Origin of the sequence: Pedobacter vanadiisoli (assembly GCF_042684385.1) — a bacterium.
Classification (GTDB): Bacteria; Bacteroidota; Bacteroidia; order Sphingobacteriales; family Sphingobacteriaceae; genus Pedobacter; species Pedobacter vanadiisoli.
Genome location: NZ_JBHULL010000014.1, coordinates 1 through 57,671, shown reverse-complemented (window position 1 = coordinate 57,671; position 57,671 = coordinate 1). Strand labels below are relative to the sequence as shown.

Annotated in this window: 53 protein-coding genes (1 of these 53 running past the window's edge); 26 read left to right on the top strand and 27 right to left on the bottom strand. The window is 39.5% G+C overall.

Features of this window, described 5'->3' with window-relative positions; translation table 11 throughout:
* Positions 1-706, top strand: partial view of a glycosyltransferase family protein gene (locus ACFSR6_RS16590; RefSeq protein ID WP_379080968.1) — the 3' portion only. It extends 212 nt beyond the left edge of the window; only the last 706 of its 918 coding nucleotides appear in the window; its start codon lies off the left edge, out of view; it ends in the stop codon at positions 704-706.
* 100 nt (positions 707-806) lie between these two features.
* Positions 807-1,262, top strand: coding sequence for a PA2169 family four-helix-bundle protein (locus tag ACFSR6_RS16585; RefSeq protein ID WP_379080822.1), 456 nt, complete (start codon positions 807-809; stop codon positions 1,260-1,262).
* A gap of 179 nt (positions 1,263-1,441) precedes the next feature.
* Here ACFSR6_RS16585 and cphA read toward each other — a convergent pair whose 3' ends face one another.
* A complete protein-coding gene (gene cphA / locus ACFSR6_RS16580) occupies positions 1,442-4,057 on the bottom strand; it encodes a cyanophycin synthetase (RefSeq protein WP_379080820.1) in 2,616 nt (871 codons plus the stop codon).
* A gap of 269 nt (positions 4,058-4,326) precedes the next feature.
* On the opposite strand from cphA, the gene ACFSR6_RS16575 reads away from it, so the two are divergent.
* The 4 genes from ACFSR6_RS16575 to ACFSR6_RS16560 all read left to right on the top strand — a co-directional run bounded on the left by ACFSR6_RS16575 (position 4,327) and on the right by ACFSR6_RS16560 (position 9,360).
* Entirely contained in the window at positions 4,327-5,226 is a 900-nt protein-coding gene (locus tag ACFSR6_RS16575; RefSeq protein ID WP_379080818.1) for a cyanophycinase, read from the top strand.
* 132 nt (positions 5,227-5,358) lie between these two features.
* Entirely contained in the window at positions 5,359-6,201 is an 843-nt protein-coding gene (locus ACFSR6_RS16570; protein WP_379080816.1) for an isoaspartyl peptidase/L-asparaginase, read from the top strand.
* A gap of 29 nt (positions 6,202-6,230) precedes the next feature.
* Positions 6,231-6,923 (top strand): tetratricopeptide repeat protein, encoded by a 693-nt coding sequence (locus tag ACFSR6_RS16565; RefSeq protein WP_379080814.1) that lies wholly within the window; start codon positions 6,231-6,233, stop codon positions 6,921-6,923.
* A 271-nt stretch (positions 6,924-7,194) separates the two neighbouring features.
* On the top strand, positions 7,195-9,360 hold the full coding sequence (locus ACFSR6_RS16560) for a carboxy terminal-processing peptidase (protein ID WP_379080812.1): 2,166 nt from the start codon (positions 7,195-7,197) through the stop codon (positions 9,358-9,360).
* 125 nt (positions 9,361-9,485) lie between these two features.
* Here the strand turns inward: ACFSR6_RS16560 and ACFSR6_RS16555 are convergent, their stop codons facing one another.
* Positions 9,486-10,424, bottom strand: coding sequence for an SPFH domain-containing protein (locus ACFSR6_RS16555; RefSeq protein WP_343522518.1), 939 nt, complete (start codon positions 10,422-10,424; stop codon positions 9,486-9,488).
* 79 nt (positions 10,425-10,503) lie between these two features.
* The gene (locus ACFSR6_RS16550; RefSeq protein WP_379080810.1) at positions 10,504-11,736 is read right to left on the bottom strand and encodes a carboxypeptidase-like regulatory domain-containing protein; all 1,233 of its coding nucleotides are present in this window, start codon (positions 11,734-11,736) and stop codon (positions 10,504-10,506) included.
* A 105-nt stretch (positions 11,737-11,841) separates the two neighbouring features.
* Between ACFSR6_RS16550 and ACFSR6_RS16545 the strand changes: the two genes are divergently transcribed.
* Positions 11,842-12,027, top strand: a complete 186-nt coding sequence (locus tag ACFSR6_RS16545; protein WP_183767038.1) for a hypothetical protein — start codon at positions 11,842-11,844, stop codon at positions 12,025-12,027.
* 54 nt (positions 12,028-12,081) lie between these two features.
* Here ACFSR6_RS16545 and ACFSR6_RS16540 read toward each other — a convergent pair whose 3' ends face one another.
* From ACFSR6_RS16540 to ACFSR6_RS16530, 3 genes are all read right to left on the bottom strand, one after another.
* The gene (locus ACFSR6_RS16540; protein WP_183767037.1) at positions 12,082-12,267 is read right to left on the bottom strand and encodes a hypothetical protein; all 186 of its coding nucleotides are present in this window, start codon (positions 12,265-12,267) and stop codon (positions 12,082-12,084) included.
* Positions 12,268-12,311: 44 nt separating this feature from the next.
* Entirely contained in the window at positions 12,312-13,409 is a 1,098-nt protein-coding gene (locus ACFSR6_RS16535) for a CapA family protein (RefSeq protein ID WP_379080807.1), read from the bottom strand.
* A 102-nt stretch (positions 13,410-13,511) separates the two neighbouring features.
* A complete protein-coding gene (locus tag ACFSR6_RS16530; protein ID WP_379080805.1) occupies positions 13,512-14,069 on the bottom strand; it encodes a C40 family peptidase in 558 nt (185 codons plus the stop codon).
* 508 nt (positions 14,070-14,577) lie between these two features.
* On the opposite strand from ACFSR6_RS16530, the gene pdhA reads away from it, so the two are divergent.
* The 7 genes from pdhA to ACFSR6_RS16495 all read left to right on the top strand — a co-directional run bounded on the left by pdhA (position 14,578) and on the right by ACFSR6_RS16495 (position 22,723).
* Positions 14,578-15,573 (top strand): pyruvate dehydrogenase (acetyl-transferring) E1 component subunit alpha, encoded by a 996-nt coding sequence (gene pdhA / locus ACFSR6_RS16525; protein ID WP_183767031.1) that lies wholly within the window; start codon positions 14,578-14,580, stop codon positions 15,571-15,573.
* A 30-nt stretch (positions 15,574-15,603) separates the two neighbouring features.
* A complete protein-coding gene (locus ACFSR6_RS16520; RefSeq protein WP_379080803.1) occupies positions 15,604-17,259 on the top strand; it encodes a 2-oxo acid dehydrogenase subunit E2 in 1,656 nt (551 codons plus the stop codon).
* A gap of 136 nt (positions 17,260-17,395) precedes the next feature.
* A complete protein-coding gene (locus tag ACFSR6_RS16515; RefSeq protein ID WP_379080801.1) occupies positions 17,396-19,174 on the top strand; it encodes a DUF885 domain-containing protein in 1,779 nt (592 codons plus the stop codon).
* 365 nt (positions 19,175-19,539) lie between these two features.
* Entirely contained in the window at positions 19,540-20,091 is a 552-nt protein-coding gene (locus tag ACFSR6_RS16510; RefSeq protein WP_379080799.1) for a cupin domain-containing protein, read from the top strand.
* 68 nt (positions 20,092-20,159) lie between these two features.
* On the top strand, positions 20,160-21,389 hold the full coding sequence (locus ACFSR6_RS16505) for a serine hydrolase domain-containing protein (RefSeq protein ID WP_379080797.1): 1,230 nt from the start codon (positions 20,160-20,162) through the stop codon (positions 21,387-21,389).
* Between the two features lie 254 nt (positions 21,390-21,643).
* Positions 21,644-21,949, top strand: a complete 306-nt coding sequence (locus tag ACFSR6_RS16500; RefSeq protein ID WP_379080795.1) for a YbaB/EbfC family nucleoid-associated protein — start codon at positions 21,644-21,646, stop codon at positions 21,947-21,949.
* 96 nt (positions 21,950-22,045) lie between these two features.
* Complete coding sequence (locus tag ACFSR6_RS16495; RefSeq protein ID WP_379080793.1) at positions 22,046-22,723, top strand: metal-dependent hydrolase; 678 nt, start codon at positions 22,046-22,048, stop codon at positions 22,721-22,723.
* 224 nt (positions 22,724-22,947) lie between these two features.
* Here ACFSR6_RS16495 and ACFSR6_RS16490 read toward each other — a convergent pair whose 3' ends face one another.
* On the bottom strand, positions 22,948-23,289 hold the full coding sequence (locus tag ACFSR6_RS16490) for a hypothetical protein (RefSeq protein ID WP_379080791.1): 342 nt from the start codon (positions 23,287-23,289) through the stop codon (positions 22,948-22,950).
* A 145-nt stretch (positions 23,290-23,434) separates the two neighbouring features.
* The gene (polA, locus tag ACFSR6_RS16485; RefSeq protein WP_379080789.1) at positions 23,435-26,239 is read right to left on the bottom strand and encodes a DNA polymerase I; all 2,805 of its coding nucleotides are present in this window, start codon (positions 26,237-26,239) and stop codon (positions 23,435-23,437) included.
* A 153-nt stretch (positions 26,240-26,392) separates the two neighbouring features.
* Between polA and ACFSR6_RS16480 the strand changes: the two genes are divergently transcribed.
* The gene (locus tag ACFSR6_RS16480; protein ID WP_379080787.1) at positions 26,393-27,076 is read left to right on the top strand and encodes a hypothetical protein; all 684 of its coding nucleotides are present in this window, start codon (positions 26,393-26,395) and stop codon (positions 27,074-27,076) included.
* A gap of 47 nt (positions 27,077-27,123) precedes the next feature.
* Here ACFSR6_RS16480 and ACFSR6_RS16475 read toward each other — a convergent pair whose 3' ends face one another.
* From ACFSR6_RS16475 to ACFSR6_RS16465, 3 genes are all read right to left on the bottom strand, one after another.
* Complete coding sequence (locus ACFSR6_RS16475; protein ID WP_379080785.1) at positions 27,124-27,711, bottom strand: DNA-3-methyladenine glycosylase I; 588 nt, start codon at positions 27,709-27,711, stop codon at positions 27,124-27,126.
* Between the two features lies 1 nt (position 27,712).
* On the bottom strand, positions 27,713-28,075 hold the full coding sequence (locus tag ACFSR6_RS16470) for a four helix bundle protein (RefSeq protein ID WP_379080783.1): 363 nt from the start codon (positions 28,073-28,075) through the stop codon (positions 27,713-27,715).
* A gap of 65 nt (positions 28,076-28,140) precedes the next feature.
* Positions 28,141-28,482, bottom strand: coding sequence for a carboxymuconolactone decarboxylase family protein (locus tag ACFSR6_RS16465; RefSeq protein WP_379080781.1), 342 nt, complete (start codon positions 28,480-28,482; stop codon positions 28,141-28,143).
* 51 nt (positions 28,483-28,533) lie between these two features.
* Between ACFSR6_RS16465 and ACFSR6_RS16460 the strand changes: the two genes are divergently transcribed.
* Positions 28,534-28,893, top strand: coding sequence for a hypothetical protein (locus ACFSR6_RS16460; RefSeq protein WP_379080779.1), 360 nt, complete (start codon positions 28,534-28,536; stop codon positions 28,891-28,893).
* On the opposite strand, the gene ACFSR6_RS16455 is transcribed toward ACFSR6_RS16460, so the two are convergent.
* Positions 28,883-29,215, bottom strand: coding sequence for an MGMT family protein (locus ACFSR6_RS16455; protein ID WP_379080777.1), 333 nt, complete (start codon positions 29,213-29,215; stop codon positions 28,883-28,885). The two genes, ACFSR6_RS16460 and ACFSR6_RS16455, sit on opposite strands and share 11 nt — an antisense overlap.
* The gene (gene trmB / locus ACFSR6_RS16450; protein ID WP_379080775.1) at positions 29,215-29,865 is read right to left on the bottom strand and encodes a tRNA (guanosine(46)-N7)-methyltransferase TrmB; all 651 of its coding nucleotides are present in this window, start codon (positions 29,863-29,865) and stop codon (positions 29,215-29,217) included. Before trmB ends, ACFSR6_RS16455 begins: the two co-directional genes overlap by 1 nt.
* Before the next feature lie 112 nt (positions 29,866-29,977).
* On the opposite strand from trmB, the gene fcl reads away from it, so the two are divergent.
* A complete protein-coding gene (gene fcl, locus ACFSR6_RS16445; protein ID WP_379080773.1) occupies positions 29,978-30,904 on the top strand; it encodes a GDP-L-fucose synthase in 927 nt (308 codons plus the stop codon).
* 111 nt (positions 30,905-31,015) lie between these two features.
* Positions 31,016-31,948, top strand: a complete 933-nt coding sequence (locus ACFSR6_RS16440) for a hydrogen peroxide-inducible genes activator (protein WP_379080771.1) — start codon at positions 31,016-31,018, stop codon at positions 31,946-31,948.
* 111 nt (positions 31,949-32,059) lie between these two features.
* Here the strand turns inward: ACFSR6_RS16440 and ACFSR6_RS16435 are convergent, their stop codons facing one another.
* From ACFSR6_RS16435 to ACFSR6_RS16415, 5 genes are all read right to left on the bottom strand, one after another.
* Entirely contained in the window at positions 32,060-32,305 is a 246-nt protein-coding gene (locus ACFSR6_RS16435; protein WP_379080769.1) for a hypothetical protein, read from the bottom strand.
* 29 nt (positions 32,306-32,334) lie between these two features.
* A complete protein-coding gene (locus ACFSR6_RS16430; protein WP_379080767.1) occupies positions 32,335-32,790 on the bottom strand; it encodes a hypothetical protein in 456 nt (151 codons plus the stop codon).
* Between the two features lie 98 nt (positions 32,791-32,888).
* On the bottom strand, positions 32,889-33,497 hold the full coding sequence (locus ACFSR6_RS16425; protein WP_379080765.1) for a superoxide dismutase: 609 nt from the start codon (positions 33,495-33,497) through the stop codon (positions 32,889-32,891).
* Positions 33,498-33,900: 403 nt separating this feature from the next.
* Positions 33,901-34,368 (bottom strand): nucleoside deaminase, encoded by a 468-nt coding sequence (locus ACFSR6_RS16420; RefSeq protein ID WP_379080763.1) that lies wholly within the window; start codon positions 34,366-34,368, stop codon positions 33,901-33,903.
* 268 nt (positions 34,369-34,636) lie between these two features.
* A complete protein-coding gene (locus ACFSR6_RS16415; RefSeq protein ID WP_379080761.1) occupies positions 34,637-34,972 on the bottom strand; it encodes a tRNA-binding protein in 336 nt (111 codons plus the stop codon).
* 182 nt (positions 34,973-35,154) lie between these two features.
* Here ACFSR6_RS16415 and ACFSR6_RS16410 point away from each other — a divergent pair, with 182 nt between their 5' ends.
* From ACFSR6_RS16410 to ACFSR6_RS16400, 3 genes are all read left to right on the top strand, one after another.
* Entirely contained in the window at positions 35,155-36,639 is a 1,485-nt protein-coding gene (locus ACFSR6_RS16410; protein WP_379080759.1) for a xylulokinase, read from the top strand.
* Positions 36,640-36,711: 72 nt separating this feature from the next.
* Positions 36,712-38,043 carry a xylose isomerase gene (gene xylA, locus ACFSR6_RS16405; protein ID WP_379080757.1) on the top strand — a complete coding sequence of 444 codons (1,332 nt, stop codon included), beginning with the start codon at positions 36,712-36,714 and terminating at the stop codon, positions 38,041-38,043.
* Positions 38,044-38,168: 125 nt separating this feature from the next.
* Positions 38,169-39,836 (top strand): sodium/sugar symporter, encoded by a 1,668-nt coding sequence (locus tag ACFSR6_RS16400; protein WP_379080756.1) that lies wholly within the window; start codon positions 38,169-38,171, stop codon positions 39,834-39,836.
* 774 nt (positions 39,837-40,610) lie between these two features.
* Here the strand turns inward: ACFSR6_RS16400 and ACFSR6_RS16395 are convergent.
* The 7 genes from ACFSR6_RS16395 to ACFSR6_RS16365 all read right to left on the bottom strand — a co-directional run bounded on the left by ACFSR6_RS16395 (position 40,611) and on the right by ACFSR6_RS16365 (position 46,786).
* Positions 40,611-40,991 (bottom strand): hypothetical protein, encoded by a 381-nt coding sequence (locus tag ACFSR6_RS16395; RefSeq protein WP_379080754.1) that lies wholly within the window; start codon positions 40,989-40,991, stop codon positions 40,611-40,613.
* A 1-nt stretch (position 40,992) separates the two neighbouring features.
* Positions 40,993-42,228, bottom strand: a complete 1,236-nt coding sequence (locus tag ACFSR6_RS16390; RefSeq protein ID WP_379080752.1) for an ABC transporter permease — start codon at positions 42,226-42,228, stop codon at positions 40,993-40,995.
* 109 nt (positions 42,229-42,337) lie between these two features.
* Positions 42,338-42,976 (bottom strand): MBL fold metallo-hydrolase, encoded by a 639-nt coding sequence (locus ACFSR6_RS16385; protein ID WP_379080750.1) that lies wholly within the window; start codon positions 42,974-42,976, stop codon positions 42,338-42,340.
* Between the two features lie 38 nt (positions 42,977-43,014).
* Positions 43,015-43,602, bottom strand: a complete 588-nt coding sequence (gene gldD / locus ACFSR6_RS16380) for a gliding motility lipoprotein GldD (protein WP_379080748.1) — start codon at positions 43,600-43,602, stop codon at positions 43,015-43,017.
* Positions 43,603-43,656: 54 nt separating this feature from the next.
* Entirely contained in the window at positions 43,657-44,400 is a 744-nt protein-coding gene (locus ACFSR6_RS16375; RefSeq protein WP_379080746.1) for a shikimate dehydrogenase family protein, read from the bottom strand.
* Between the two features lie 154 nt (positions 44,401-44,554).
* On the bottom strand, positions 44,555-45,322 hold the full coding sequence (locus ACFSR6_RS16370) for a phosphosulfolactate synthase (protein ID WP_379080744.1): 768 nt from the start codon (positions 45,320-45,322) through the stop codon (positions 44,555-44,557).
* A gap of 60 nt (positions 45,323-45,382) precedes the next feature.
* Positions 45,383-46,786 carry a tetratricopeptide repeat protein gene (locus ACFSR6_RS16365; RefSeq protein ID WP_379080742.1) on the bottom strand — a complete coding sequence of 468 codons (1,404 nt, stop codon included), beginning with the start codon at positions 46,784-46,786 and terminating at the stop codon, positions 45,383-45,385.
* A 250-nt stretch (positions 46,787-47,036) separates the two neighbouring features.
* Here ACFSR6_RS16365 and ACFSR6_RS16360 point away from each other — a divergent pair, with 250 nt between their 5' ends.
* On the top strand, positions 47,037-47,492 hold the full coding sequence (locus ACFSR6_RS16360) for a nuclear transport factor 2 family protein (RefSeq protein ID WP_379080740.1): 456 nt from the start codon (positions 47,037-47,039) through the stop codon (positions 47,490-47,492).
* Between the two features lie 168 nt (positions 47,493-47,660).
* Here ACFSR6_RS16360 and ACFSR6_RS16355 read toward each other — a convergent pair whose 3' ends face one another.
* Positions 47,661-50,171, bottom strand: a complete 2,511-nt coding sequence (locus tag ACFSR6_RS16355; RefSeq protein WP_379080738.1) for a M1 family aminopeptidase — start codon at positions 50,169-50,171, stop codon at positions 47,661-47,663.
* Between the two features lie 124 nt (positions 50,172-50,295).
* On the opposite strand from ACFSR6_RS16355, the gene amaB reads away from it, so the two are divergent.
* Positions 50,296-51,837, top strand: coding sequence for an L-piperidine-6-carboxylate dehydrogenase (amaB, locus tag ACFSR6_RS16350; protein ID WP_379080736.1), 1,542 nt, complete (start codon positions 50,296-50,298; stop codon positions 51,835-51,837).
* Between the two features lie 98 nt (positions 51,838-51,935).
* Here amaB and ACFSR6_RS16345 read toward each other — a convergent pair whose 3' ends face one another.
* A complete protein-coding gene (locus ACFSR6_RS16345; protein WP_379080734.1) occupies positions 51,936-52,574 on the bottom strand; it encodes a GIN domain-containing protein in 639 nt (212 codons plus the stop codon).
* Between the two features lie 710 nt (positions 52,575-53,284).
* On the opposite strand from ACFSR6_RS16345, the gene ACFSR6_RS16340 reads away from it, so the two are divergent.
* The 3 genes from ACFSR6_RS16340 to ACFSR6_RS16330 are packed head-to-tail and all read left to right on the top strand — an operon-like array spanning position 53,285 to position 57,502.
* A complete protein-coding gene (locus ACFSR6_RS16340) occupies positions 53,285-56,089 on the top strand; it encodes an outer membrane beta-barrel family protein (RefSeq protein WP_379080732.1) in 2,805 nt (934 codons plus the stop codon).
* Between the two features lie 5 nt (positions 56,090-56,094).
* Positions 56,095-56,877, top strand: a complete 783-nt coding sequence (locus tag ACFSR6_RS16335) for a GLPGLI family protein (protein WP_379080730.1) — start codon at positions 56,095-56,097, stop codon at positions 56,875-56,877.
* Between the two features lie 55 nt (positions 56,878-56,932).
* Entirely contained in the window at positions 56,933-57,502 is a 570-nt protein-coding gene (locus ACFSR6_RS16330; protein ID WP_379080728.1) for a Crp/Fnr family transcriptional regulator, read from the top strand.
* Positions 57,503-57,671 lie beyond the last annotated feature (169 nt).

The following is a 57,671-nucleotide window of genomic DNA, read 5'->3' as shown; positions in this document are numbered from 1 at the left end:
TGAGAGAAAGGATAATGCAGGCTTGGCTAATTCGGTAATTGCAGGTGTTACCCGGTTAATAGAGGAATACGACCAGGTGATTGTTTTTGAAGATGATCTGGTTACCTCTCCGCATACTTTGCATTATTTCAACGAAGCACTAAACCGCTACAGAGAAGAAGAAAAAGTAATGCACATTGGTGCCTATATGTATCCTTTAAAGGCAGAAGAACTATCGCAGTCGTTTTTTTACAGAGCGGCCACCAGCTGGGGATGGGCCACATGGGCAAGGGCCTGGAAAAACTTCGAACCCGATATCGATATACTTTTAAAACAGTTTGATAAAAAGAAAAAAGCCGCTTTCTCAATTGATAATAAAATGAATTTCTGGAAGCAGATGCTGGAATTCAAGAAAGGAAAAAATAATAGCTGGGCCATCAGGTGGTATGCTTCTATTTTCTTAAAGGGCGGCCTAACACTTAATCCGTCACAGTCACTGGTAAACAATATAGGGCATGACGGTACAGGGGTGCACTCGGGAATAAACGATATCTATAACGTAATCATCAACCCTAAACCAATTGTCGAATTTCCTACTATAATTAAAGAAGATGCAGTGGCTTACAAAGCCATCAAATCATTTTTAGCCAAACGTAAAGGTAATATGGTAACCCGTGTGCGCCGTTTCGTTAAAGAAAAACTGGCTCAGTATTTTTCAAAAAAATAAACGCGATATTCCTGCCTGTTGTGAGCTATTAAAAAAATGACAAACCTTTTTTTGATAGGCCTTGTTGCTTTTATACATCGAAACTATAAAAAATAACAACATGAAAACAGCAACAGCAACAGCAGAAGTATTAAATGACCTGATCCAGATTAATAACGACCGTATTGAAGGTTATGAAAAAGCCCGTCAAGAATTAAAAGATGAAGATGCAGATCTGAAATCGCTATTCTTAAATATGATTGACCAGAGTCATAAATATAAAATGGCTTTAGCTACAGAAGTAACTGCCCTGGGAGAAGAAATAGAAACAGGAACCACCAATTCTGGTAAAATTTACAGGGCCTGGATGGATGTAAAGGCTATTTTCACCGGTCACGACCGTAAAACAGTATTAAATAACTGTGAGTTTGGAGAAGATGCTGCACAAAATGCGTATAAAATGGCCTTAGAGGAAGAAGATCTTCCTTCAAACATCAGGGAATTAATTTCTGATCAGAAAGCATCGTTAAGAGTATCACACGATGAAATTAAAAGATTACGTGACAGCCAGGCATAATTAAACAAGAATAATAACAGAAAACCCTCCTTCGATTTATAAATCAGGGGAGGGTTTTTTATTGTAGCCGTCATCTCGACTGTAGCAAAGCGGAATGGAGAGATCTATCTAGACAGATTTAGCTTCGCTGAGCCTACGGGTTCTCGGCTTCATTTCATTTCGCTCGAAATGACGAAAAGCTATGCTTCCAATTCCTTATCCAGATGTTCGGTAACACGTTGTATTGTATTATCAATTGTATTGCTTAAAATGGTTAAATAAGATCCTTTTTGTGCCGATTCAATTGCTATCCTTAAACATTCGGTGCTTTTATTGTTTACAATGATCTCTTTACCCGGATCAACTTCCCTGATGCCTTTGATCAACAAATCGATAAGTTCCTGTTGTTGTCTGCCGCGTAAATATTTTTCCTGGCAAATATAAATCTTATCAAACATCTGTGCAGAAATGCGGGCTGTTTCAATAATGTCTTCATCCCTTCTATCGCCGGTTGCCGAAATAATACCCACATGTTCAGTAGCTTCTACCCCCTGTAAGAAACCTTTTATCCCGTTAAACCCATCAGGATTGTGAGCAAAATCTACCAGGACTTTAAAATCCTTAAACCTAAAAATATTCATCCTTCCTGGGGTATGTGCTGTTGAAGGGATAAAAGTTTCTAACGATAAACGGATATCTTCAGGCTTATAGCCCCATAAATAAGCTGCCAAGGTAGCAGCAAGCACATTTTGAATCATGAAGTTTACCGAACCACCAAAAGTTAGCGGAACGTGTGTGGCTTTATCAACCCTTAATTTCCAGTCGCCGGTTTTAATGGTAATAAATCCGTTTTCATAAATCGCTGCAATTCCACCTTTCCTGCAATGTTCTTTAATTACCGGATTGTTCTCATCCATACTAAAGTAAGCCACATTACAACGGGCATCTTTGGCGATACGGACGCAATAACCATTATCTGCATTTAATACCGCCCAGCCTTTACGGCGTACTGCGCCAATCACAACCGCTTTAACCCGGGTTAAATCGTCGAGATTGTGGATGTCAGACAGGCCCAGGTGATCTTCCTGAATATTGGTTACCACACCGATATCGCAGGCATTAAAGCCCAGTCCAGCCCTTAAAATCCCCCCACGCGCGGTTTCTAAAACAGCAAACTCCACTGTTGGGTCTTTTAACATAAATTCTGCACTTACCGGCCCAGTGGTATCGCCTTTCATCAGCATGGTGTTGTGTACATAAACCCCATCGCTCGTGGTAAAACCTACACGTTTACCATTGCTACGGATAATATGTGCAATTAAACGGGTGGTAGTGGTTTTTCCGTTGGTTCCGGTTACAGCAATAATCGGGATCTGTGATAATTTACCCTGTGGATAAAGCATATCGATCACCGGTGCCGCAACGTTGCGTGGTAAACCTTCGCTAGGTGCCAGGTGCATTCTGAAGCCGGGGGCGGCATTAACTTCTAAAACCACTCCACCATTTTCGGTTAAAGGCTGGGTGAGGTTCTGTGCCATAATATCAATACCGCAAATATCCAGTCCGATCACCCTCGAAATCCGTTCGCAGATAAAAATATTCTGTGGGTGCACAATATCGGTAACATCTATAGAAGTACCCCCAGTACTTAAATTGGCAGTCGATTTTAGGTAAACGATCTCTCCTTTTTCAGGAATCGTTTCTAGCGTATATTCTTTTTTGGCGAGTAAATCCAGCGTGTCACGATCAACAGCAATTTCCGTTAACACATTTTCGTGACCATAGCCACGGCGCGGATCTTCATTTTCCTTATCAATTAATTCCTGGATGGTATGGATACCATTTCCTCTTACATGAGCCGGATCGCGCTGTGCTGCAGCAACCACTTTATGATCGATCACCAGTACGCGAAAATCGTATCCGGTGATAAATTTTTCAATAATTACCCTTCTCGAGTAGGTTTTGGCATATTCAAAAGCTGCTACCGCACCTTCCATTGTTTTTACGTTAATGGTGGCCCCTTTACCATGGTTGCCGTCTAAAGGCTTAAATACCAACGGAAAGCCTACTTTATTAACCGCAGCCTCAAGGTCGTCAGGACTGGAAATCGTTACACCCGAAGCTACCGGGATAGCGGCCTCTGTGAGTAAACGTTTGGTTTCTTCCTTATTACTGGCAATATCAACCGCAATGCTGCTGGTTTTTTCAGTCATGGTGGCCCTAAAACGCACCTGGTTTTTGCCATAGCCCAGTTGTACCAACGAACTTTTATTTAACCTGATCCACGGAATACTTCTTTTTACCGCCTCTTCTACAATTGAAGCGGTACTCGGACCCAAAGCTTCCAGTTCGCGGATTTCCTTCATCCTGCGGATATCATGCTCTAAATCGTATTCCACGTTGTTAATCAAGGCCTCGGCAATCCTTACCGCTGCTTCTGCCGAATAAACACCCACTTTCTCTTCAAGGTAACTGAAAACCACATTATAAATGCCTTCGGTTTTGGTCATTCGTGTCCTTCCGAAACCAGTGTCCATTCCTGCAAGCGTCTGTATTTCAAGGGCTATATGTTCAATTACATGGCCCATCCAGGTACCCTCTTTTACACGGGTAAAAAAACCGCCTTCAACACCTTTTGAGCAACGGTGCGTAAACATGCTCGGTAACAGTTTTTCTATCCTTTCGCTAAACCCCTCTATAACATTGGTTGGTTTTTGCTCTAAATCTTCTAAATCCAATCGCATCTGGATCAATTTCTTCCGGTTGATCGACCAAATATTAGGCCCTCTCAGTACTTGTATGTTTAATATCTTCATGTAATGTTTTGTTAATTTTAATGGTAATAAGGATTTGGGACAGCCTTTTTTAACTCAGTTTTGAGCACGAAATTGATGACTGTAAAATATACATTTATTTTGAAATTAGGCTTCCTATTTACGTAAATCAATTTTAAGACCTATTTGTTTTATTTTCAAGCACTATTATGTTAATTTTAGGTTAGATTACTTTAACGTTTGTTAATAAATCGAATATTATTGACAAAAAAAGTCGTATTTTTTATCTTAAGCCTATATATTTGGGTTTTTTGATACAATTATATACACAAAGAATGGTTCCGAAAGGTAAACTCATCATCATTGGTGGCGCAATAAACACCGGTAGCTTTGCAGAAACGCAATTCGGGCTACCTGAAAACATGAACTTTTTTGAGCGTGGAATTTTAAAACGGATTACTACGGAATCAGTTAGGGATACCCAATCACGTTTCGAAATTATCACTACAGCGTCATTAATGCCCGAAAAAGTTGGCGAAGAATACATCAAGGCTTATGCACAGCTGGATGTACATAACCTGGGTGTATTGAATATTACCAATCGTGAGGAAGCCAATTCTGATGAAAATTATGAACGGATCAAAGCGGCCGAGGTAATTATTTTTACCGGGGGCGATCAGCTCCGTCTTTCTTCTATTTTTGGGGGTACAAAAACCCACCAGATTTTGCTGGAAAAATACAGAAATGAACCGGTGGTAATTGCAGGTACGTCTGCAGGAGCAGCAGCAAGTTCCAAAAATATGATTTACCAGGGCAGCAGTAAAGATGCTTTACTTAAAGGTGAGGTTAAAATTACCGGCGGATTAGGTTTTATTGACGATGTTATTGTTGATACGCACTTTGTTCAACGCGGTAGAATAGGACGTTTATTATATGCTGCAGCCAGCAACCCGGGTATTTTGGGTATTGGCCTTGGCGAGGATACGGGCTTATTCATATCTAATGGACATACCATGGAAGCCATTGGCTCGGGCATGGTTATTTTGGTTGATGGCCGCAACATGGCCGATACGAATTTAACCGATGTAGAAATGGGGCAGCCGGTTTCCATCAAAAACATGGTGGTACACGTAATGTGCGATGGCGATGTTTATGATTTAAATGACCACAGTTTGGTGATTCACCACCCTAAGGTTGTTCCTATAGTTTAAGGTTTAGGGCGTAGGGTTTAGGGTGTAAGGCCTGGGCCTGGTGTTTCAAATCTCATAAATCAAGGTTTAGGGCATAAAAGGTCTGGCATCTAGTGCCTTATCTCTCAAATCTCCATACTCAACCCAAAAAAAATGAAACTTATCATACATGGTGGCTTTTTTAGCGAATCGTCTACCAATCAGGAAACAAAAAAAGCAAAGCAAGATGCTTTAGCATCGATTGTTAGCCTTGGTCATGAATACCTGAAAACACACACGGCCTTAGAAACCGTGGTTTATACCGTTGCTTTACTGGAAGATAACGAGTTGTTCAATGCAGGTAGTGGCTCGCAGATCCAAAGCGATGGGAAAGTGAGGTTAAGTGCAGCCTTAATGGATGGCAAAACCGAAAAATTCAGTGGTGTGATCAATGTAGAGGATGTTAAAAACCCAATCCAGATTGCACAGCAACTTTTAACTTACGATGACCGCGTTTTAAGCGGCGAGGGTGCACAGCAATTTGCCCGGAATAATGGTTTTGAATATTTTAACCCCATCTCGCCACAACGTCAGGCTGAATACGAAGCAAAGTTGAACCAAAGAAATAATAAAGGAACCGTAGGTTGCGTGGCCCTTGATGCAAACGGAAATTTAGCTGCGGCCACCTCAACAGGAGGTAAGGGATTTGAAATACCCTGTCGCGTAAGTGATTCGGCAACTGTTGCAGGGAATTATGCCAATCAATATGCGGGTATTTCATGTACAGGGGTAGGCGAAGATATTGTGAGCGGCGCTTTGGCGGCTAAAATCGTTACGCGTGTTACCGATGGCTTTTCTTTAAAAGATGCATCGGATAAATCTTTTGCCGAATTAAAGGCTTTTGATGGTTTTGCAGGCATTATAGGTATCACTGCTAATGGCGAAATATACCATTGCGATTCGCATCCTTATATGGTTTGGGCATCTTTTGATGTTAATTTACAGATATTTAGCTAAAATTAGAATTAAAGTATTATTTTTGTTGCATGACCAAAATTGTACTGGCTTTAATCGGCCTTTTTGCATCATTACAACTTCAGGCTCAAAACATAGACAGATCGGAAATCCAGGAACCTAATGGAGGTAGCGCAATCAATATAGCGGTATCCAAATTTGACCTGGAAGACGGGAATTCTTTTTTTGAAGAAGCAGAAGATTTAGAGCGAAAAGGCGATTATAACGAGGCCCTAACATTATTTGGAAAAGCGGCTTTCGAGTATAACTCGGTAAAGAATTTCAATAGGTACGGGCAGGCCATCATTAAAATGAGCAACATGCACTACCAATTGGGCCGTTACAACGATGCAGAACAGATACTCCTAAATGTTGCTCTAAAAAATTATTCAAAGACGGGCAATCGTACCGGTATAATGAATACCTATAACCTTTTGGGCAAAGTTTACCTCGCCAATACCAAATATACCCAATCGATGTGGTTTTTCACCCAGCAGGGCATATTGGCAAAACAATTAAAAAGTAACAATGCCTATATCGAATCCATCCTGGGTATTGTTCAGGTTAAAATCAAAAAGAAAGATTTTACACTTGCCCTAAGGGATTTAAAATCTGCCGAGTGGCTGGCCAATTCGATCAAAACCACCCAGTATAAAACGCAGATCAAAGATGCCAGGGAAATAATTGCCAGCAAAACCGCTACCAAAAAAGTAAATCCAAGCTAAAATACGATAGCTTAATCTCCTCAAAATTTCATTTTACCTTCCTTAACAGGCATAAATACGTCTGTATTTGGTCAAATTTCGGGCAGTGCGTAAAACAAAAAATAACACCCAACGTTTTCACTAAGAAATTGTTAAATAAAAAGCTTTTAGCTAGATTTGAGAAAGTTTTAACAAGAGACAGTAATAATGCTGTCTCTTTTTTGTTTTTTTGCTAAAATGGTATCATATTGGCTATATAGAATTGAAAATGGATTTTAAATCATTTAAAGAGATGTTAAAGAGAATATTTTTTGTAATTTTTACCGGAGCTGTACTTGCCTGCCATGCCGCACCTAAACCTCAGCCGGTAGTTGAGGGGATTACCAATATAAAGCCTGATCAGCAGCAGCAGCTCGTGATCAAGGAAGTTGTGAACCTGATCGAAAGTTATAATTACAAGAAAATTCAGATCAACGATTCTATATCATCCATCATTTTGGACAGGTACATCAAATCATTGGATCAGGGCAAAAATTATTTCCTTGCATCTGATATCAAAGAATTTGAAAAATACAGGTACACTTTGGACGATGACTTTAAAAATGGTGATCTAAGTGGCCCATTTTATATTTATAATGTATATGCCAAAAGGCTGAATGATTATTTCAGCTATTCCCTGGCGCAGATTAAAACCAAATTCGATTTTAACCAAAACGATACCTATGTATACGACAGGGAAAAATTGCCCTGGGCAGTTTCTTCTGCCGCTTTAAACGATACCTGGAAAAAAAGGGTTAAGTATGAACTGATCAATCTTAACCTGGCCGGAACCCCTGAGGCAAAAAACGTAGAGACTTTAACCAAGCGTTACCAGAATTTACAGTCGCAAACCTCTAAAATGAATAATCAGGATGTTTTCCAGATTTTAATGGATGCATTTACCGAATCTATCGATCCGCACACCAATTATTTCAATCCAACCAACGCCGCAGCTTTTAATGAAGATATGTCGCGCTCTTTCGAAGGTATCGGCGCCCGTTTACAGTTAGAGAATGAAGTGGTTAAAATTTCGGAGATCATTGCAGGCGGCCCCGCTTTTAAGGGTAAGCAATTAAGTGCTGGCGACAGGATTATTGCCGTAGCACAGGGCGACGGGGAATTTGTTGATGTAGTGGGATGGAGACTGGATAACACCGTAGCTAAAATTAAAGGTCCGAAAGGAACCAAAGTACGTTTAAAAGTAATCCCGGTGGGGAAAGAAATGTCGTCTAAACCGGTAATCGTAGAGTTGGTACGCGATAAAATTGTACTTGAAGAAACTTCTGCCAAGAAAAAGGTAAAAACCATCAACAGTAATGGTAAGGATATTAAAATAGGTATCATCACCCTGCCTGCCTTCTATGCTGATTTTAAAGCTGCAAACGCTGGTGATAAAAATTATAAAAGTACCACACGCGATGTAAGAAAGCTGATCGATTCGTTAAAGAATTACGATAAAGTAAATGCCATTGTGATGGATTTACGCGGAAATGGCGGTGGTTCTTTAGTTGAAGCTATATCACTAACAGGGCTGTTTATCGACAAAGGTCCTGTAGTACAGGTAAAGGATCTGCGTGGCAAAATTGAAGTAGATGAAGATGAAAACAGCGGTGTTGCCTGGGATGGTCCTTTTGGCGTAATGGTAGATCGTTTAAGTGCATCTGCTTCTGAAATTTTTGCCGGAGCAATTCAGGATTATGGTCGCGGTATTATTATGGGTAGCCAAACCTATGGTAAAGGTACAGTTCAATCTTCTATTGATTTAAACAAATTGGTAAACCCGAGTATGTTACAAAGGGTAGCTGGCTTAATATCCAAAGATAAAACTGTAGGAACATCGCCGAGCAGTACCAGTGCAGCAGATATTAATTTAGGTCAGATCAATTTAACCATGGCCAAATTTTACCGCGTAGCAGGTAGCAGTACACAGCACAAAGGGGTAACTCCCGATGTTGTTTTCCCTTCAATATACCCAATGGATAAAATTGGTGAAGATACAGAGCCATCTGCTTTGCCTTGGGATGTAATTCCAAGCTCTAACTTTAAGGCGGTGGCCAATTTAGCCGCTGTTAAAGCACAGCTGATGAAAAACAGTGAACAGCGCATCGCAAACTCTTTGGATTTCAAATACCTTAAACAGGATATGGCTGACCTTAAAAAACGCGATACAGAAGTTTCTGTAACCTTAAACGAAGCCAAACTTAAAGCAGAACGCGATGCCCAGGAAGCCAAAACCCTGACCAGACAAAATGAGTTACGTGCTTTAAGAGGATTACCTGCAATTAAAAAAGGGGATAAGGTGACCAAACAGGATGCTTTCGATTTCATTGAAGATGAATCGTTAAAAGTAATGGGCGATTTTATGCAGCAATCTGGCAACTATGTGATGAACTTAGGTGTGTTGCCAAAGAATAATTAATTCAGAAATAATATCATTCAAAACAAAAGGCCGCTTTAGTTTTAGCTAAAGCGGCCTTTTGTTTTATAAAAAAACCACCGGTTTGATAGGCAAGGTACCTCTCAAACCGGTGGGGTCTAAAATACTTAATTCTTTCCGGTAGGATCGTTCTGCTTACTTAATTGCATGGCCATCATCTCTTTCATGGTTTTGTTCATTCCCTCAGTACTACCATCTAAAAAGATTACATTGCCTTCGCTATATTCTGCAAACTGCTTAATGGCCTCTGTCCACATGGTAAATAAAATTACAGAGGTATCCAGGTTAGCCTGCTGCATTTCATGGGCAGCATTGGTCATACCTTTTGCAACTTCCTCCCTAAACAGTGCAATTCCCTGTCCTCGTAACTGGGCAGCCTCACGTTCGGCGGTAGCAGCAATTTTAATCGCATTACCATCTGCTTCGGCAGCTTTGGTTTTAGTGATCAATAATGCCTGACCTTCGTTTTCGGCTGCTGCCTTTAAATTGTTTGATGCTACCACGCGGCTCATCGAGCGCATAATTTCTTCATCAAAAGTAATATCGTTCAGCTGAAGATCCTGCAGGTGGTAACCCCAGCCATCTAACACCTGATCTATCTGTTCTTTAACATGAAGCACAATTTCATTACGTTGCGCCAGTACATTGGCTTGCTTTTGTGTAGCGACGTAGGCACGGATAGAACCTTCAATAGTCCTGATTAATGCCTGCATTAAGTTGGTCGCATCTACGAACTTAAAAGCTACATTTTTAATGGTTTCTTCATCCTGGTTAATTACGGAATAAAGCAGCATAGCCTTGAAGTAAACATTCGCCTGATCTTGTGTTACCGCCTGAAACGATAGCTCTACAGAGCGGTTTTGGATGGATATCCGCGAATAAATCTGCTCTATTAAAGGGATTTTAAAATTTAAACCTGGTCTTAACAGCCTTTGGTACTTACCAAAAACGGTAACAACCGCAATGGTGCCCTGTTTAACGGTAACGAACGAACTTAGCAGTATAATAACCCCTATCACTACTAAAATGTAAACGGTGTATTGCATAATTAGATTTTTTTTATGAAGTTATAAAAAATAAACGCAATTAATACAGCCTGCTAAAAGAGGTTAAAATATATTCAAATCACGGACTGTATACGAAATCATAGGGCAATTGTTCTGCAAGCCGTCGATTGCCCATATTACCTGTCATCACTAAATCATTAGAAGTTACAAAACCTGCAGGATCAACAACAACACCTTCTTTATTGTTTAAAAACAAAAGAGTTTTCAGCGTAAATACTGATGGCTGTCCAAATTTATAGACCAGGCTTGATTGAGCTAATTTTTCAAGCATTTTTTCGTCACGTTTATATACTACCATCAGCGTATCGCTGAATTTAAAACGCATTTTATCCTCTACCGGATCAAAAGTCAGGAACTGTTTATAATCAACCCTCGTAGTATCCCATTTTAAAATGTCTCTTTGTTTTAAAATGCGTTCATAATAACGTGCAGAATCGGGATTATCAGCTAGCTTAGACAAGGTTTCGCCAGCTGCCATTTTACTTGCTTTATATTGCTGAACAGTTTTTAAAACTTTTTCCCTTTCGAGATTTTTTACAGAGGTATAGCGATATACCTGAAAGTTTTCTGCTTCAAGTGTCCTGGTATATAAGCTTCTGTAAAAATGCATTTGCGAACCCAAATAGTTAATGGCCTGAGCCATCTTTCTCTTTTTGTTTGGTTTATTATCAAACTCATCATAATATGCAAGAGTGCTGTAGAGAATATTATCGTTATTAAAACTATAAACAAATTGGTACAAATCGATATGCAGCTGGCAATTCATAATGCTATTCCAAATTAAAATAGGCTTGCTTGCGGTTGCTTCTAGGTAATGTTCATTTTCATTGTAAAAGAATCTAACGTCTTCGGGATTCAGTATTTTACAATAAAGCTTATAGCGAGGGTCGCTACCAAATAAAAGTCCGGAAAAGAAGCTTCCCCATCTTTTCCAGTCATTTTTTCCTGCGCTCACCGTTACTTCTAAGAGGCTATTTTCCTTTTCACTTAAAAGTATCGTATAATTTTTGATGTTACTCTCGATGTTGATAACCTTGGTCTGATAACCAACTGCTGAAACTACGAGATCATGATAAAGTCTTTTAGCTGATATTTTAAAAACGCCATTGTTGTTGGTGGCTTCACCGATTTGAGTATTGTTAAAATAGACACTGGCTCCGGGTATAGGATGTTTAGTGGCGGCATCTAAAACCTTACCCTCAACTATACTTTGGGCAAAAGCGAGTTGAATAATAGTAAGAAAGCAGCAAATAGTGTATAAAGCAATTTTTTTGATAAGCGTATAATTCATGAGAAAATAAGTTCGTTAGTGTTTGTATCATTTGTGTACAGAAAATTACGGTTTTAAATGGCAAACAAAAAGGTTTTTTTTTTGTCTTATGTTAAAAAACAGATCATGAACGTAAAACGCACTTTCGGAACGATATTAACCATATTGGGCATTATCGGTTTAATTTATGCCGGGTACGGTTTTGTAAACCATAGTCAAAACACGAGGGGATTGCTGGTTTATGGAATAATCGGATTAATTTTCTTTGTATCCGGAATCGGGCTGGTAAAGAATACCAAGGATGAGAGTTAGGAAACCTTCTCCATAAAAGAAAAAGTGTAACCGCCGCTTCTAGAAGAGTGGCGGTTATTTTTGTTTCTTTTTCTGTTTGATGATCTGGTATTGACTAAAAGCAACCAGGCAGCCTGCTAAAATGATAATCCCCGCAGACAACAAGTTATCTGGGTTTTGATTGATGTAATATGCAGCGGCCAAAACTAAAAGCGCAGCTGCAATTCCGATTATATAATGAATGATTAATCCTGTTTTCATAAGGCAAATATTCTGAAATTAAATGATATTGATGTCGCAGAAAACTAATCTTTTAAACTGATTTTATTGTGTTCAAATTTTAGCTGATGACCGGTAAAATCAATATCCGTTAATTCTTTTATTCGCCTAAAAGCCCTGTGGTTATCATCAATGGTTAAACGGTTAATTTTATCCTGCTGAATGGATACCACATCTGCATATAGAAAATTGCCCTGGGCATTAATTTTTAGCTGGAGCAAAGGGGCTATACCATTGTTCCCCTTTAAGCTGAACATGCCATAGGTACAGAAATTACCCAAACTGTAAGCGATAAATTTATTTTTATACACTTCAACGGCCCTGGGTACATGTGGCCCATGCCCTAAAACTACGTCGGCACCCGCATCAATCACGGCGTGTGCAAAGGCATAAACGTTACCCCTGTTTTCTTTGTAAAAGATCTCGTTTTTGCGGGGAACATGTTCAAACCTGGCTCCTTCACCTCCACCATGAAAAGAAACAATTACAATATCGGCCATTGTTTTTAAACGCGAAACCAAAGCTTTTGCACTGTCGATCTTGTTAATGGAAACTGTATTTTCGTTAGGTGCAAATGCGCAAAAGGCATATTTAACACTGTCTTTTTCAAAAACCTCGTAAGGTTTATTTACCTGCCCGGCATAATGAATCTGCAAGGAGTCCAATATCCGTGTGGTGTTTTTTCTTCCCCTTGCATCAAAATCGCCCACATGGTTATTGGCAATACTTAACACATTAAATCCGGCTTGTTTATATATGCCGGCATAACGCTCAGGCATTCTGAAAGCGTAGCAACTGTTTGGATTAATACCGTTACATTTATTCGAACTGCCTGCATTCAGAAAACAACCTTCCAGGTTCCCAAATACAATATCGCCTTTTAATAAGCTGTTTACAGCCTGAAAGCTGTTTAAGGCATCATCCGGCGGAAGATTGGTTTTGGATGGGAAAGCAGAGCCAAGCATAATATCACCAACTGCGGTTATTGATATTGTATCCTTTATTTTCCTGCTTGCTGTATCTTGTTTTACAACCGGTGTATTAACCTGTGCATTATTACTGGTGCAACTGATTAAGATTACTACGGTAAAGGCTGCTAACATTAAGGTATTGAAAAACTTCATTTTAGATTTTTGCGGGATAAAAAAAATCCTCCAAAATTTCTTTGGGAGGATTCTATATTTTTTTATTAACTGTTAACTGAAACCGTCAACTGCCAATTTGAATTATTCTACTGTAAATTCTTTCTTGAACGATTCAAGCACGCGCCCACCCTTATAAAAATACCGGCTGTAATATGGTTCGTTCAGGTTGCTGATTACTACTCCTCGTGAGCTGGATGCATGTGCAAATCTATTATCGCCCAGGTAAATACCCACGTGTGAAATACTCCTGCTTTTAATCTTAAAGAAAACCAGGTCGCCTTCTTTTAAATCTTCTTTTGATAAGGGATCTACCATGCTAAAAATATCGCGCGAATTTCTTCTGATGGTAGTGTTGAAAACTTTATCGTAAATTGCTTTAGTAAAAGCTGAGCAATCGATTCCTCTTTTGGTATTTCCGCCATAACTATATGGTGTTCCGATCCACTCGTATATAAATTTGTAGAGTTTTAAATTCGAAGTCGCGTCTACCGCAACACCCATCACCTGCGAGAAATATTGCGATGCAAGATTATCAGGGTCGTTTAACTCTTTACCAGATTCTTTTGTTTTAGTTTGCGCAAATGCGGTTGAGAGCGTGCAAATAGCGATTAGAGTAGAAAACAAAAATTTTTTAATCATGTTATACAGTTATGTTTGGGTATTCACTTACACATTAACGTACACCACATGGGCTTATTGTTGGTTGCCAAAAGTATTAATTATACAAATGTTATCCAAATGTTAGGTGTTAAAAAACAAAAGTTATTAACATTTTAATTTTATTACGCCACTTTTTTAGCCAATAATACCCACAAAATCAGTTTTGTCACAAAATTTTTTCCTTTTTCCAGGCTTGTTAAAGAACAAAGCTGGGCAGTATTTTAAATTAGGTAGATAAGGTTATACACAAAATTAAATTTCAGGATAATTTAATTCCGGATTACGATAAAGGGTGTTGTTTTAATTATAAAAAATCGGCTTTGAATCTTGTTAAAAACAGAAAGACCGATTCCGCATCCTATTCAATTGTAAAACAAGTGTTAAATGTAATTTTATGCCCGGGAATATGATGTTTTTCCACCCGAAAGTGCCAAAAATTACAATAAAAAAATTAGATTTGCTGTCGCAAAAAAACAAATACCCTAAAATGAGTGCAGTAGAAATAAATAAAGATACCTGGTTAAAGTGGTTTGAGTCGATGTTGCTGATGCGTAAATTCGAAGAAAAAACTGGCCAGTTATACGGACAACAAAAAATACGTGGCTTTTGTCATTTATACATTGGACAAGAAGCTGTAGTTGCAGGTGCTATATCTGCAATGAAAAAAGGCGATTCGATGATTACTACCTACCGTGATCATGCTCATGCTTTGGCTTTAGGTGTTAGTGCAGATAGCATTATGGCCGAAATGTATGGTAAAGCTACCGGCTGTTCTAAAGGTAAAGGTGGTTCAATGCACATGTTCAGTAAAGAGCATAACTTTTATGGTGGCCATGCCATTGTTGGTGGTCAGATTCCACTAGGTGCTGGTGTTGCTTTTGCAGAAAAATATAAAGGAACAGACAATGTAAACATTTGTTATATGGGCGATGGCGCTGTACGCCAGGGTGCACTAAACGAAACATTTAACATGGCCATGTTGTGGAAATTACCCGTAGTTTTTGTTTGCGAAAACAATGGTTATGCGATGGGTACTTCAGTACAACGTACTACCAACATGACCGATATCTATAAAATTGGTTTAGGTTTCGATATGCCTTGCGCTCCTGTTGACGGAATGGATCCGGTGGCCGTTCACAATGCCATGGATGAAGCAATCCAACGTGCGCGTAAAGGAGAAGGACCAACTTTCTTAGAAATGAGAACTTACCGTTACCGTGGTCACTCGATGTCAGATCCGGCAAAATACCGTACTAAAGAAGAGTTAGAAGATTACAAAGCAAAAGATCCTGTTGAATTAGCCAGAGAAACTATTTTGAGAGAAAAATATGCAGATCAGGCCTGGATTGAAGAAGTAGAAGCCAAAGTTAAAGCTACAGTAGATCAGGCAGTAAAATTTGCCGAAGAATCTCCTTGGCCAGATGCATCTGAATTATATAAAGATGTATATGTAACTGAGAACTACCCTTACGTAATAGACTAATATTAATAAGATTTCAATTAATTAGATATAATGGCTGATGTAATTAAAATGCCCAAAATGAGCGACACCATGACCGAAGGGGTTTTGGCGAAGTGGCATAAAAAAGTGGGCGATAAAGTGAAAAGCGGCGATGTTTTGGCAGAAGTAGAAACTGACAAAGCAACAATGGATATGGAATCTTATTGGGATGGTACCCTTTTATACGTTGGTGTAGAAGAAGGTCAGGCTGTTCCGGTTGATGCCATCATGGCCGTTATCGGTAAAGAAGGTGAAGATTATAAAGCAGCTTTAGCTGCTGAGCAAGGTGCAGAAGCCCCTAAAGCAGAAAGCGCAGCTCCAAAAGCTGAAGAGAAAAAAGAAGAAGCTGCACCAGCTCAGGGTGGTGGCTTAAGCGAAGAAGAATTAGCAGCAAAAGGCGTAACGGTAATCCGCATGCCTTTATTAAGCGATACCATGACTGAAGGCGTAATTGCCGAATGGCATAAAAAAGTGGGCGATAAAGTAAAGGATGACGATGTTTTAGCTGACGTAGAAACCGATAAGGCTACTATGGAAGTGATGGGTTATGCAACCGGTACTTTATTACACATTGGTGTAGAAAAAGGTCAGGCGGCTAAAGTTAACGGCATTATTGCCATTGTTGGCCCTGAAGGTACCGATATTAGCGGTATTTTAGCCGGAGGAGCGCAAAGCACAAAGCCGAAAGCCGAAAGCGAAGCACCAAAAAGCGAAGAAGCACCAAAAACAACTGCTGATGCAGGCTCATCTGCACCAGTTGCACAAAGCTCATCTTCTGATAGCCGTGTAAAAGCATCTCCTTTGGCGAAGAAAATTGCTAAAGAAAAAGGAATCGATTTATCGCAGGTTGCAGGTAGTGCCGAAGGTGGCCGTATCATTAAAAAAGATATCGAGAACTTTAAACCAGCTGCTGCACCACAGACAGAAGCGCCGAAAGCAGGAAGTGCACCAGCTGCAGCTCCGGTAATTCCGACTTTTGTTGGTGAAGTTAAATTTACTGAACAACCGGTTTCGCAAATGCGTAAAGTAATTGCAAAACGTTTGTCAGAAAGTTTATTTACAGCGCCACATTTTTATTTAACCATTAGCATTGATATGGATAATGCAATGGCTGCCCGTACCGCAATCAATGCGGTTGCCCCTGTTAAAGTTTCTTTCAACGATATCGTAATTAAAGCGGTAGCCGTTGCCTTGAAAAAACACCCTGCTGTTAACTCATCGTGGGGTGGTGATAAAATCCGTTTCAACGAACATACCAATATCGGTGTAGCCATAGCTGTTGAAGATGGCTTATTGGTGCCTGTAGTACGTTTTGCAGATGGTAAATCTTTATCGCACATCTCTGCTGAGGTAAAAGATTTTGGTGCTAAAGCAAAAGCTAAAAAATTACAGCCATCAGATTGGGAAGGATCTACCTTTACCGTATCAAACCTTGGAATGTTCGGTATTGATGAATTTACATCAATCATCAACTCTCCTGACGGGGCAATTTTATCAGTAGGTGCAATTCAACAGGTGCCTGTAGTTAAAAACGGTGCCATTGTTCCTGGTAATGTGATGAAATTAACTTTAGGTTGCGATCACCGCGTGGTTGATGGTGCAACCGGAGCACAATTCTTACAAACCTTAAAAGGTTTATTAGAAGAGCCGATCAGGTTATTGGCCTAATCACAGTCAGCAATTTTCAGTTTAATACTGATTATATATTAAAGCCATCCTTTTAGGATGGCTTTTTTGCATTTAAGGCTTTTAGTAAATGGCGGCTTAATTTATTATTTTTGATTAAGGATCTTAAATAGAACAAATGAAAAAAATACTTCTTTTTACTGCTTGCATTGCTTCCTTATCTGCCTGCAAGCAGGGCGCCAAATCTGATTCAGGCTCAGAAAACAAAGCTTTTGCCAACATGTGCGAGCAATACTACCAGGACGGGTTAAAACTCACCCCAATTAATGCCACTTATATTGGTGATGAACGTTATGACGACCTCTTGCCAAATGATGGTTCACAAGCTTATCTGAAGGAATATAAAGCATTTAACCAACGTTATCTAGACAGTTTAGGTAAATACGATAGGGAAGGCCTGAATGATAACGACAAACTCTCTTTTGATTATCTTAAAGACCAACTAAACATCAATTTAGAAGGATTAAAATATCATTCAGAATACCTTCCATTTAACCAGATGTTTGCTCTACCCTTAACCATTGGTCAGTTAGGCTCGGGTACAGGAGCACAGCCATTTAAAACGGTTAAAAATTATGAAAACTGGTTAAAACGTGTTACCGCCTTTTCCGTTTGGGCCGATACAGCCATTGCCAATTTTAAAAAAGGTGAGGCCGCAGGTATTGTTTTGCCTAAAGCTTTGGTTGTTAAAATGATTCCGCAAATGCAGAGTATGGTCGTAACCAATCCTGAAAAAAGTTTGTTTTACGGTCCTATCAATTCATTACCTGCTAGTTTTTCTGCAGCAGATAAACAAAGATTAACAGAAGCATACCGAAATGCCATCACTACTGTTATTGTACCAACTTATAAAAAACTGGGCGATTTTCTTCAAAACGAATACCTGCCAAAAGCGAGAACTACGTCTGGCTGGTCTGCCATGCCAGGCGGCCTGGAGTGGTATACTTACTTGGTAAAACAACAAACTACCACCAATAGAACACCCGAAGAGATTTATCAGACAGGCTTAAAAGAAGTTGCCCGGATAAAAGGGCAGATGGATAGCATTAAAAACCTGGTTGGCTTTAAAGGAGATTTAAAAGCCTTTTTCGAATACATGAAAACCGATAAAAAATTCATGCCCTATAAAACTCCAAAAGAAGTTTTAGCTGCTTTCGAAGATATCCACCAGCGGATGAAACCCAATTTGAAAAAAATGTTTGATGTGGAGCCTAAAACCCCTTTCGAAATTCGTCAAACAGAAGCTTTCAGGGCTGCATCTGCCAGTGCAGAATACAACCAGGGTTCGGCCGATGGCAAACGCCCGGGAATCTTTTATGTACCCATTCTGGATGCCAAAAAATTCAATACCACATCAGGAATGGAATCTCTCTTCCTCCATGAGGCTATTCCTGGTCACCATTACCAGATTTCGTTAACACAGGAAAACAAATCGTTACCTAATTTCCGCCGTTTCGGTGGTCACAACGCCTATGTAGAAGGTTGGGCGCTCTATTGTGAGTCATTAGGTAAAGAGCTGGGGTTATATCAGGATCCATATCAGCATATGGGAGCTCTGGGCGATGAAATGCACCGGGCCATTCGCCTGGTGGTTGATGTAGCCATCCACACCAAAAACATGACCCGCGAGCAAGCCATCAAATACATGACCGATAACGAAGCCATAAGCACTGAAGGTGCAACAGCCGAGATAGAACGTTATATGGGGATACCTGCCCAAGCATTGGGTTACAAAACAGGGGCGATGAAAATAAGGGAGCTCAGAAGCAAATACGAAAAGGAACTAGGACCAAAATTCAAATTATCGGCCTTTCACACCGCCGTTTTAAAAGACGGATCGTTCCCATTATCTGTTTTTGAAGCGAAGATGGATGCTTGGGCAGCAAGCCAGAAATAGTTAAACGTTCCCGCTGACAATAAAGAATTTTGTTTTTGGCGGGAACGTTACCTCATTATTTGGCCCGCAGATAACACAGAGGTCGCAGATAAATATTTTATCATTTTTCTACCCTCAACTTTACCTAATATCACAGACCATTTACTTTCCTCCAGATGGAGTGTGAAATATTTGAAGAATTAAAATTGACCAGCAACTTGCATCGTCCTCGTTTGTAACGGGGATGAACGAGAATAGCGATTGTATCGCTAATAAAAGACTCTCAGCATTACAAATACAGTTAAAGTAATCCTTCTTACGGGACTATAAAACAAAATTTAAACCCTTTCGCTCTTGTATTGTTAATTACATAAAACTCCCCAGCCATGGACAAAGAAAAACTAATACAGGAAGCTTATTTAGTGGCACACAAAATCGAAGAAAACGGAAACTTTCCAAATAACCCGGTTTTACCTCTAATGGTTTACAAAGGTGCGCTCAGACTCCATCCCGATGATGGCGCAGAAGTAATTAAAAAGGTTTTTGCGCAAAATGGTTATACCAACTCATGGGTGGATGGTATTTTTGATTATCACCATTACCATAGCAATACGCATGAAGTAATGGGTGTATTTTGCGGTAAAGCCGATGTTCAGTTTGGTGGCGACCATGGTGTTTGCGTCGAGTTGGACAAAGGGGATGTAATTATCATTCCGGCAGGTGTAGCACATAAAAAATTAAACTCCAGTGATGATTTCACGGTGGTTGGTGCCTATCCAAACGGTGCCGAATACAATATAAAATATGGCAAGGCAGAAGAACGTCCGGAAGCAGATGAAGACATTGCAAAAGTAAAAAATCCAGATAGCGACCCCGTTTACGGTAGCAAAGGGCATTTATTTGAATGCTGGTACAATCAAAATTGCGAAAATGTGTAAAACTCTTTCGTTACAACCGTCTAAAATTCTTTAATTTTCGGGTTTTAAACACACTATCCCTGATATAAATGAATTTTAGATATATCTGTTCAGCATTAGCCCTCTCCGCAACATTACTTACAGCCTGCTCGGGTAAAAAATCTGAAGAGAAAAAGGCTGCAGAAAAAAAAATACGTACTAAAGAAGACGATAAAGCAGATAGCCTCCTGCTTGTGTACAACCCGCAAAAAGGTGATAAATGGATTGCCGATTTTGTAGACAACCTGCATAGAAAGTTTGGTTTTAATGGTAACATGCTGGTGGCTAAAGACGGTAAAATTCTTTACGAAAAAGCCATTGGCTGGGCCGATTATCTGCACCGCGACAGCCTAACCATTAATTCAGAGTTTGAACTGGCTTCCATTACCAAAACATTTACCGGTACCGCGATTATGCAACTTGTAGAGGCAGGAAAACTTTCCTTAAACGATAATGTTAAGAAATTCTATCCTAATTTCCCTTATGATGGCATTACGGTAAAGCTCTTGCTTTCGCACCGCAGCGGCATGATGAACTATGTATATTTCATTGATGATATCTGGCGCAAAGAGAAACGCAACATGAAAAAGGGCGTAACCAACCAGGAAGTAATGAATGTAATTGCTGAAAGAAAACCTAACCCATACACCAAGCCTGATAATCGCTTCCACTATAACAACTCTAATTTCATGGTACTGGGTGCCATTATTGAAAAAGTTACCGGACAGCGTTATTCACAATACATGATGGAACATGTTTTTAAACCTGCAGGTTTAAAGCATACCCATGTATACAGCACTACCGAATACGAAAAAATACCGGTTGATGTAGTTGGCCACGACCGCACCTGGCGTTACTCCGTTGCACAGAATTTCTTAGATGGGCCGGTTGGTGATAAAGGTATTTACAGCACCGTTCACGATTTGGTACTCTTTGATAAATACCTTAAAAATGGACGGTTGTTAACCCAAAAGAGCCTCGATTCTGCATATGTGGGGCGTAATAAACCTGTAAACGGACATTTTAACTATGGTTATGGCTGGAGAATGTTTGATGGCGAAAACATGGATAAAGTAGTTTACCATACTGGGTGGTGGCACGGTTTTCGACATATCTATGTGAGAGATTTAAGTAAAAATATCGTAGTTATATTTTTGGGCAACTTAACAAACGGCAGTTTAATGCATTTAGATGATCTTTATAAGCATTTGAACATGCCAATTATACGTAAAGGTGCATACCACGGCAACGGCAGTTTACCGGGTTCAGATGAAGATTAAATGATGGCAAAAACAAGATAGATTGGTAAAAGAATACCCATTTGAAGACCTGATCCGTTTTCAGTGGTCTGTAAAAAACCAGCAATCTGATTTATCGGGGTACCGAAGTTGAGGCAGAAATTTTATTGCCTGCCAAAAACAAAACAACTACTTTAATACTTAAAAACTTTACAGGCACTAAAAGAATTCAATGCTTTCCTTGATGAAATCAATATAATTTTAGGCCGTATTTTTTATCAAAAAACAAAAAGATTATGTTCGACAAGTTATTTGCGGCTCAACAAAAAGCCGAAGAAATTAAAAAACGCCTCGATACCATATCGGTATATGGCGAAGTTGAAAATGGAGCAATAAAAATTACTGCAACGGCAAATAAGGCCATTACCGGAGTTGCCATTGATGAAGAATTTTTAAAAAGGGCTGATAAAGAAGAATTGGAAGAGCTGTTATTAACCGCAATTAACAAAGCGATGGCAAGTGCCGAGCAAGTTAGTGCCGCCGAAATGCAGGCCTCTGCACAGGATATGCTGGGTGGCTTAGGTGGTATGTTCGGCCAATAAAAACCATTAGAAGACTTAACTGTTTGTACTACAACAATCAATTACCCGATATACACAAATCTTGCTACCTGTTATTCAAATCCTGATACTATTATTATGAAATACACCTATTATGGCCAGTCTTGTTTCCTGATTGAAGCTGCCGGCAAAAAATTATTATTCGACCCGTTTATATCATACAATCCATTGGCTAAAAATGTAGATATTAAGGCGATAGAAGCTGATTATATTTTAGTTAGCCACGGGCATGGCGACCATGTAGCCGATCTGGTGGCTTTGGCTAAACAAACCCAGGCAACTGTTATTGCAATGCCGGAAATTACCGACTGGGTTTCGAAACAAGGTGTAGAAAAAGTACACGGAATGAATTTCGGCAAATTTACTTTCGATTGGGGAACAGTACGCATGGTACCCGCAACACATTCGTCGGGTTTACCCGATGGAAGTTATGGTGGTAATCCTGCCGGCTTTGTGCTAGAAGTTGATGGCAAGCAGATTTACTTTGCAGGCGATACCGGTTTAACCATTGAGATGAAAGTTTTAGCCGATATATACAACCTGGATTATGCCATTTTACCTATCGGCGGAAATTACACCATGGACGTGGATGATGCTTTGATTGCAACAAAATATTTCGATTGCGACAAGGTAATCGGCGTGCACTACAATACTTTCCCAGTAATTGAAATTGATACACAGGCTGCGTTAGATAAGTTTAAACGCGAAAAGAAAACCTTGTTATTGCCAGAAATCGGTGAGACAATAAGTTTATAGTCTCGACGAACCGTCATTTCAAGCGAAGTGCAACGTAGTCGAGAACCACGAAGTGCTCAGCGAAGCTAAATCTGTCTAGATAGATCTCTCCGTTCCGCTGCACTTCAGTCGAGATGACGATATCTCATCGGATCCGCCTAATGTGTCGTTCAGACAGGTACCATTAAAAACAAAAAAGGGCCTCTAATTTTTCATTAGAGACCCTTTCAAATTATAACCTGAACCTAATTCTTTTTAGCAGCTTCTTTGTTTGCTTTATAACGCATATCAGCTGTACCATCTTTTTTGGTTGGGCCTGCAACTTTAGTTACTGCTTTAGCTTTGTTTTCTTTAAAACGCATATCCGGAGTACCGTCTGCTTTTAATTTAGCAGCTGTAGTAGTGGTTTTAGTTTCTACTTTTTTGGCCTCTTGTTTTACACCTGCTTTTACAGGGGCAGTTGTAGTTTTTACTTCTTTTTTGACAACTGTTTTAGCTTTAGCTGGTGCTGTAGTTGCCGGTGTCTGAGCAAATGCTGTTGTTAAACCAAATGCTGCGATTGCGATTAAACTCAATAACTTTTTCATGTTTTTTCGATTTTTGTTTTACTCGTTTATTTGTTGATATAAAATTGATCAATTGGAATGAAGTTTTAATGAAGATAACCAATATTTTTATTTTATTAAAAATATTACGTTGTGGTAAAGTTAATAACACAACAGTAATGCTTTCTTAATGCGCCGCCAGCCAGTTATCTCCCTCTCCAATTTCCACTACAATAGGTACAGTTAATTTAATGGCATTGGCCATTTTATCCTGGATAATGGCTTTCATCACTTCTTTTTCAGTTCGTATTACATCAAACACCAACTCATCATGCACCTGCATGGTCATGGCTGATTGCAAATTCTGTGCTTTCATCTCTTTGTGAATATTGATCATGGCAATCTTGATCATATCCGCTGCAGAGCCTTGTATAGGTGCGTTAATGGCATTTCGTTCAGCAAATCCCCTTACGGTCTGATTGGCTGAATTAATGTCTCTTAAATAGCGTCTTCTGCCCATTATGGTTTCCACAAAACCATTTTCGCGGGCAAAGTTCATGGTATCGCTCATGTAACGCTTAATGCCTGGGTACTGGATGAAATATTGTTCAATAATTTCGGCGGCTTCTTTACGTGGAATGCCTAAGTTCTGCGACAAACCAAAAGCCGATTGACCGTAAATAATGCCAAAGTTAACCGCTTTTGCATTTCTACGCTGCGTTCCATCTACTTCTTCAATACTTACTCCGTATACTTTAGCTGCTGTAGCCGTGTGGATATCGATCCCTTTGCTAAAAGCATCAAGCATGTTTTCTTCCTTGCTGATTTCGGCAATGATGCGTAATTCAATCTGCGAGTAATCGGCTGATAACAGGACATGGTTTTCATCTCTTGCAATAAACGCTTTACGTACCTCCCTACCGCGTTCGGTCCGGATCGGGATATTCTGTAAATTGGGGTTATTAGAGCTCAACCTACCGGTAGCTGCCACGGCCTGGTTATAAGAGGTATGCACCCTTCCCGTTTTCGGGTTAACCATCAATGGTAAAGCATCAACATAAGTTGATTTAAGTTTCTGTAACTGGCGGAAATCTAAAATATCCTGTACGATATCACTTTTGCTTGCCAATGCTGTTAAAACATCTTCTCCAGTCTGATACTGGCCTGTTTTGGTTTTTTTAGCCTTTGGATCAAGCTGAAGCCTGTCAAAAAGCACCTCACCTAACTGTTTTGGCGAGGCCAGGTTAAATTTAACCCCGGCTTTATCGTACACACTTTGTTCGAATTTGATGATTTCGGTTTCGAGTTCTTTGGAATAAGCCTTTAAGGTTTCAATATCTATGCGTACACCTTCTTTTTCTATATCTGCCAATACGTAAACCAAAGGATTTTCAATTTCTTCGGCTAGTTTGGCGGCATTTAATTCTTTTAATTTCGGTTCAAAAATATGTGCCAGCTGTAAAGTTACATCGGCATCTTCTGCAGCATAATCTACCACTTCTGTAACCGGAACATCACGCATAGTGCCTTGGTTTTTGCCTTTTGCACCGATCAGCTTAGTAATCGAGATGGGTGAATAACCCAGGTAATTTTCTGACAATACATCCATACCATGGCGGGTATCGGGATCAATCAAATAGTGGGCCAGCATGGTATCGAAAAGTTTTCCTTTTACCTCAACCCCATACCATTTTAAAACCAGGATGTCGTATTTGGTGTTCTGACCAATTTTCTCAATCGCCTCATTTTCCAATACCGCTCTAAACTCATCAACAATTAACTGTGCTTCCTCCCTTTCTGCAGGAACTGGGATATAATAACCCGTGCCTGGTTTAATCGAGAAAGATAAACCTACCAGATCGGCCATGTTAGCATCAGTACCTGTGGTTTCGGTATCAAACGAGATCCGTTTTTCGGCCAGCAAAAGCTTGATTAAATCTGCACGTTTTTCAGAAGTATCAACCAATTGATAATCGTGTTCGGTATTTCCGATGGTTTTGGCAGGAAGTTTCTCTGCCGGTTCATCTTCAAGTGTATTAGTATATTGAATGGCCTCACCCGGTTGGTTGCCAAACAGGTCGGTTTGGGTACCTTCCTGAAAACGCGCCGTGGTAACCGAAAATTCATCGCCAAATACCCTGCGACCTAAAGTTCTGAATTCTAATTCGGTAAATAAAGGCTCCAATAAGTCTCGGCTGGGGTCGCAAAGTTCCAGGCTGGCTTCATCCAGTTCAACGGGAACATCCAATAAAATAGTAGCCAGTTTTTTAGAGATTAATCCCTGTTCTGCAAAATTTTCTACGTTTTCGCGCTGTTTGCCCTTTAACTCGTGTGAGTTGGCAATAATATTCTCTATGGAGCCATATTGTTTAATCAGCGCTTTTGCCGTTTTCTCTCCAATACCCGGAATACCCGGAATATTATCAACAGCATCGCCCCATAGGCCCAAAATATCGATCACCTGTAATACATTTTCGATCTCCCATTTGGCCAATACTTCTTTTACACCCAATATTTCCATTTCGTTACCCATGCGGGCAGGCTTGTAAATGAAGATATTTTCTGAAACCAGTTGCGCAAAATCCTTGTCCGGCGTCATGCAATATACCTGATAACCCTTGGCTTCGGCTTTTTTTGCCAGTGTACCAATAATATCATCGGCCTCATACCCATCAGAAGTAATTACAGGAATGTTGAAACCGGTAATCAGTTTAATTACATAAGGCATTGCAGCTGCCAAATCTTCGGGCATAGCCTGGCGCTGGGCTTTATAAGCCTCAAAGGTCGTATGCCTTTCGGTTGGTGCTTCAGTATCGAAAACCACCGCAATGTGTGTCGGTTTTTCTTTCTTCAGCACATCAAGCAGGGTATTGGTAAAGCCCATTACTGCTGATGTATTGATGCCTGTTGAGGTAAAACGCGGGTTTTTACTTAATGCAAAATGCGCCCTGTACATTAGCGCCATACCGTCTAGAAGAAAGAGTTTTTTCATATTATGATTTCACTGATTAAATGATTACACCGTTTGATGATGAAATCACCGATAAATTAATCAAAGTTAATAATCTATAGAACTATAACCTTAAAATTTTATGAACTGTATCTTAAAACCTGTTAAATTGCGTTGTTTTTAAACCGAAGAGATATGAAAAAAGCCATAGCCCTATTAATACTGATTTTTGCATCGGCATCCGCAATCTTTGCACAAGATTTTATTGTTAAAAACAATGATGAAGTGATACGCGGAACCATAAAAGGCACTGATTATTTTTCGGTTTTCATCAGTGCCAATGATGAAGCGGATGTGATTTTGCCTGCTAAAGAGGTGAAAAATTTCTTTTGGAACGGAAATAGCTTTGTAAGCAAAGGTTTTGCAAACGGACGTAATTTCGAATACCGTTTCGTAAAAGTAATAGAAATGGGTACCATTAACCTGTATTCATTCGGAGGAGGAACGCTGGTGCCAGAGGTTAAAGAGAAAAAAGTAAAATTTAGGCCATCAATAGGCATTGGTACCGGAACAGGCGGTTTTGGCGGAATGGGTATGGGCGGGGGTATCAGCATTGGAGGCGGACGAAGTTCTGCACCTGAAAGACCAGCGGGAGCACCTGTTGTACGCTACTTTATCGAAAAACCAGGGGCTGGTCCTTTACAGGAAGTCCCGATGAAAGCCATCACAGAAGATACCAAAAAGTTAGCCGTTAAAAATATCCTGTTACAGAAAATGAGCGATCAACCCGATTTGAAAGCTAAAATTGAAATGAGCACAGAGTTTAACAGCCGCGATGTGGTGGAATGGGTAAAAGAATATAACGCAACTAAGAAATAAAGGGCATTAAAGGATTATTTAGACAAAATACCGTTCAAATCATCTGATCACCTTGCGCAGCAGGTTAACAAATGATCGTTAACCATTCCGGTTGCCTGCATGTGTGCATAACAAATGGTGGTGCCAAAAAACTTAAAGCCACGTTTTTTCATATCCTTACTGATTTGGTCAGACAGTTCAGTCCTTGGCGGGACATCAGACATTTTCTTGATCTGATTTTGTATCGACTTGCCGCCCGGAACAAAACTCCACATATATTTGGAAAAACTACCAAACTCCTTTTGGATCCCGATAAACAATCTGGCATTAATAATGGCTCCATTTACCTTCAAGCGGTTGCGGATAATACCTTCATCGTTCATTAGCCTCTCCACATCCTCATCGGTAAAAGCAGCAACTTTTTGTACATCAAAACCGGCAAAGGCTTTACGGTAATTTTCGCGCCTGCGGAGAATGGTAATCCAGCTTAAACCGGCCTGAGCACCTTCCAGTATCAAAAATTCGAACAGGATTTTATCGTCATAAACGGGCTTCCCCCATTCTTCATCATGGTATTTGATATATAGAGGGTCGGAAGTAGCCCAGGAACAGCGTATTTTTGAGTCCTTAGTCTTAAGTCCAGAGTCTTGAGTCATATTATGCAAATTTTGCAGGATGGCTAATCATAAAATTTAATAGTTTACTTATTTCTTCACATTGCGCATCCAGGCGATTGAATTTTTCTTCAGAAATATAATTACATGCAAGGGCCACATCTAACCAAACCTGTGTTTCACCATTCTCCATATCTGCATCTGATAGCTTGCTAATAAAATGGTTCGGATATCTTCTTTTTTTGTACGCTTCTGCAATACTGCTACAAACTGACCTCGAAGATCTACGGATCTGATCAACCAGACTATATTGCTCTGATTTAGGGAAATCTTTTGTTAAATTAAAGATGTCCATCAAAAGAGCGAACCCTTTTTTATAAACGATTAATTCTCTAAACTTTCCCATATTTTAAACTAATATAATAATTGGGGAGGAGAAAAGACTCTGGACTTGAGACTAAAGACTCCGGACTAGGAATTCAACTCATCCCAATACTCAACAGCTCTTCTGTAGTGCGGGATTACGATGCTACCGCCCACAAGATTGGCGATCATGAAGATTTCGTTCATTTCGTCACTGTTTACACCCGCGTCGAAACATTTGCCCAAATGATATTTGATGCAGTCATCACAACGCAAAACCATAGAGGCCACCAGGCCCAGCATTTCTTTTGTTTTAACATCGAGGGCACCATCAGCATAGGAAGTCGTATCTAAAGCAAAAAAACGTTTAATGTTTGTATTTGCCGTTTCCATGATCCTATTGTTCATTTTTTCACGATAGCCATTAAATTCTTCTACAAGCTTTCCCATATTTTAAAATCTTTTTTAACTGTTAATTGTTAAGAATATAAACATTTGATTATGAAAATGATATCTCCAAAATTTCATGCCGTTTTAGACTACCTGCTCGTCATGCTTTTATTGGCTTCACCTGATCTTTTCGGCCTTTCTAAAGGTGCCTCAACACTGGCTTACACATTGGGAATCATTCATTTCGTATTAACGATAAGCACTAATTTTAGCGGGGGTATTTTTAAACTCGTTCCTCTTAAGCTTCACGGCCTTATCGAATTTCTAGTCAGTATTATACTTGTTATTTTAGCTTTTACGCTTTTTAAAGGAAATCTAGTAGACGAAATTTTCTACGCTTGCTCAGGCTTATTGATTTTGATTATTTTTACCCTTACTGATTATAAACGAAGTTTACCCATTATATTGTAATTTCTTCCAACGGGTTCCAGAACACTGTTTTAAAATTGACAACTTTATCATTTTTAACTTCAACTCCTTCCTGTCTTAACAGCTCTTCCATTAATTCAGGTGGTTTAAAATGAAATTTTCCGGTAAGGAGTCCGCTGCTGTTTACTACACGGTGAGCAGGTACCTTGGGGTGAGCAGTGCCGGCATAAAGCATGGCATGGCCAACCATTCGCGATGATTTGGCCGCGCCCAGACTTTTGGCAATCGCCCCATAAGAGGTTACCCTTCCTTTCGGAATTAAGCGGGCAATCTCATAAACCTGTTCATAGAAGTTCGTATCCATTACTCAAAAGAAAACTGAATATAGTTAATATTTTTGTCGTGTAATAGGTATTTCTTCTCGTAATAAGTTTTAATTGACAGCACTTCGTCAACCAGATCAGAAGTATATAAATGATCGGTATTCTTATGCACCGGTAAGCTTAATTCTGCCACTTTTTCGCAGGTATAAGCGTATAACTGGTCGTTATCTGTTTTTAAATTAACCTTCCCTCCGGGTTTTAAAATCATTTTATACCGGTTCAAAAATGCAGGAAAAGTTAACCGTTTTTTCTCACGGCTATCCTGTGGTTGCGGATCGGGAAAAGTAATCCAGATTTCGTCAATTTCTCCTTCATTAAAATAATCAAGGATATTTTCAATCTGAATCCTTAAAAAGGCCACATTGTCTATTCCATCTTCAATAGCAGTTTTAGCACCACGCCAGATGCGGTTGCCCTTGTAATCAACCCCTATAAAATTCTTGTCAGGGAACAACCTGGCCAGATTTACCGAATATTCACCTTTTCCACATGCCAGCTCGAGCACGATTGGATTTTTATTTTTAAAATGTGCTGAAGCCCAATTGCCTTTTAAGGCCTTTCCAGCATCTAATTGATATACGTTTGCAAATGTTTCGATTTCTGCAAAACGCCTAAGTTTATCTTTGCCCAAAAGTTTTTTTCTGCAAAAATACAATTAAATCAATAACCCATGTTTCTTTTGCCCGAAAGATTAATGTCAATCTTGTTTAGGAATCGTATTTTTGTTGCCTATAAAAATTACAGTGGAAAAAGAAGCTAAGATATACGTTGCAGGTCATCGCGGCATGGTGGGTTCGGCCATTTACCGTAAACTGCAAAAAGAAGGTTACGAAAACATTATCACCAAAACTTCAAGTGAACTCGATCTGCGCAGCCAGCAGGCGGTGACCGATTTTTTTGCTGAAGAAAAACCGGATTATGTTTTTCTTGCGGCAGCAAAAGTTGGTGGCATTGTGGCAAACAATACGTACAGGGCCGATTTTCTTTATGAGAATTTAGCGATCCAGAATAATGTTATCCATAATGCTTATGTAAATAAGGTTAAGAAACTGATGTTTCTGGGCTCAAGCTGCATTTACCCCAAAATGGCACCACAACCCTTAAAAGAAGATTACCTTTTAACCGGAACTTTAGAACATACCAACGAGCCTTATGCCATTGCAAAAATTGCAGGTATTAAGATGTGCGATGCCTACCGCGATCAGTACGGTTGTAACTTTATCTCGGTAATGCCAACTAATTTGTATGGCTTTAATGATAACTACCACCCTCAAAACTCACATGTTTTACCTGCTTTGATCCGTAAGGTGCATGAGGCAAAAGTGAACAACGAAAAAGAAGTCGTGGTTTGGGGATCCGGCTCGCCTATGCGCGAATTTTTATTCGCAGATGACCTGGCAGATGCCTGTTATTTCCTGATGCAAAACTATAATGAACCGCACCTGATCAACATCGGTACCGGACACGATTTAACGATTAAAGACCTGGCTTTATTAATTAAAGATGTACTGGGTTTTAAAGGCGAATTGGTATTTGATACCAGCAAACCCGATGGAACACCGCGTAAATTAATGGATGTTAGCAAACTTCACCAATTAGGCTGGAAACATAAAATTGAATTGCCCGAGGGTATTACAATGGCTTATCAGGATTTTGAAAGCAGGTATTGAGAAATGATTGAAAGAGGGAGCGATTGAATATTTAATCAAGAGTTCATTCTCCCATAACAATTTATATAGTTAAAATTTATATATTTGTTTTTAACAATAAATTTTACCTATATGACTTTAGTCCAGCTAGAATACATTGTTGCTGTTGATACTTACAGAAGTTTTGTAACTGCTGCCGACAAGTGTTTTGTAACCCAGCCTACCTTAAGTATGCAGATACAGAAGCTTGAAGAATTAATCAGTGTTAAAATTTTCGACAGAAGTAAACAACCCGTAAGCCCTACCGAAATTGGTGCACAGATTATTGCCCAGGCCAGGATCATTTTACAGGAAAGCGGAAAAATAAAAGAACTGATCAGCAGCCAGCAACAGGATATTTTAGGAGAACTGAGAATAGGCGTAATCCCTACAGTTGCACCATATTTATTACCAGAGGTAATTTCGGCCATGCTGGAGAAATACCCTGAACTGAAACTTTTAATCTGGGAATATACCACTGAAGATATTATCAATCATTTAAAAACTGGGGTATTGGACTGCGGAATTCTGGCTACACCCTTAACCGACCCGAATATTACCGAAACGCCATTATATTACGAGAACTTTGTAAGCTACATCAGTAAAAACAGCAAGCTTTATAAAAAGAAAGCGGTTGATGCTGAAGACCTGAACAATGAAAATATCTGGCTTTTAAACGAAGGGCATTGCATGCGCAATCAGGTATTAAACATTTGTCGTTCTACAAAAAATAATCGTTTACAGGGTTTAGAATATAATACCGGCAGTGTAGAAACTTTGGTGCGAATGGTCGATTTAAACGGGGGGGCAACATTACTACCCGAGCTGGCCATTGCAGAATTAAACACCAAGCAGAACACTAAAATCAGGCACTTTAAATCTCCTGAACCTGTACGCGAAATCAGCCTGGTAACCCATAAAAACTTCATCAAGAAACGGATGCTTAATGCATTAAAAGAGGAGATTCTAGAAATTATCCCAAAAGCCATGAGGCAAAAAAAGAAAAAAGATGTGGTTGGGATTTAGATTGCGTTGCAAAGTTTCAGCACACTAAACGTGGGGATAAACCGTAAGTTTTAATAGCGGTCGTTATTGCGAAAAGGAACGACGCTCTTTATAAGAAGATTATTGAATGGATTATTTCACAGTCCTTGGAACTAATTCGTTATCTCTATCCACATGATCTGCCAGCTTATAGCTTTTTGCAGCAGGATTTTTGTCTTCTAAAAAGATCAGGATGATCAGCGAAATAATAGGGATTAAAAAGGAAATTAAAAACCAGAACCAGAATTTACGTCCTGTTCTTTTGGCCAAAAAACCAGCCAGTAACTGGGGCGACAATAAAAGCCCTAGTACAACCGCACCGAGGATAATTTCTGGCATCTGTTTTTATTGAAAGGCAGCTTAAGCCATTATTGATTTTGTTTTTCTACCGGAGGTGCAGACAGCAATCCTTTAATATCACTCTGTACTTCTTCCTCTTCGCCTTTTTTCTTTTTTTTACTTTTCGGGCTTTTTCCGCTTAAACGCTCTTCTATAACTTTATCGTACTCCAGCTGTTGCTCAGGCCTTAAAACATTACGGATATTTTTAGTGGTTTCGTTCTGCAGTTTATAGAATTTATCTACATCCTCTTCACGCGAGTTACCTGCCTGTTGCCTTTTAATTAATTCGGCCTGTTCTTTGGCCTGGTTATATGTAAAGCTGTAGATTACACTTTTTTGCGTTCCATTCAGTTTTAATCGCTTATCCAGATCTTCCACATTCTTCTGTGCAATTTCTGTAGGTGTAGGCATTTTGTTCTGCTGCGCTCTTACTAAGCCATTTACACTAACAACAATTAAAAATAAAATTACAAGCCTTTTCATTTCGGATATTTTAATATGAGCGAAGTTACTTAATTATCTTAAAACAAGAAAGTCCCAACGGTTAATCGGGACTTTCTTAAATTTTATGGAATTTTAGCTTACAGAGCTTTTTTATAAAGTTCAGCAACTGCATCCCAGTTAATTACATTCCAGATTGCAGCTAAGTAATCCGGACGTTTGTTTTGGTATTTTAAGTAATAAGCGTGTTCCCAAACATCAATACCTAAAATTGGTGTTCCTTTTACTTCAGCAATATCCATTAAAGGATTGTCTTGATTTGGAGTAGAAGAAACCTGAAGTTTTTTATCGGCACCAACCGATAGCCAGGCCCAGCCAGAACCAAAACGTGTAGCACCGGCTTCCTGTAATTTGGTTTTAAGATCAGCAAACGAACCAAAAGTTTCGTTAATTGCCTTAGCTAAATCGCCAGTTGGCTCACCACCTTTATTTGGACCTAAAATGTTCCAGAATAAAGAGTGGTTATAGTGACCACCACCATTATTTCTAACAGCAGCAGGGAATTTTGAAATGTGTTTTACAATTTCCTCGATGCTTGAACTTGCCTCTGGTTTACCTTCTAACGCTTTGTTTAAGTTGGTAACGTAAGCCTGATGATGTTTATCGTGGTGGATTTCCATCGTGGTTTTGTCGATATGCGGTTCTAATGCATCTGTTGCGTAATGTAACGCAGGTAATTCAAAAGCCATAATATTTATGTTTTAAGATTTAAAAATGTTTCTTGTAGCAAATATAACATTAGAACATTAAGATTTGTTCATGTTATTATCATCAAATCGTTTTCCGGGTTAATGTTGGAAAATTGAAAGGGTTGAAAAATTGGAAAGTTCAGGGCGGTAAGCCAAACAGTTTTTAATTAAAAATACTATTTAGGCAATAGTGATGGCAAATAGTAAAATAAGTTACCATAGTCCTCGTTTGCAACGAGGATTATTGAGATGCGCATTTTAAATGCACCAAATGGCGATACAATCACCCTTATCATACATCCTCGTTGCAAACAAGGACGATAAGATTACTATTTGGTCAATAGCTGTGTGGGATAGTAAAATAGCCTGCTTGTCTATGAACCATAAACCCTGAGCCATTAACTCATCTTTTCTTAGCAAAAAAACCCTTCATCAAAGCCCCACACTCCTCTGCCATTACGCCACCTTTTAACACCGTTTTAGGATGGAGCAGATTGGCATTTTTGGAGATAAAACCTCTTTTTTCTTCACGGGCACCATAAACAATCCGGCCAATCTGTGTCCAGTAACTCGCACCGGCGCACATTACACAAGGCTCTATGGTTACATATAAGGTACAATCCCTTAAATATTTCGCTCCGATAGTTTGCGCAGCAGAAGTAAAAGCCTGCATTTCGGCATGCGCAGTAACATCGTTAAACCGTTCGGTTAAGTTATAGCCCCGGCCAATAATCCTGTTTTTACTGACCACGATGGCACCTATCGGAATTTCATCATCAGCCAAAGCTTTTTTAGCTTCTTCCAAAGCTAATTTCATATAATGAATATCTTCTTCCTCAGGATCCGTATTTTCGAAATTGTAAAAACTCATCGGGCAAATATAAGGTATAATGCGGAAAAGACCCCACAAGTTTGAAAGGGCGGCAGAAAGGCGAACCCTTACAAGTTAAAGGGTAAATTTTGTTTCTTTAGATTTTAGAGCGCAATTGCAGTGCCGGTAGGTTGCTGCAGTCCTGCTTTCCGTTACAAGTCCTTGTTCGTACCTCACTCCGGGCTTTACACTTCAATCAGGGCTATTCGAGCCAGGTCTCAGCTAAAGACACCCCAAATTTGCATGTCCAACTTCAAAAATCTGCGTGTTAAATCAACTTACTCCCGTTCGGTACCTTGCTTTGTACGGCCGTTAACACAATATCCCCATTTTCATCGGCAAAACCGGTTACCAAAAATTCGGACATAAATTTGCCGATCTGTTTTTTAGGAAAATTAATCACGCCTACAATCTGTTTTCCGGGTAATTCTTCCAGTTTATAATGTTTGGTAATCTGTGCACTGCTCATTTTAATTCCAAATTCGCCAAAATCTACCCTTACTTTATAAGCTGGTTTTTTGGCTTCGGGGAATTCGAAGGCCTCTAAAATGGTCCCCACTCTTAATTCTACCTTTTCGAAATCACTCCAGGTAATCTGTTCCATAAATAATTAATGTATTACCCGCAAAAATATAAATTATTCACTTGCCGTTTAAAATAAGATGAAACACAATTCAAACGGTTGCATAAAAATCAAAGAGATTTTGTAAAAAATTTGCGTTTTATATTTTTACACTTATCTTTATGCAACCGTTTGCATAACCAAATATAAAATAACTTAAAAGCATGTACTTATTAGGAATTGATTTAGGAACCTCATCTATAAAAGTTGCAGTTGTAGAAATTGCTACGCAAAAAAATGTAGCAACAGCTCAATATCCTGAAGAGGAAACAGCGATCAAATCTATACAATCGGGCTGGGCAGAACAATCACCTAATGATTGGTGGCAAAATGTTCAACAGGCCATTTTAAAATTAAATTCAACCGGCCTGTTTGATCCTAAAGAAATTAAAGCCATTGGTATTGCTTATCAAATGCACGGATTAGTGGTTGTAGATAAAAACAAACAAGTACTCCGCGACAGCATTATTTGGTGCGATAGCAGAGCAGTTGAATTGGGCAATGGCGCATTTGAGGCAATCGGGCACGAAAAATCGTTAAAACACCTGCTAAACTCCCCCGGAAACTTCACGGCCTCAAAACTGGCCTGGGTAAAAGCAAATGAACCGGAGATTTATAACCGCATTGATAAAATCATGCTGCCAGGCGATTTCATTGCCATGAAATTAACGGGAGAAATTACAACCAGCATTTCTGCCCTATCTGAAGGCATTTTCTGGGATTTTCAAAATCATGAAATTTCTGAAGATGTGATGAATTATTATGGCATTTCGAACGGCCTTATCCCAACCGTGAAACCGCTGTTTTCAGAACATGGTTATTTAAAAGCCGATATCGCCGGCACCCTGGGATTAGCCCCAGGCATTCCCGTAGCTTATAAAGCAGGCGATCAGCCGAACAATGCGCTTTCTCTAAACGTTTTAAATCCAGGTGAGGTTGCCGCAACTGCCGGAACATCCGGGGTAATATACGGTGTAAGCGACGAGCTTACCTACGACAAACAATCGAGGGTAAACACCTTTGCACATGTAACCTATTCTGAAGAAAAAAAACATACCGGAGTTTTACTCTGTATTAACGGCACCGGCAGCATGTACCGTTGGGCAAAACATAATTTTGCACCGCAGGCTACCTATGCAGATCTGAATATCCTGGCATCTAAAGCACCAATAGGCAGTAACGGTTTAAAAGTACTTCCTTTCGGAAACGGTGCAGAACGGATGTTAAACAACCAATATACAGGTGCAGAGTTTTTGCGCATCGATTTAAACCTCCACAATCAATCCGATATCTTCAGGGCTGTACAGGAAGGGATCGCTTTTTCTTTCCGTTATGGATTGGATATCATGCGCGAAAATGGCATGCAACCTAAAGTAATCCGCGCCGGAAGGGCCAACCTTTTTTTAAGTGATGTATTTGCACAAACTTTTGTAGATGTTACAGGCATTCCGGTTGAACTTTATGAAAACGATGGTAGCGTAGGCGCTGCCTTAGGTGCGGGTATAGGTGCCGGAATTTTTAAAACTACCGATGAAGCTTTTAGCAAGCATAAGATAATTAACACTTTAACACCACAACACTCAGCAGCATACGAAACAATCTATCAGGATTGGAAAGAAATATTAGGAAAACAATTAGCAATTGGTTAGTGATTGATAGCCTCATGGTGAGATTTACTATGAACTATTGACCGATAGACCTTCAACCAAAAAACAAAAAACATGACAAAAGTAGTAACAGGAGCAACAGAATTTTTCAAAGGCATTGAGCAGATCAAGTTTGAAGGGCTGGAAAGCCATAATCCATTAGCATTTAGATGGTATGATGCCAACAAAGTAGTAGCGGGCAAAACCATGAAAGAACATTTTAAGTTTGCCTGTGCCTATTGGCATTCATTTAATGGCAACGGTGCCGATCCGTTTGGAGGCGCAACCCACATTTTCCCTTGGGATGAAAAAAAAGATGCGGTAGAAAGAGCAAAAGATAAAATGGACGCCGCTTTTGAATTTATCACTAAAATGCAGATTCCATATTATTGTTTCCATGATGTGGATGTAGTAGATTATAGCGACGATGTTGCCGAAAACGAACGCAGATTACAGGCCCTTGTTGAATATGCCAAGCAAAAACAGGCAGATAGCGGTGTAAAACTACTTTGGGGAACAGCAAATTTATTTAGCCACAAGCGTTATATGAATGGTGCAGCTACCAATCCGGATTTTCATGTGCTGGCGCATGGGGCTGCCCAGGTTAAAGCCGCTTTAGATGCTACAATTGCCCTTGGTGGCGAAAACTATGTTTTTTGGGGAGGAAGAGAAGGCTATATGAGCTTATTGAACACCAACATGAAACGTGAGCAGGAGCATTTGGCAAAATTCTTACATGCCGCTAAAGATTATGCACGCAAACAGGGTTTCAAAGGAACATTCTTTATTGAACCAAAACCATGCGAGCCTTCTAAACACCAATACGATTACGATGCAGCAACTGTAAAAGGCTTTTTACAACAATACGACCTCTTAGCCGATTTTAAATTAAATTTAGAAGTTAACCATGCTACCCTGGCTGGCCACACTTTCCAGCATGAATTACAGGTTGCAGTAGATAATGGCTTATTAGGCTCTATCGATGCAAACCGTGGCGACTATCAAAATGGCTGGGATACCGATCAGTTCCCGAACGATATTAACGAATTAACGGAAACCATGCTGATTATTTTAGAAGGTGGTGGCTTACAGGGTGGAGGTGTAAACTTCGATGCGAAAATCCGCCGTAACTCTACTGATCCGAAAGACTTATTCTATGCACATATTGGTGGTATGGATATTTTTGCCAGGGCATTGATCACTGCAGATGCCATTCTCCAAAAATCTGATTACAAAAAAATAAGAGCCGACCGCTATGCTTCATTTGATGGCGGCAAGGGTGCCGAATTTGAACAGGGTAAACTAAGTTTAGAAGACTTGAGGAATTACGCTGCAGAAAATGGCGAACCAGAGGTGCGCAGCGGAAAGCAAGAATATCTGGAAAATTTAATTAACAGGTACATCTAATTGCAGGCTAAAAGATTAGGTTACAAAATAATAAACGTCAATTTAACATTTTATAACAAAAAAAATTGAAAACTAAATAATGATTTTACTACATTTAGCCCTCTAAACCAAATAACTTATCTTAAATGAAAGTCACAGATTACATTATTTTTCTAGCCTACTTTGCAATCGTAGCAATTTACGGTTTTTGGATTTACCAACGCAAGAAGCAAAAGCAGATGAGCAGCAAGGATTATTTTCTTGCAGAAGGCTCACTCACCTGGTGGGCAATAGGTACCTCCTTAATCGCATCTAATATTAGTGCCGAGCAATTTGTAGCCATGAGTGGTGATGGATTTAAAATGGGATTAGCTATTTCCACTTACGAATGGATGGCTGCTGCAACATTGGTAATTGTTGCTACCTTTTTTATCCCGGTATATCTTAAAAATAAGATCTATACCATGCCACAATTTCTAAGTCAACGTTACAATGGTACTGTAGCCATGATTATGGCTGTGTTCTGGTTGTTATTATATGTTGTGGTAAACTTAACCTCCATCTTATACCTGGGCGCTTTAGCAGTAAGCAGTATTTCGGGTATCGGCTTTTGGTACTGTATGATGGGCTTAGCCATTTTTGCGGTAATTATTGCGTTGGGTGGTATGAAAGTAATCGGTTACACGGATGTAATCCAGGTAGCGTTTTTAATTTTCGGCGGTTTAGCAACTACTTATTTAGCACTTAATTTAGTAAGTGATCATTTTGGCGGCCATGGCGTGTTGGATGGTTTATCGTTCTTAAGAGAAAAAGCACCAGATCATTTCCACATGATATTTAAGAAAGACAGTGCCAATTATGCTTCATTACCGGGTATGACGGTATTGCTTGGTGGTATGTGGATTGTAAACTTAAACTATTGGGGCTGTAACCAGTACATTACCCAGCGTGCTTTAGGTGCAGATCTAAAAACGGCCAGAGCAGGTATTTTATTTGCAGCCTTTTTAAAGCTTCTGATGCCGCTAATTGTAGTTTTACCAGGTATTGCGGTATACATGTTGTATAAGGAAAAAACAGGTATTGATGTAAATTCAATGATGCCTGGCGGAGAACTTAGTCCGGATAGGGCTTACCCTACTTTATTGAGCATCTTACCAACAGGATTAAAAGGGTTATCTTTTGCCGCTTTAACTGCAGCAATTGTGGCCTCTTTAGCCGGTAAAATCAATAGTATCTCTACCATTTTTACTTTAGATATTTTTAAGAAACACATTAATACAGAAGCCAATGAGAAGAAACTGGTAAGTACCGGACGTATGGTGGTAATCATTGCCATGATTATCGCAATCGCCATTTCACCTTTCCTTGGTATCGATAAAAAAGGTGGCTTCGAATTTATCCAGGAGTATACCGGTTTCGTAAGTCCTGGTATTTTTGCCATGTTCATATTGGGTTTCTTCTGGAAAAAAACCACTTCAAATGCAGCCTTGTTTGCTACTATTGGCGGATTTGGTTTATCGGTATTTTTAAAATTCTTACCAGGCATAATGGATCTTTCATTCCTTCACGATTTTGGATTCTCAGTAGCCAATGCGAGTGGAGTTTACGAAATCCCTTTCTTGGATAGAATGGGTATTGTATTCGTAATCTGTCTTATCGTGATGTTTGCCATTAGTTTGTTCGAAAATAGCAAAGGTGATAAATCTAATGGTTTAGAAGTAGATGCAAGCATGTTTAAAGTTCATCCTTCGTTTGCCGTTGGATCGCTCTTAGTGTGCGGAATCTTAGTTGCACTTTACTCAATTTTCTGGTAAAAATAAAATTCAAGAATACGCAAAAGGCTCGCAACGAAAGTTGTGAGCCTTTTTTATTGTCTACAGGTAGGTATAAAACCATCGTAGTGCTACCAGAGCTTAAAAGTGTAAACACAAACAAAGGCGCTTGCAAAGGCAAACCTGTAATAGGAGCAAAGACTGTTCAAAAATAGCCCTGATTGAAGCATAAGCCCGCAATCCCGATTTTTCATCGGGAGAGGACTTGGAGCAAAAGCAGGACTTCCGTAACCAATACGATACAGTTATTGCGCTTCAAGAAAAACGATAATAATCTAAAATAGATATGTGTCTTTACTTTGAGGATAATGTATTGTATAAAAATCAACATGAATGACATTTTTTACCCTATTGCACAGTCTTGCCTCGGCTCGCCGCCGCCGAAGGGCTCTTTCTTTTTGGCATCAAAAAGAAACAAAACCGAGGCATTGCCGAGCTCATTAATGCAAATGAAAACAATAAGAAAATCATTAATAAAATGCCGGCTGAAAATTTTTCTTTCAAAGCCAGTGGTTAGGCTTGGTCACGGAGCCCGAAAAATTTATTAGGCCGCGTTTAAGTGAAACGGAGGTACTGTGCTATGGCCTAAGCGAGGCGAAAATATAGTTGTCAGGATAAGCTCCTAAATATTAATATTTATTTCAGGGTCTATTTGCAGGAAAGATGCTGAACAAGAAGTATCTATTGAGCCTTTGAAACGATAAAACCACTAATAAAATAAATTCAACATAATGATCCGCGTAGATTTCTAATAAATTACTGCGCACAAGGCCCATCAGGGATTTCTTTACTGATTTTAAGCACTTTCATCACCACCAGGGTCGAATCGAAATCGGAAGAAACAACTGCGTTAGATTTGGTAAAATAACCTTCCAGTTCTACATATACCGGTTCATAGGGCTTTTCGAAACCCAGATTATTGTAAGAAAGCTCCAGGTTCTTTACGCTATCGGTAACCCAATATTCACGATTATCTTCGCATAGGGTAAATGATTTCATTTCAGGACCAAAACTATACAAACCCTTAACCTTTATCAGGTTACTTTTTTCTCCTTCGGCCTTATCTTTCCTATTACAAGCTGTAACAGCTACGCCAAGGAGCACAACGAATACAATTGCCTGTTTAAATAACTTCATCTTATATGGTTTGATTAATTTGATCTATCTTTTTAACACTTAAACTTGATGACAAAGCGGATGCCAAAAATGAGAAGATCCCTACAGTAATAAAAACTAAAACGAAATCTTTCCATTTTAGTGCGATTGGATAAGAACTTACAAGGGTTTTGTTTACTTCATCTCCCATCTTAATAAAACCATAAGTGTGCTGAAAATAATAAAATATAAGACCAATAATTAAGCCAAGTACACAGCCAGACATGGTAATCATCATGCCTTCAAATAAAAATATACGTTTGATTAATGTTTTCCCTGCCCCCAAACTGCTCAGAATGGCAATATCCTTGATCTTATCTATTACTAACATGGTTAACGACCCTATGATATTAAATATAGCAATAATCAGGATAAAAGTAAGAATAATATAAACTGCCCATTTTTCGGTATTTAAAATATGATAGAGCGATTTATTCTGCTCAGCCTGGTTGCGTACCTCATAATCCTTTCCGGCCTGTTCGATCACTTCTTTCTGAAATTCATCAACATCAACTTTTGGCTGCAGATTGATCTCTATTGCAGACACATTTTTTTCTTCACCCAAAAGCCCGCGGGCAAAGCCTATCGGTACGATGATGCCATTATCAAAATCTTGCTGTACTTCAAAGACACCGCTTACCCTGATGTTCTTCAGCACAAAATCGTCTGCAGGATTTAAGGTATTTACCGCAATATCTTTCTTTGGCGAATAGATTTCCAGTTCTGTAAAAGGATCAACAACATTAACGGCCAAATAGCTTTGTAAGGCCGAACCAATAACCGCATTATCGCCGCTTCTGTTATGCAACAGAAAATGGCCTTCTTTAATGGTACTATCCAACCTGGTGTTTTTCAGATAATCTGAACTTACCCCCTTAACCATTCCAACAGCCTGCTTATTGTTGTATTTTAGTAAAGCATTTTCTTGCAGTACCTCGGTAAAAGCGGCAACAGCTTTGTTTTTTCTAAGCGCATTAAAATAAGGTGTGTTCGGATCGAAGGTTTTCCCTTTGGCTGGGGTAATGGCAATTTGCGGGGTAATGGTATCGAACATGTTAAGTACCACCGTTTCTAAACCGTTAAATACCGAAAGGATAATAATTAATGCTGCGCTACCAACCATTACACCGATCATCGATATTCCCGATATCAGGTTAATGGCATTGGTAGATTTTTTGGCAAAAAGATACCTTTTGGCGATATAAAACGATGTATTCACAGCGGCAAATATAGATAAAATGTAAGATGGATGATGTTAGATGAATAACGTAAGACGGGAATGGTAAGTGTAATAAGCACCATCATCTTTTTACATCACTCATCTCCCATCAAAAAAACGGGTTATGTTGTTTTTCAAAACCAATGCTTGTGGCCGGTCCATGGCCAGGGTAAACTTTGGTTTCATCTGGTAATACAAAAAGCTTGTCGGAAATGTTTTGAATTAATTGCTGATGGTTGCCACCCGGAAGATCGGTACGGCCTATGCTGCCATAAAAAAGCACATCGCCACCTATTAAAATATGATCGGCAGCACTGTAAAAGCATAAATGTGCCGGCGAATGGCCAGGAGCAAAAATTAAGCTTAAAGTGCTGTTTCCAAATGATATGGTCCCGCTTTCAGGCAAAAAGCGATCAGGTTGAGGAGAAACCTCATACCGGGTAAAACCCATTGATGGCGCATAACCGGGAACTGCATTTAAAATAGGTAATTCGCCCTCGTGGAACTGTGGCTTTAATCCATAAGTATCAAAGATAAATTTATTGCCAAAAACATGGTCGAGGTGGCAATGGGTATTTAACAATAAAACGGGTTTAAGGCCTTCTTGTTTAATAAAGGCTGCCAGTTCGTTTTGCTCGAAGCCCTCATACATACCGGGATCTATAATGACACATTCTTTGGTTTCATCATACAGCAGATAAGTATTTTCGCTATAAGCATTAAAGGTGAAGGTTTTTACAGTAATCATAAATTTTTAGAAAAAATCTGACAAGCCATCGGGATGGTTTAATTTTTCCACTTAAAAGTGGCAATCAGGGTATCGATATCCTGTTTAATAAATTTAACAACGGGTGCTATTGAATCGTATTGTGGCCGCTCATTAAAATATAGCGCTCCCCTAAAATAGTGCTTAGCACTATCGGTTAAAAAAAACTGCACAGATGAAGCTGTATTTCCCTCTATGGCGTAATAAATACCATAAACCTTACGGTTAGGGTAGTTGATGATCCTTTGATCGATTGCGCTCGCTTTTATGGTATGTTTAAAAGCAAGTTTCCGGGCATCTTCTACCATTTCATCGTATTCGCCCTTGCCTGATACATCATAATAAGTTAAATGCAAAAAACCATTAAACTGCTTAAAGTGCAAATTGTACCAGTTTTTTTGGGCATCGCGGCTTTGATCCCGTTCTATCGCGGCATAAGTGGGATATTCGAACGTAAAGGGAACGGGCCTGGTAAACGTAGTGTAATGTTTTTCAGGAAATACAATCCTGAAATAAGCTTTGGGCTTTGGACTGTAATCGTGGTTTTGGCAAGCAGCTAGGAACAAAAGCAGTATAAAAGGAACACAGATCAGTTGTTTTAATTTCATAACATTTTATCAAAGATTGCCTCGTCGTTCCTTCCCGCAATGACGATAAGTTAATTATTTATTCCAAATTGCCCAAGCTTTTTCTGCCTGTTTGTATAGCATTTCCAAACCATTTTTAATCGCCGCACCCTGTTCGGCAGCTTTTGCCAGGAATGAAGTTTCCAGCGGATTATACACCAGATCGTAGGCCAGGTGTCCGGGTCCAAGCTGGCTGTAATCAATTGGGGGAAAGGTATCAGTATTTGGCGACATTCCTAGCGGGGTGGTATTGATCAGCAATTTGTGCGAAGCCAAAATTTCCGGGGTAAGCCCGGTATACAGGATAGCGCCTTCAACTGGTTTGCGTACCACTATCTGGTATTCTATATTCAGCTTTTCCAAAACGTATTTTACTGCCTTTGCCGCTCCCCCGTCGCCAAAAACCAGTGCTTTTGTATGCTGTGGCTCCAATAAAGGCAATAAGGACGCTTCAAAACCATAAGCATCTGTATTATAACCCTTTAAATAATTTTCGTTTTCAAAACTTTTAATGGAAATGCAATTGACGGCACCGATCTGCTCTGCGGCTTCATCTACTTCGTTTAAATAACAAAGCACACTTACTTTATGTGGAATAGTTACATTCAGGCCACAAAGCGACGGGTTTTCGTTCAGGAGATCAGGCAGGGATTTAATATCTTCAATCGGAAAAAGTTCATATTGATGATCAGCTATGCCTTCATTTAAAAACTTTTCGGTAAAATACTTTTTAGAGAAAGAATGAGAAAGCGGGTACCCGATTAAACCGTATGTTTTCATATTAATAAAAAAATAAGTGGCCGTATTACAAAATCGAATTGCCATCCTGAGCCTGTCGAAGGACTATAGCGGATTTATATAGGGCATTTCGACAAGCTCAATGTGACAAAATCTAAGAATATACCGATTTATACTACAGGCACTTAAAATTGGATTATTTTACTTGGTTCAGGAAATAGTCAAAAGTATCGCCTCGTAGTCCCAAACGAATGGTTTCTAAAGGAATTACTTCAGCCGGGGCAATATTACCCAGGTTTACATTGCTACCGATTAACTTAATAAACCAAACCTGCTGTTCTTTTTGAGGTGCTTCCCAGATAATGGTTTCTTCAGGAATCTGTGTTAAAATTTCATCAACCAACCCTTCGCGCACCTCGCCGCTTCCACGGTAAATACCTACATTACCGCCTTCGCGGGCTTCGGCAATTACTTTCCAGGCTCCGGCCTCAATTTCGGCCTGCATTAATTTAATCCACTTGTATGGGGCAAATATTTTAGCGGCATCTTTACTTCCCACCTCCGAAATTACCGTTACCTGTTTAGCCAGCTCGCTGATAAAGCCACATTTTTTATCGTGCTCAATATCAATAGAACCATCAGAAACTTCTGCATATTCCATTCCATACTCATCCAAAACACGTTGATAATCTGAAAACTGATTGCGGATGATAAAGGCCTCGAACAAGGTTCCACCGAAATAGGTAGGAATGCCTGCACTTTTATATAAAGCTAATTTTTCTTTGAGGTTTGGCGTTACGTGCGACGTTGCCCAACCTAACTTCACGATATCTGTATGTACACCGGCAACATCAATAAAATCTTCAACCTGGCGTAGGCTCAATCCCTTATCCATAACCATTGTTAAGCCTTTTTGGCGCGGTTTAGCTGGACGTTCGGGAACGTTTAATAATGGATAATTCATATGCGTACAAAAGTGAAAAAAATTTTGAGATTTATTTGTTAAATTTTTCTCACAAGGTCGTTACCTTATATATCTGTTTATGACGTTTAAAATGGCACTATTATCCTGCAATTGTGGCAAATATTCAAATAAAATATAATGTTTATCCGGGTCAGTGGTTAAAGCTGTTTCTAAATATCCCAAGGCGTCGCCATAACTTCCTAAAGCAAAAAGATAGGCCACCATCCGGTAATAGAGCTCGGCTGCTTCCGGATTGTTTTTAATCGCCTCAGCCATTGTTTCTGATGCTTCGAGCAGTTTTCCCTGTTCGTAAAGCACTGTACTAAAATCTAACCAGGCTTCTATATCCAAAGGATTAAACTCCAATACTTTTTCATAAGCTTCAATCGATTCATCAATCTGGCCTAATTTATAGTAAGCATCGGCCATGGCGAACCAGAAATCAGCGTTTTCGGCTTCTAAATCAATTGCTTTTTTATAAAAATGCAGCGACTCGAAATAACGTTCTTCAAAATTCAGTGTCACTCCGATCCCAAACCAGGCATCGGCCATTTTAGGATCCATTTTTACTGATTTTTTGTAGTAAGAACGGGCCTCGTCCATTTTTTCCAGTTTCTCGTAACATTCGCCAATGGCACAATAGGTATCGGCATTAGGCTGTTCATATTCGAAAGTCTGTTTATAAACATCTATCGCTTCATCGTATTTATCCAGTTGTACGAGTGCATTTCCCTTGTTAAAATAGGCTGAGCTGAAATCCTCTTTAATCAGTATGGCATAATCATAAGCATCAATAGCTTTTTCAAAAAGGTTCAGTTTGTGAAAACTATTGCCTAAATTATACCAGGCGGCATAAGAATATGGATCGGTATCGATGTACTGCTGGTAAAACTTGATACTTTCTTCCTGCTTGTCTAACACATCGTAGCAGAAAGCCAGTTCATATAAACCATCCTGATTTTCCATATTCTGCTCTAAACTGAGCTTAATATAGGTAATGGCATTTTCATAGTCAGACATGCTTTGATACACATAAGCCATCTGTAATAAGATCTCATCGGTACTTTCGGCCAGGCCTAAAGCTTTTTCATAATTTTCCAAAGCCTCGTCATAACGTTCGGTATTCTGGAAAATATTACCGCGCAGCAGGTAAATATCAGGTTCTGATGGCTCTAAGAGTTCAGCCTTTTGCAAAGCGATAAAAGCTTTTTCGTGGTTATTGGTTAAAATGTACAGATGGGCCTGTTTAATTAAAAAAACAGTTGCATAAGGATGCTGGCTAATCGCGAAGTCAATTACCTGCAAGGCTTTAACCGGGTCATTTTTCTCGATGTAGAAATCTACAATGTATTCAAAAGCACCTGCATCGAAAAAATACTGATCCTGGTTGCGGAGCATCTCTTCGTAACGTTCTACCGAGCGTTGTGCATCTTCGTTGGATTCAAAAAAGAATTCTTCTTCCATATATTATACTATTAAAGAACCGTGCCAATTAGCAGTAAAACACATTATAAGTTTAACAATTATAATTATCCGTTTTTAAAATAATTATTAACATCAACAGCATAAAACAACGTAAACGACTGAATATAAAGCGTTTTAACTGTAATTAAGATGTGTGGATAATCAATAGGTTTTTTGCAACATCGCAGTTTCTTGTCCCTTCTTTTACAAAAATACTATAAATTTATGTGATATAAGTAATCAGGAAGTCATGAAAGAATCAGTCATTTTTGCGCTATTTTTACTGTGTTTGAGTACAAGTGGCTTTGCACAAAGCGATGAAGAAAATGCCATCAAGAAAACCATAACCAATCTTTTTACCGGCATGAAAGATGCAGACAGCACCCTGGCGCGCAGTGCTTTTGCCGATGCTGCAATTATGCAAACAATAGTTAATAAAGAGGGCAAAGTGAGTGTGCGCAATGAATCAGTTAACAATTTTATCAAATTTATTGGCACTCCACACCAGCAGAAATATGATGAAAGGATTGTGTTTACGAAAATCTTAATTGATGGTGACCTGGCCGCTGTTTGGACAGACTATAAGTTTTATTTGGGTGATAAGTTTAGCCACTGTGGTGTAAATTCCTTTCAGCTGGTTAAGGGTGATAAGGGTTGGCAGATTGTGTATATTATTGATACCAGGAGAAAAGAGGGGTGTAAATAGATTTTTGTATAATCCATAGCATATACGGCATATCAATAAAAAAGTCGTCATCTCGACTAAAACGCAGTGGAATGCCTGCCCGTTCAGGCGGGGAGAAATCTATCCAACACAGAGTTCTCCACTTCATTACACTCCGGCCGAAATGACGACCTGTTGGAGGAATAAGAATTACTCCTTTTCTAAATCGGCAGCGGCTTTTTTAAATAACTCTGCCTGTTTGTTCAGGTTAGCTTTTGCATCGCCACTGGCCGCGGCAGCCTGCTTTGCCTTACCTTGGGCCGTTGCCGCATAAGCACCAGCCAGTTGTTTATTTAAGTAGGTCTGCAGTTTCAGTCTTTCGATGGCACTGCTGATGTTATTTATGCCTTTTTCGGTTACCGCAGGATTGGTATTTGCCCGTAAATACTGGAAATACTGACCAATTACCCCGAAAATTTTATTACGATCGCCATTTAACATAATGTTCTCGTAAAATGACTGATGCTCGTCTTTCGGATCGCTGATGTATAAGGATGCGATAGATGGCGCAATATGTTCTTTTGTATCCGCATCAAGAGCCGATAATGCCGAAAGGCTTTCCTGAGGAGCAAGTTTAGCCAGTCCGCCGATACCGGCTGCAAGCACTTTATATGAAGGGTCTTTGAGGCTTTCGAGCATCAAGGATTTATAGGCCTGATCGCCTGTTTCAGCCAATTTTAGAATAGCAGCCGATCTAACTTCAGTGTCTTTATCGCTTTTGGCAAGTTGCAACAGAACAGGCAGCGCTGCAGCTTTAATCTGTGCATCTTCGAGGTTAAGGCCATCAATGCTTAATGCGCGTAAATCGCCAGATTTATCTTTCAACCCTTCCAGCAATATTTGCTGTCCGCTGCTGGCCTTGCTTTGCATAATAAACTGTAAAGCTTCAATTCTGTTGGCATAACTTGGCGCATTTTTGTACTGAAAATAATAGTTTTCGGCGGTTTTATTGTCGTTGGTTTCACCAACTAAAATTTTATCTACGTCAAAATCAATTAAATCAGGTTTAGCACTCACCTCAAAGCTGAAATTCTGCTCGCGGCTATTGATCAGGATTTCCTTCCTGATTTTTTTACCCCCTGCATAAATATCAATTTTAACAGGCAGTGTAAAGGTCTGTACGCTCGAATCCTGCATCTGCTTTACTTTAATAGTGGCTTTGCCGTTTTCGTAGCCATAATCAATGCTTAAAATTGGGTGACCTCCATTGTAGTACCATTGGTTAAAATAAGGGCTCCAATCTTTACCGGTAACATCCTCCATTGCCAGGCGCAGTTGATGTGTTTCACCATTTTTGAAGGCATTGGTGGTGAGATAACGGTTAAGCGATTTGTAGAAAGCTGCATCGCCCATCTGGTTTTTAAGGGCATAAAGGATGATGGATCCTTTGGCATAACTTACATTATCGAACATATCTTCCTTATCGTTATAATAGAAACGGGCCAAAACCGGACTTTCGCCTTTTTTAGTCGAGCCTAAATACGACTGCAGCTTTTCGTAACGCGATTTATCTTCTGCATCCCGGCCGGCATCGTGTCCATGCCAGATAATTTCGCCAAAAGTTGCAAAAGATTCGTTCATGGTTAAGTTAGACCACGATTCGGCCGTTACATAATCGCCAAACCACTGGTGGAAAAGCTCGTGGGCTATGGTACCTTCTTCGTTGCCATCCAGCAGCTCCCGGTCTGTCTTCTGTATCTGTTCGCCATGTAATGTTGCGGTGGTATTTTCCATTGCTCCTGAAACATAATCTCTCACTACCACCTGCGCATATTTGTTCCATGGGTAATCTACACCCAAAATATTGCTGTAAAACTGGATCATATCGGGTGTTTTTCCGAAAATCTGTTTAACATAAGGGGCATATTTCGGCTCAAGGTAATAATTTACCTCTTTCCCTTTATACGTATCTTTTGTAACCTTAAACTCCCCAATGGCCATCATAAATAAATACGGCGAATGCGGAAGGTCCATTTTCCAGGTATCGGTTCTGGTACCGTCGGCATTGGTTTTCTGGCTCACCAATTTTCCGTTCGATAGTGTGGTGTATTTCGACTTAACAGTCATCGAAATTTCTTCGGTAGTTTTCTGATCAGGTTTATCAATGGTAGGGAACCAGGCCGATGATGATTCCGTTTCGCCCTGTGTCCAGATCTGCGTTGGTTTATTTTTATCAGTACCATCAGGGTTGATAAAATAAAGGCCTTTGGCATCGGTTATGGCAGCACTTCCTTTTACCTTCAGTTCGTCAGGTTTGGCTGTATAAGCAATATAAACCGTATATTTTTCGGCATTGGTGTACGTTTTATTTAACGTGATGTACAGTTTATTATCATTATAAACATATTTAAGGGGCGTATTTCCTTTTGCACCCACCAGGGATACGGTTTTAATATCCATTCCCTGTGCGTCGAGGGTTAAAGAATCTGTAGGGTAAAAGTGGGGTTTTAAGGTTACCCATTCCTTTCCATACAGATATCTTTTTGCATAATCAAAAGACACATCTAATTTAGTATGAACCAGGTCGTTAACTTTGGTTGCGGTTGCACGGTAAACGCTGAGATTATTTGATTTTTCGGCAGCTTGTTCCTGTGCGAAAATTGGATTAGCCATAAAAGCCGAAGCCAATATTACCCCACAGGCAATAATTTTTTTATTCATTTTTTAAGATTTTATAAGTCAGTTATCTTTAAAGCAAGATATTAAGTATTGTGGTAAAAGTAAAGTACCAAATGTAACCACCTTTAGCGTAATTTTTTGTTTTTTTGTGTAAACCGATAGAGATATGACTACAGATATTCAATCTATTTTAAACAGATTAGGCATAAAAGCCAATAATGCAGCATTTAGCACAGGAAGTAATTGGGGCGGAGTGGCAAACACCAAAACATTAGATAGCTATTCTCCTGTTGATGGCAAGCTGATTGCTTCGGCCAAAGTTGCAGACGCCGCTGATTATGATAGTGTTGTAATTAAAGCCCAGGAAGCATTTACCGCCTGGCGTTCGGTTCCGGCTCCCAAAAGAGGAGAAATTGTACGTCAGTTTGGCGATGCATTGCGCGAGAATAAAGAAGCACTGGGCACCTTGGTTTCTTACGAAATGGGGAAAAGTTTGCAGGAGGGCTTCGGCGAAGTACAGGAAATGATTGATATCTGCGATTTCGCGGTGGGTTTATCAAGGCAGCTTTATGGTTTAACCATGCACAGCGAACGCCCCAGCCACCGCATGTACGAACAATGGCATCCGCTGGGTATCGTAGGTATTATTTCGGCATTTAATTTCCCGGTAGCAGTTTGGAGCTGGAATGCGGCTTTGGCTTTGGTTTGTGGTAATGTGTGTATCTGGAAGCCATCAGAAAAAACACCTTTAACCGCTATTGCCTGTCAGCATATTATTGCAAGGGTTTTTAAAGCCAATAATGTGGCAGAAGGTGTTTGCAACCTGATTTTAGGAGATAGGGAAGTTGGCGAACTCATGACCAATGACGGACGCATTCCTTTAATTTCTGCTACCGGATCGACCCGCATGGGCAAGGCGGTTGCCGCTGCAGTTGGTGCAAGGTTAGGAAAAAGCTTACTGGAACTTGGCGGCAATAATGCCATTATAATTTCAGAACATGCCGATTTGGATATGAGTTTAATCGGTGCAGTATTTGGTGCAGTTGGCACAGCAGGCCAGCGCTGCACTTCTACCAGAAGGTTAATTATCCACGAAAGTGTATATGATGCTTTTACAGCTAAACTGGTTAAGGCCTACGAACAATTGCGTATCGGCGATCCCTTGGATCAAAATAACCACGTGGGCCCGCTCATCGACACCGATGCGGTTACAGCCTACCTGGATTCGATCGCTAAATGTAAGGCCGAAGGAGGTAATTTTGTGGTAGAAGGCGGCGTTTTATCTGGCCATGGTTATACAAGCGGATGTTATGTAAAACCATGTATTGCAGCGGTTAACAATGATTTCGAGATTGTTCAACACGAAACGTTTGCGCCAATTCTATACCTGATTAAATATAAGACATTGGATGAGGCTATCGCCTTACAAAATGCTGTTCCTCAAGGATTATCGTCGGCTATTATGACTTTGAATCTAAGAGAAGCAGAGCAGTTCTTATCAGCCAACGGATCTGACTGTGGTATAGCCAACGTCAATATCGGCACTTCAGGTGCCGAAATAGGTGGGGCTTTTGGTGGTGAGAAAGAAACCGGTGGTGGCAGGGAAAGCGGTTCGGATGCCTGGAAGGCTTACATGCGCAGACAAACCAATACCATTAATTACTCGAATACTTTGCCTTTGGCACAGGGCATAAAATTTGATTTATAACATCGTCTCCGTTTGTAACTGGGGTGCATGAAAAAGCTGGAGACTAAAAAAGGCGCTGAATTTAAATTCAGCGCCTTTTTGGTAAATATATGATGGAGTTAGAATAATTTTTCTAATAAAGAAACCTGTATATCGTCGTAGCGCGATTTGTTGTTTGCTAAAAGTGTTTTTCCTGTTAACCTGGTATTACTTTCCTGAGCAGTAAAACCATCTAAGTTTACTTTGGATGCTACTCCCATTACAGCCTGGTGCAAATCAGTGGTACCTTCTAATTTTAAGGACGCGCCATCTTTCACATTTGTTGATAAGCTAACGGTATTGGCTTTAATATCTGCTGATGCCTCGTCATTTAAAACAATGCTTAAGTTTAGCAGGTTAAAACTTCCGGCAGTGCTTATACTTGCGGTATTTGAAGCTTCAATAGCAGTTAAATTATTTACGTGGGCAATTACGGTTAAAGCATTTTTATCAAAAGAACTGATCCTCAATTCTGCTCCCTGTTGTTGCACCAAGGCATTTTTGGTGTAATATTGATCGTACACTTCAACACTTTCTTTGGCATCCTGAACAAGAATCAGTTTCACATTTCCTGATACCACAATTTTGCTGATGTTTTTAACTTTTGTTAATGCAGTGTAGTTGGCATTATTTTCTGTTGCGTTTGCTACTACTGTTGCGCTGCTCAAAGTAACCATTACTAATGCTGCTGCGAATAAATTTTTGATAGAAGTTTTCATGACCTTAATATTTTTATGTTTGTAAATCTTTATTTTAAATCCCTAATTATTAGGTGTTTTTGTAATTAAGACTACGGTACATTGAAAACGTTTCAGCCAATTCCGGGCTATTATACCATGGGCTTGTATTTATAGACGAACGCTTAAATAACCTATACGAAAACCTGCCTGTTTTTTGGAATATCGACAAACACAAATGGTGATGTACGCAAGTATAATTGTCAACTATGAGGGGATAATTTATTTTTTATAAAAATTATCATGATTGAGGTAATTGGTTTCTTATGCCATGAAGCACGGTCTTGTCTCGGCTCGCCGCCGCCGAAGGGCTCTTTCTTTTTGGCATCAAAAAGAAACAAAACCGAGGCATTGCCGAGCTCATTAATACCAATGAAAACAATAGAAAACCATTAATAAAATGCCGGCTGAAAATTTTTCTTTCAAAGCCACGGGTTTGGCCTAGTCAATGGAGTCCGAAAAATTTATTAGGCCGGATTTAAGCAGAACGGAGATTCCGTGCTATGGCCTAGCTGGACGGAAGTACAAAAGCATATAAAATACTGATTAATAAACGTTTCCCAGATAAAGTCAATAGTGTTACCGCTAAGGACACCTTTAAATGTTTTTTTTTAATTTGTTAAAAAAGGTTAAAGCACTACAAGCAACTAATATATTAGTTTATATTCGGGCAACCAAAACAAATTTTATCTATGAAACGTCTTTTACTCTCATTGTGCTTTTTAGCAGTGATCTCCTCCTACTCAAAAGCACAGGGGCTTCACACCATTAAAGGCCGAACAATTGACACCGCTTCTACCACACTTTTATCGGGAACTTCTGTCGCTGTTTTAAATGCAAAAGATTCTACGCTGGTAAAATTTACCAGGACAGCAGAAAATGGTACTTTCGAACTCAGCGGCATTAAAAACGGAAAGTTTATCCTATTGGTTTCTTATCCAAAATATGCCGATTTTGTTGATCATTTTACTTTAGACTCGACCAGCCAGGTTAAAGATTATGGCAAGATTAATCTTACGGGAATGGCTAAAATACTTGCCGATGTAATTATTAAAGGAAACCGTACGGCCATAAAAATAAAAGGCGATACAACTGAGTTTGATCCTAAAGCATATCATATCGAGCCCAATTCGAAAGTAGAGGACCTGATTAAACAGTTCCCTGGCTTCCAGGTAGATAAAGATGGTAAAATTACAGCACAGGGAAAAACGGTTCCGAAAGTATTGGTAGATGGAGAAGAGTTTTTTGGCGACGACCCGACCTTGGTTACTAAAAATCTTCGGGCCGATATGGTAGAATCGGTTCAGCTTTACGATAAAGCCAGCGATCAGGCCAGTTTCACCGGTGTTGATGATGGCGAAAAAACCAAAACGCTTAATATTAAACTAAAGGAAGATAAAAAGAACGGTTATTTCGGTAAGGTACAGGGTGGTTACGGAACCAAAGATTTCTACCAGGGACAAGCTATGTTCAATAAATTCTGGGGGAAAAAGAAATTTTCGGCCTATGGTATTTTAGGCAATAACGGAACAGTAGGTTTAGGCTGGGATGACCGTGATAAATACAGTGGATCAAGTGGCTTAACAATGAGTGATGATGGCGGAATGTATTTTAGCTTTGGCGGCGATGATTTTGATAGTTACGACGGACAGTACAACGGCCAGGGTTTGCCTGTAGCCAGAACCGGGGGGCTACATTTTGATAACAAATGGAATAAGGATAAAGAATCGCTAAATACAAATTATAAAATCGGATCAATCAGGGTTCAGGGAAATAGAAACTCAATAAGCCAGAACAATTTAGAATCGGGCGTACAGAACAATACCTCCAATGAATCATTTGATAATGACATGTTCAGGCAAAAACTCGATGCGATGTATGAGCTAAAAATCGATACGACTTTAACCATGAAAGTGAATGTTGATGGCTCATTGAAAAAAGGGAATACCTCAAGTTCTTTTGAAACCGAAACACTTGGCGAAAATGATAAATTTCTAAATTCATCAAACAGAACATTAAGCAATGAGGTGGATGATCAAAGTTTTAACATGAACGTTTTATTCACCAAAAAACTGAAGAAAAAAGGGCGTACATTATCCTTAAATTTAAATCAATCCATCAACAAGAGTAATAGCGAAGGGTACTTAAATTCGCAGAACAAACGGGCAAACATAACAGGGACCGGAACAATAGATAGCCTTACCAATCAGCTAAAGGTAAATGATATCACCAATAATTCGTTCAAATTAAATACAGCCTATACTGAACCGCTCTCTAAAACCTTAACAGTAATTGTAAACTATGGTTTAACTTTAATGAATGGAAAATCAGACCGCAAATCGTTTAACCAATCAGGAGGCGGCATGTTCGATGTTCTGGATACACTCTTTAGTAACAATTTTGAACTGAACCAGACCATTAACCAGGGGGGAGCCATTTTCAATTATAAAAAAGGCAAAACCGTAATCAATTTTGGATCGAAGTTTAGTGGTGTAAATTTTAAGCAGGATGATATTTACCGCAATAAAACCTATGTAAGAAACTTTATTAACTATATGCCACAGGCATCTTACCAATATCGTTTTTCGCAACAGAAATCACTTAGAATTAACTATAACGGGAATACCACCCAGCCCTCACTTGATCAACTCCAGCCGGTAAGGGTAAATAACGATCCATTTAACATCGTGGAAGGAAACCAGAATTTAAGACCGTCGTTCAGAAGCAATGTTAGCGCGAGCTATAATTCTTACAAAGTGCTAACCAATCAATCGCTTTGGTTAAGCGGCTCCTACGGCTTTATTTCCAATCCCATTATTAGCGATGTAACTACTGATGGTATTGGTAAAAGTACCTATCGCTACATCAATTTCAATGGTAAAATGCCGACAAATTTCTATTTAGATGCGCAGATAAACAGAAAAATAAACGCGCTTGGCGAAATAAATGCTGGTTTGAATGTAAGCGCAAATGGAAATTCTTCTTATAACTTTATTACCACCGATTTAGGCAGAACCTTAAATAATACTAAAAACTATAGCTATAGCGGAGGGATCAACATCTCGAAATACAAAGATAAAAGCTATAGTTTTTATGGCCGCTTCGGCCCTTCGTATAATATGGCAAGAGCCAGTATTGGCCGTAACAGTGATGGATGGGGATGGACAGGTTACGCATCGGGTTACGTGCAATTACCGGCGAAATTTGAACTATCAACAGATGCAGAATACCAGTACAATGGAAAAACACAAGTGCTTACTGAAAGTTTTGAGCGTCTTATCTGGAACGCAGCCCTAAGCAAAAAATTCTTTAAATCAGAAAATTTAAAATTCTCTGCTACAGTAAATGATATTCTTAACCAGAATATCGGCTTTAACCGTTCGGCATCTAACACCATGATCAGCCAAAGCAGCTATACTACCATCAGGAGGTATTTAATGTTCTCTGTATCGTGGGACTTTAACAAAATGGGCGGTGGTATTAAAACACAAAAATAACAGTCATGAAAACTACACTAAAACATATTTTCCTACTTGCTGTCATTTTCATCAGCAGCGATCTTTTTGCCCAAAATGTACATTTTGTTCAAAATGGTGTAATCGAATTTGAAAAAAGATCCAACATGTATGCGCTGATCAAAAAGAAGATCGATAAAGACAATGAAACTTATATGAAGGAGGCCTTTGAACAGTATAAAAAGAACAATCCACAATTTAAAGTTGCCAAAAGCACGCTGAGCTTTACCAAGGATAAAAGTTTGTATAAATGGCCTGTTGTAGAAGAAACGGCAAACAACAATTGGCTATCCTCTGATGTACTGGCCGATTTAAAAAATACCATAGCTACAAATTTCGATCAGCAGATCAGTATTACGCAAAAAAACGTGTATGAAGATACTTACCTTGTTAAAGACAGTGTGCGGAAAATTAACTGGAAAATTACAGATGAAACACGCGAAATTGCAGGTTACGAATGCCGTAGGGCAAATGCCATCATTATGGATTCGGTTTATGTAGTAGCCTATTATAGCAACCAGATCGCTGTTTCCGGCGGCCCGGAATCTTTTACCGGATTACCCGGCATGATTTTAGGTTTAGCTTTACCTCATGAAAATGTAACCTGGTTTGCAACCAAGGTAACAGAAGTAAGCGTTCCAGAAAAAGACTTAAGTGCACCAACAAAAGGGAAGCCTACTGATAACAAAGGTTTAAAAACAATATTACTTGGCGCAATGAAAAACTGGGGGGAATATGCGCATCCTATATACAAGGCATTTTCACTTTAGGCCATTGATTCTGTTTTTATAATTATACCTATTTTAGCTCATCAATAGTATAGCGATGGGTAGCGCACTTTATAGGCACATTAATAAATTTATAGATTTTAGTAACGATGAACAGGACGTTCTTGCACCATTGCTTGAATCTTTTTCCGTAAAAAAGAAAGCTTTTTTATTAACAGAAGGGCAAACCTGCAGGGCAAATTATTTTGTAGTAAAAGGTTGCCTGAGGCTTTATTTTATTGATATTAAGGGGGCTGAGCACACTACTCAGTTTGCCATCGAAAACTGGTGGATCACTGATTTAACAAGCTTTCTTTTTCAGCAACCTACAGAATTTTACATACAGGCAGCAGAAGCTACAGAAGTAATTTCAATAGCGCACCATCATTATGATGAGATGTTCTCCAAACTGCCCAAACTGGAGCGGTATTTCAGGCTGATCCTGCAGAAAAATCATCAGGCTTCGCAGCGGCGCATAAAATTCCTGTACAGCCAGACTGCTGAAGAAAGGTACAGCCATTTTAACAGTTTATTTCCTGAATTTGTGCAGCGGGTGCCGCAGTATATGCTGGCTTCTTATCTGGGCTTTACACCAGAATTTTTAAGTAAAATCAGGGCGAAGAAGTAATCGTTTGTTAACCGCAAAGTTCGCGGAGTTGGGTTAATTGATTTCGTCCTTTAGATTTGTTTTGATATTTTATTTAAGGCAAAGAACGATTACTTTTCTTAAATTATAAATCAGATTACCTAAAACGGTAGCGGCACATTAATATATCGTCAAGGTTTTTATGCCTAAG

Coding starts and splice junctions, on each gene's coding strand:
- ACFSR6_RS16585 (WP_379080822.1), top strand. CDS start 807: ATGAAAACAGCAACAGCAACAGCAGAAGTATTAAATGACCTGATCCAG.
- cphA (WP_379080820.1), bottom strand. CDS start 4,057: ATGAAGATATTAAACATACAAGTACTGAGAGGGCCTAATATTTGGTCG.
- ACFSR6_RS16570 (WP_379080816.1), top strand. CDS start 5,359: ATGAAACTTATCATACATGGTGGCTTTTTTAGCGAATCGTCTACCAAT.
- ACFSR6_RS16565 (WP_379080814.1), top strand. CDS start 6,231: ATGACCAAAATTGTACTGGCTTTAATCGGCCTTTTTGCATCATTACAA.
- ACFSR6_RS16560 (WP_379080812.1), top strand. CDS start 7,195: ATGTTAAAGAGAATATTTTTTGTAATTTTTACCGGAGCTGTACTTGCC.
- ACFSR6_RS16555 (WP_343522518.1), bottom strand. CDS start 10,424: ATGCAATACACCGTTTACATTTTAGTAGTGATAGGGGTTATTATACTG.
- ACFSR6_RS16550 (WP_379080810.1), bottom strand. CDS start 11,736: ATGAATTATACGCTTATCAAAAAAATTGCTTTATACACTATTTGCTGC.
- ACFSR6_RS16545 (WP_183767038.1), top strand. CDS start 11,842: ATGAACGTAAAACGCACTTTCGGAACGATATTAACCATATTGGGCATT.
- ACFSR6_RS16540 (WP_183767037.1), bottom strand. CDS start 12,267: ATGAAAACAGGATTAATCATTCATTATATAATCGGAATTGCAGCTGCG.
- ACFSR6_RS16535 (WP_379080807.1), bottom strand. CDS start 13,409: ATGAAGTTTTTCAATACCTTAATGTTAGCAGCCTTTACCGTAGTAATC.
- ACFSR6_RS16530 (WP_379080805.1), bottom strand. CDS start 14,069: ATGATTAAAAAATTTTTGTTTTCTACTCTAATCGCTATTTGCACGCTC.
- pdhA (WP_183767031.1), top strand. CDS start 14,578: ATGAGTGCAGTAGAAATAAATAAAGATACCTGGTTAAAGTGGTTTGAG.
- ACFSR6_RS16520 (WP_379080803.1), top strand. CDS start 15,604: ATGGCTGATGTAATTAAAATGCCCAAAATGAGCGACACCATGACCGAA.
- ACFSR6_RS16515 (WP_379080801.1), top strand. CDS start 17,396: ATGAAAAAAATACTTCTTTTTACTGCTTGCATTGCTTCCTTATCTGCC.
- ACFSR6_RS16510 (WP_379080799.1), top strand. CDS start 19,540: ATGGACAAAGAAAAACTAATACAGGAAGCTTATTTAGTGGCACACAAA.
- ACFSR6_RS16505 (WP_379080797.1), top strand. CDS start 20,160: ATGAATTTTAGATATATCTGTTCAGCATTAGCCCTCTCCGCAACATTA.
- ACFSR6_RS16500 (WP_379080795.1), top strand. CDS start 21,644: ATGTTCGACAAGTTATTTGCGGCTCAACAAAAAGCCGAAGAAATTAAA.
- ACFSR6_RS16495 (WP_379080793.1), top strand. CDS start 22,046: ATGAAATACACCTATTATGGCCAGTCTTGTTTCCTGATTGAAGCTGCC.
- ACFSR6_RS16490 (WP_379080791.1), bottom strand. CDS start 23,289: ATGAAAAAGTTATTGAGTTTAATCGCAATCGCAGCATTTGGTTTAACA.
- polA (WP_379080789.1), bottom strand. CDS start 26,239: ATGAAAAAACTCTTTCTTCTAGACGGTATGGCGCTAATGTACAGGGCG.
- ACFSR6_RS16480 (WP_379080787.1), top strand. CDS start 26,393: ATGAAAAAAGCCATAGCCCTATTAATACTGATTTTTGCATCGGCATCC.
- ACFSR6_RS16475 (WP_379080785.1), bottom strand. CDS start 27,711: ATGACTCAAGACTCTGGACTTAAGACTAAGGACTCAAAAATACGCTGT.
- ACFSR6_RS16470 (WP_379080783.1), bottom strand. CDS start 28,075: ATGGGAAAGTTTAGAGAATTAATCGTTTATAAAAAAGGGTTCGCTCTT.
- ACFSR6_RS16465 (WP_379080781.1), bottom strand. CDS start 28,482: ATGGGAAAGCTTGTAGAAGAATTTAATGGCTATCGTGAAAAAATGAAC.
- ACFSR6_RS16460 (WP_379080779.1), top strand. CDS start 28,534: ATGAAAATGATATCTCCAAAATTTCATGCCGTTTTAGACTACCTGCTC.
- ACFSR6_RS16455 (WP_379080777.1), bottom strand. CDS start 29,215: ATGGATACGAACTTCTATGAACAGGTTTATGAGATTGCCCGCTTAATT.
- ACFSR6_RS16440 (WP_379080771.1), top strand. CDS start 31,016: ATGACTTTAGTCCAGCTAGAATACATTGTTGCTGTTGATACTTACAGA.
- ACFSR6_RS16435 (WP_379080769.1), bottom strand. CDS start 32,305: ATGCCAGAAATTATCCTCGGTGCGGTTGTACTAGGGCTTTTATTGTCG.
- ACFSR6_RS16430 (WP_379080767.1), bottom strand. CDS start 32,790: ATGAAAAGGCTTGTAATTTTATTTTTAATTGTTGTTAGTGTAAATGGC.
- ACFSR6_RS16425 (WP_379080765.1), bottom strand. CDS start 33,497: ATGGCTTTTGAATTACCTGCGTTACATTACGCAACAGATGCATTAGAA.
- ACFSR6_RS16420 (WP_379080763.1), bottom strand. CDS start 34,368: ATGAGTTTTTACAATTTCGAAAATACGGATCCTGAGGAAGAAGATATT.
- ACFSR6_RS16415 (WP_379080761.1), bottom strand. CDS start 34,972: ATGGAACAGATTACCTGGAGTGATTTCGAAAAGGTAGAATTAAGAGTG.
- ACFSR6_RS16410 (WP_379080759.1), top strand. CDS start 35,155: ATGTACTTATTAGGAATTGATTTAGGAACCTCATCTATAAAAGTTGCA.
- xylA (WP_379080757.1), top strand. CDS start 36,712: ATGACAAAAGTAGTAACAGGAGCAACAGAATTTTTCAAAGGCATTGAG.
- ACFSR6_RS16400 (WP_379080756.1), top strand. CDS start 38,169: ATGAAAGTCACAGATTACATTATTTTTCTAGCCTACTTTGCAATCGTA.
- ACFSR6_RS16395 (WP_379080754.1), bottom strand. CDS start 40,991: ATGAAGTTATTTAAACAGGCAATTGTATTCGTTGTGCTCCTTGGCGTA.
- ACFSR6_RS16385 (WP_379080750.1), bottom strand. CDS start 42,976: ATGATTACTGTAAAAACCTTCACCTTTAATGCTTATAGCGAAAATACT.
- gldD (WP_379080748.1), bottom strand. CDS start 43,602: ATGAAATTAAAACAACTGATCTGTGTTCCTTTTATACTGCTTTTGTTC.
- ACFSR6_RS16375 (WP_379080746.1), bottom strand. CDS start 44,400: ATGAAAACATACGGTTTAATCGGGTACCCGCTTTCTCATTCTTTCTCT.
- ACFSR6_RS16370 (WP_379080744.1), bottom strand. CDS start 45,322: ATGAATTATCCATTATTAAACGTTCCCGAACGTCCAGCTAAACCGCGC.
- ACFSR6_RS16365 (WP_379080742.1), bottom strand. CDS start 46,786: ATGGAAGAAGAATTCTTTTTTGAATCCAACGAAGATGCACAACGCTCG.
- ACFSR6_RS16360 (WP_379080740.1), top strand. CDS start 47,037: ATGAAAGAATCAGTCATTTTTGCGCTATTTTTACTGTGTTTGAGTACA.
- ACFSR6_RS16355 (WP_379080738.1), bottom strand. CDS start 50,171: ATGAATAAAAAAATTATTGCCTGTGGGGTAATATTGGCTTCGGCTTTT.
- amaB (WP_379080736.1), top strand. CDS start 50,296: ATGACTACAGATATTCAATCTATTTTAAACAGATTAGGCATAAAAGCC.
- ACFSR6_RS16345 (WP_379080734.1), bottom strand. CDS start 52,574: ATGAAAACTTCTATCAAAAATTTATTCGCAGCAGCATTAGTAATGGTT.
- ACFSR6_RS16340 (WP_379080732.1), top strand. CDS start 53,285: ATGAAACGTCTTTTACTCTCATTGTGCTTTTTAGCAGTGATCTCCTCC.
- ACFSR6_RS16335 (WP_379080730.1), top strand. CDS start 56,095: ATGAAAACTACACTAAAACATATTTTCCTACTTGCTGTCATTTTCATC.
- ACFSR6_RS16330 (WP_379080728.1), top strand. CDS start 56,933: ATGGGTAGCGCACTTTATAGGCACATTAATAAATTTATAGATTTTAGT.